The sequence below is a fragment of the Rheinheimera sp. genome, assembly GCF_036782235.1.
GTDB lineage: Bacteria > Pseudomonadota > Gammaproteobacteria > Enterobacterales > Alteromonadaceae > Pararheinheimera.
Map to the genome: position 1 here is coordinate 1 of NZ_DAIPZL010000012.1, position 57,671 is coordinate 57,671.

Sequence of the window (57,671 nt, forward strand, 5' to 3'; positions counted from 1 at the left end):
TAACAAACGCCAGCACACCGCGCCTGCGGCGCTGGACTCGCAACAAGTTGCTCGCCCGTGTTGGCGGCGTTAGGCAACACGTAAGACATGAAACCGCCATAAACTCAAGGAATTATCGAATGGGCAAAATACTAACAATCGCCACTCTGATAATTGCGTGTGGAATTCTTACTTCATGTAACGAGGAAAAACCGGTGAAACCCGATTTTGACGCTGCAATACAAGCGCATTTTGATGCCATCAATAACCGGGATTTAGAAGCATTTAAGGCTCATCTCACTAACAAAAAAACGCTCTACACCATTGTTCAAAACGGGCATGCATTTACAACCCCTGAGGAAACAATTGCCATACATAAACAATGGTTCCAAGATCAAAATTGGATATGGGAAGGTTCTGTTGTCCATAAGGTCGTTGGAGAAGACGTAGCAATGGCTTTAGTGAAATATCAATATCGCACTAAGCCAGAAGACAAGCCTGTTGAAACATGGCTTACCTATGTTTTTGAGTTACAAGATGGTCAATGGCGCATAGTTCACGATCACAACACCAGCTTAGATTTTCCTGCTTTCGCCCGCATGGCTGGCATCGAGATCAAGTAGTGTTGCCTAACAAATTGTTGCACAGGACGTTTGACCCGATGACGCCTGTGAACTCAGGCGTTAAGCATCAAAATGAACTACGGATTCACAAAATGGGCAAGCAACTGGAATGAAAAGCGCTGAATAGTATTGGTGTTCGTTTAATCAACGCCATTTTGTGTTTTATTCCTCGGGCTAATACTGATGAGGAAAAGCTATATCAAAATGCTTATGACGTTGTTGCTGGCAAGGTTGTAAGCCCTGAGAGACTTTTGCAACTTTCGATAAACTAAAATTTTAAAAGGATTTATGTGTATGAATAGAATTTTGTTGGCCATTTTTGCTGTTGTCGTCTTGAGCTTCAATGCGCCATGCCGGGCTGATCTGTTATCACCGTTAAATCAAGTGGAGATGGCAACAGCGGATGCTATGTACCAAAGATATTGTTCTTTATGTCATGGCGCGCAGCGGGAGGGTTACAAGGCAGACCATGCGCCATCTTTACGTTCAAAGTCGATGCTGAGCACCGCATTCCCTCAGCTGATGTTTGACTCCATTGCTTTCGGGCGAGTGAATTCTGCCATGGATGGGTATATCAAAGACGCAGGCGGCCCTCTGACAGAGTCAGACATTATTTTATTGATCAGATGGCTGGCACAGAAAGAGCAGATTTCTCCGTTAGATTTAGATCAGGCGCCAATCGCCGGACAGGCTGAGAAGGGCAAAGCGCTGTATGCTAAAAACTGTGCAACTTGCCATGGAGACAAAGGCCAAGGTATTACCGGCACTGCGTTAGCAGACCAATTATTCTTATCGAGCGCAACAGACAGCTATTTAAAACACGCTATCGTCAATGGCAGAGACGGCACTCCGATGAAAAGTTTTGCCGGAATTCTCAAGGATGAAGAAATCAATGATGTTGTTGCTTATCTGAGAAGTCAGGCGTCGGGCTGGAGCCCACAACCGCCAGAACTCGCACCCTGGCCGAGCCCCGCTGAGTATGTGCTGAACCCCAACAGTGAAGCGCCACAATTTAGTTTAAGAGAAGGCCGGTATGTGCCAGCTCACGAAGTTGAACAAGCATTAAAAGAACACAAAAAAATGATTATTCTGGATACCCGGCCGGGCTCTGCCTGGCAACGTATTCATATTCCCGGTGCGGTTCCTATGCCGTATTACAGAGACAAATCCAAAATTGCCGAAAACTTACCCAATGATGGCACCTGGATTATTGCCTATTGCGCCTGTCCTCACGCCGCTTCAGATTCAGTGATCAATCATCTCCGAAGTTTAGGGTACAAAAATACCGGCGTGATTGATGAAGGTATTATCAAATGGATTGAGATGGGATTACCTGTTGTTGCAGGTAAGGCAAAGGTTAGTCAGGCCATTCACTAAAAGTACCTTGTCATCATTGTGTAGCGGGAGCATTAGAATCAAATTTTATCGCCAGCAAAAGGTGCTTACTGCAACTTCAACCCGCTGCGCGACTTTCCGCGCTAAATTTGGGCGTTATATGCAAAGGAAGATTTTGTGACTCTGGAAGCCACATGCTGTTGTAAGCAAGTATCGATAACTGTTTCAGAAACCCCTGTAATGAACTCAGTTTGTAATTGTACAAACTGCAAGCTTCGAACCGGCAGTGCATTTGGTATTTCGATGTATTTCAAAACTGAGTCCGTCGTAAAAATAACAGGCGAAACAAAAGTTTATAATCTCTGGCATAAAGAGCTAAGCCACGAACAGAATCGTCATTTTTGTGCTCAGTGTGGGACTACGCTGTTTTGGTATATATCCACAATGACTCATTTAATCGGTGTTGCTGGTGGCTGTTTTGTGGCATCGGACGTTCTTCAACCAACACATTCGTTAAATAATTCACAAAAATGCCAGTGGGTGAATTTTCCATCAAACTGGCAAATAAGTGGGTAGTTTATTGGTGGCGATTCAGTTGTTGGTAAAGGTTCAAATCCGGCCTGTGGTTCCGCGCTGAATAAAGGTGTTGATTCGCCGGTGCCGCATCAGGGCGGCAATAGCCTGCTTTTCACATAAAATCGGAGAAACAATGAATCCTCTGCAAAAATCCGGCGGGCTATCATCGCTTTGCCAATCAGTGATTTATCTGCTGATGTTTGTGTTTTATGCCGTTGTTTATGATTTACCCGCCAACGCCGGCATGGCGCAAAAACTGGCATTTTTAGCTGAGCATCAGCTGATGTTGTCTGTGGCGAATCTGCTGGGTTATGTGGTGTTTGGCTTGTTGCTGGCGGTGCTGGTGTTGGCTTTGTATCAGCGGTTAAAAGACAACGCGCCCGCACTGATGCAATTGGCCACTTTATTTGGTGTGCTTTGGGTTGGGCTGGTGATTGCAAGCGGCATGATCGCCAATATCGGCTTAAATCAGGTGGTTGGGCTGGCCAGCACAGAACCAGAGCAGGCGAAGGCGGTGTGGCTGGCTGTGAACACTGTGGTGGAGGGCCTGGGCGGTGGCAATGAAATTGTCGGTGGCCTTTGGGTGTTGTTCTTAAGCATAGCGGCGCTTCAGAGCAATAAGCTGCCGAAAGCTTTGAATTATCTGGGTTTTGTAGTGGGGTGTGCTGGAATTTTAACACTTTATCCGGCTGATATTTTCACCGAACTATTTGGTCTGAGCCAGATTTTGTGGTTTTTCTGGTTAGGTTTAGTGCTGCTGCGTAAAAGCTGACCCCCAGACAAACAAGCGGCTATCAGGCCAGGGATTGGGTATGCAAAGTACATTGTCACAGTATGTAAAAAAGAGAAATGGTGTGCCGTTGGGTGCTAAAGGCTCGATGCGCAATATGTTGTTACGCTCTTTTGGCGCGCCATCTTTTCCGGTGTTTTGGCATTACTGGAACCCGATCTGGGGTTATTATTTGTCGCGCAATATTATGCGACCGCTCAGTGCCTTGGTGCCGATGCGGCTGGCGGTATTCACTACCTTTTTAGTCAGTGGTGCGCTGCATGATCTGGCCGTTGCACTGGTGCACTGGAAACCTGTACTGTTTTTTACGCCCTGGTTTGGTTGCATGGGCGCGCTGGTGATTGTTTCCAATAAATATGCGCTGAGTTACGGTTTTTTGGCCTGGCCGGTACGGGCTTTGCTGAATATATTGTTTATTTTGTTATCCCTGGCGCTGACTTATCTGGCGATGCAGCTTGTGCTTTAAAGCTGTTAAAGCCGGGTATTCCAGCTTTGACCAGAGATGAACCAGTGCCTGCATAACCCCAACAAAGCGGTAGCTTGTGATGCGGATAAAACAGCGGCTGCAACAGGCAGCTCACAATATAAAACGTGATGTGCTGACGGTTTATTTTGCGGCGCGGGATAACAGAACGCCGCTCTTGGTGCGGCTTTTGGCGCTTGCGGTGGCGGCTTATGCGCTGAGTCCTATTGACCTTATTCCGGATTTTATTCCGGTATTGGGTTATCTCGACGACCTGGTTTTGCTGCCTTTGGGCATTTTTCTGGTGATTAAATTGACCCCAGCCGAGGTGATTGAAAGCAGCAGAGCCAAAGCGCAGCAGCTGGTGCAGCGGCCCAGCAGCCCTGTGGCGGCAGCGGTTATTGTGCTGCTTTGGCTATTGTGTGCCCTTGGCCTGCTGTATTGGTTTGTGGCGGCTGTTGGTGATTAACTTTGTTGCTCAGCCTGGTCTGAGCCCTCACAGGAGGCTGGGATGGCGTTACATTTAACCGCAGTTGACGGTGTGCCTATCCAGCTGCGGCACAAGGCGTCCTGTCATTGTGGTGCAGTACAGTTTGAACTTTATTTGCCGGATGCTTTGCAGGATGTTCGCCGTTGTGACTGTTCACTCTGCAGAAGGCGGGGGGCTATCGTTGCTTCGGTGCCGCTCTCTGGCATCAAAATTTTAACAGGCGAAAATGTGCTGCGGTTGTATCAATTTAATACCAACACAGCCAGGCATTATTTTTGTAGCCTTTGTGGTATTTACACTCACCATCAGCGCAGGTCAAACCCAACAGAGTATGGCTTTAATGTGGCCTGCCTTGAGGGTATTAACCCGCTAAAAATACCGGATATACCAACCTATGATGGGGTGAATCATCCGGCAGACAGGCACCACGACGCAGGAAGGCAGCCATGACAAAGTTAGCGACTATTGGCCAGATAGCTATTACCGTCAGTGATATTGACTTGGCGCTGGCTTTTTATCGTGATTTACTGGGGCTGGATTTTTTGTTCCGGGCAGGTCCACATCTGGCTTTTCTCAATGCAGATGGGGTAAGGCTGATGTTAAGCACACCGCAGGGCGCCGGCGCTGTTGGTGCCAACTCTGTGCTGTATTTTAAAGTTGCTGCCATTGAAGCGACCCATGCCGCTTTGGTAGCAAAGGGCGCACAGAATGAGCGAGCGCCGCAGTTGGCGGCTCAAATGCCGGATCATCAACTCTGGCTAGGTTTTTTGCGCGACCCCGACGGTAATCTGCTGGGGCTGATGGAAGAAAAACGTGATTAGTTGGGCTTCAGCCCAGACTGCTGCTCACAAGATGCGGCAGCCTGCACTGCGGTCTGTTTAGGAATAAAACTATTGCCGGTTTTTTTACCGGATGTTGTAAGGAAACACTGACGCGGCAATTGCTGTTTTTTACATTCTTTGTGTGGTCGTTCAGCACCAGCGCTATTGTGATCCGGGATGACACTGATGATGCAAAGTATCGGCTGCAGCCTGCTGAATTTCCCGCTCTGGCCGATATGCCGGGCGAAGGACATGGTTCCCCATCCATCAGATACACAAAAAAATCAGGTACTAATTTGCTACATATTGTCAATTATTGTTACATTATGGTGTTGGCAATACGCTAATGGAACTAAAAAAACACTAAGGAGAATATCTGTGAATTTACTTCGTTATATGGCATCCGCCTTTACCCTGTTGGTATTGACTGGCTGTGCTGCAGTTCAACAAGATGTAAAATTTCAAAGCGCGGGTTTAGAAAACAAATCCATTGTTATTGTGAAAAGCGAATTAAAACCTGCTGAAACGCAATACACTGGCAGCGTTGGGCTTTTGGATTACGGTATCATTTCAGCTGCAAACTCTGGCCTGGACAGGCATTTAAAAGCGCTAACATTCAGTGAATTTGACCGTGTGTACAGCACTATTGAATCCAATCTGAAAAAACATAATATAAGTATTAGTTACGCTCCTAATATCTTGGATCGGAAAACGGTAGACAAAATAAAAGCACCTAAAAATGGCAAAAATGTAAATGACTTGGCGGCGCTCACCGGCAACTCTTCTGCAAATTATGTTTTGTTGATCTTGCCTGGTCATTTTGGTACAACCCGCTCCTATTACGGGCCTGTTCCAACCTCGGAACCTACAGCTGTTTCGGGTGTTCAAATTCAGCTGATTGATGCAAAAACCAATGAGCTGAAATGGTACAGATATATTTCTTCTTCGAAAACAATTCCGGCACCTTGGGACGAAGCTAACTATCCTAACCTGACGTCCAGTCTGTACAACAGTGTTAATGAATTAAGTAAATTAATCGAAGCCGAATTGTCCCATACTGCAGCTACCAATAATAAGGTCGCAGCCAATCCGAATTAATCGCTGATCGAGTCGGAGGCGGGGGTTCACTCCCGCCGTTTTGTTTGATGGACGACTATTGGCACTTTCTGAAAACTCTGCCGCGTGAGAAGCTCTAACGAATCTTGCTGTGCTATTCATCTATTTGAATGTTACGGTGGTTGATTGTGCTATGACACCGACTGTCTTATGTTGGACGTTGCAAAACAACAAAACCCCGATTCGGGGGCTTTGTCTGACAACTGAATGAAAAGCTAGTTTCTCCGCGATTTCATAACAACCGTTCGTAAGGCAAATGTTTGACTTCACCACGCAATGTTTTAAATGTCAGATGCGTCGGGTGTTTTTGTAACAGGGCACCATGCTCGTAGTATTGTCCCATCTGATTTTCAAATCGAATAGCTGTGTTTGCTGTTGCGTCACGACCTTTTGCAATATCGAGTTCAATCAGCTGTGGCAGCACTTGCATTGTTTTTTGTAAAACACCAGCTATCCACTCTGAGTTTTTTTGCTCTAAAGATGGCAAACCTTGTTTTAAGTCGATGATTTGACTGGATTGCAGATAAAAATAGTTGCGATATTTAGATTTATCTCCTTCCCGTATATCGACCTCGACAGTGATCAAAAACGATTGATAATCTGCAGTTAATGATACTTTAGGGCTGAGCATCATTTTTAAACCGCTTACGTTGCTGCCTTTGGCGTCCTTTTGGATAGCAAACTGTGAGCTCTGCCACAACTTTTGATAATCCAGCGCACGCATTTTTGCCAGTAGCTGCGGTACCCGCTCGTTCTTTTCTTTCACTGCAGCAGAAACTGCAGCGTTTTGCACTATGGCACCACCAATAAGGGCTCCTACAAAACCTGCGCCAGCGCCAGCTGCTCCTGCACTTTGCGCTGCGTTTACTTGGGCTTGTTGCATTGAAAACGCAATGCTGTCGCCGTTATAACCCAAACTCTCCAAATCAACATTAATATCTTTGAGTTTGCTGTAGTCGATTTCGACAATGTTGATAGCTGCGCTTTGAATTGACACTGAGTTTAATAGTTTTTTATTACCACTACTTGAGCATGCCACCAAAAAGGCAGCAAAAATGAAAGTAAGGTGTGATTTTTTCACTTGAGTTGTATTCGCATTTGTGAATTTACGGTTGCAAATCTCTCCTATATTTCGTCTAAAGTCAAATGGTACTGTGTACGGTGTAAAGACTGTGGCAACCAAAACCAATAATCTGCCTGATTCAGTCTATGTAATTTTAAACTTTATTAAATACCAGTGTTGCCCGATCAAGGGCAGGCATCTGACGAATATGTAAGTTTGAAAACACAACAATGAGAAACTGCATTTTTGATGTTTAATTTCAGCATCATGAAGACATTCTCTGTGGAAGTTGCTGTCGGCATTAGTCCAATAATTAAGAAGCAGTACTGTTGTGGCAAACGAGATCTGTGCTGATTTTGTCCAATAAAGTGCCGGGCTTCATCACGCGATAGAAAGGGCAATTCGTTTAGACTCAAAGTCTGAGGCTAGGGCAACCTTTATCGTTTGGGTACAGAGCGAGCCTGCCATGCAAAGCCTGCACATTTTCGTTCTACAATAAGCTAAAGCCACCATCAGAGAGAAGGCCACTGCAGATGATGTCCTGTGAACAGCACGATTACATTGAAATTGCCTGTATGTACCGTTATCCGCTGAAGTTAACATTAAAATCCGGCGATATAGTGCAGGGCAGAGCGCTGGATACCAGGCGAAACGCAGCGCAGCAGGAATCTATGCTGCTGGCAGAACCAGACCAGCTGATCCCGCTGGATAACATTGCCAGTATCGAAGTGCTGGTGCAGAACCCGCATTTTCAAAAACTTACTTTTTAATATCTGACCTATCACCGGCAGCACAGCCCCTTGTATCTGGCAGCAATAGGCTGTCGTCATTGTTGTGGTCTGATGTTGTTCAGATGGTTTTCAATAAAAACCTGACTGTTGTCTTCATAGTGAGCAGCAAGCGGATGACTCAGGGATGCGGCTGCTGGCACAGCGCTACTACAACACTTTGCTGTTTTTGTTTAAGACAACAAACGGAAAGCACTGGGAATAGCACCTGTCCAGCGTTTAAAAGCACGACGGAAATTATGTTCGTCGGAATATCCCAACCGCAGCGCCAGTTGCCGGTTCGACAAATCCTGTTGGTTTAACAAGCTCAGTGCCAGCTGATTACGAACTTCATCCAGTAACTGGCTATAGCTGCTTTGATGTTGTTGTAATAACCTCTTAAGCGCACTAACACTGATGCCAAACTCTTGGGCCAGCTGCTCTTGTTTTAACAAAACCGGCAAACTTTTGCTGAGTTTGCGCCAGGCAAATTCCAGTACACCGGGCTGTTTTGCCAATAATAAATTTTGCTGGCGGCAGTTTTGTAAGGCACGGTTAAATTGAACGGGTTCAGCGTTTTTAAACCTTTGTAACCAGCAGCCTTTATCAATCTGAATTGCAGTGCAGTCTTGTTGATAAAACACTTCAGCAGGCCACAAAGCCTGATAAGCAGTGGCGGTTTTGGGGGCAGGCCAGCGCAGATAAACCTTACAGCCTGCTGTGCTGCCAAGTTGTTGTTTTATCAGCTGCAATATCAACGACAGCCAGATTTCACAAACAAACTGTTGCTGTGCACCCAATCCAATGGCTGGCCGCAACTCAATACTGAGGTGGCCAGGGTGTTGTTGCAGCCGGACAAATAAATAAGGCGCCAGCTGGTGGCGAAAATACAGCAGGTATTTCAGGGCTTGTTGTAAGTTGCCGGCGTGTTGTAGCAGGCTGCAAAGTGGAATCTCGGTATTTTGCAATAAAGCGCTGGCAGTTAAAAAGGGCAGTTCCGGGCTTGGCAGTTGCTGGCACTGCTGAATAAATTTCAGCCAGGCGCTGCTGTGGATGCGGTGTTGTGGTTTGTGTAAGTCACTCTGAAAAATTGCGGTACCCGACAATAACTTGTCTGGCGCCACACCACGGCGGGCCGCCAGGTGCAGCAAGTCCGTCACCTGCACCCGGGTTAATAAAATTTTGTCCTGATAGCCAAAAGGCGTGTTGCTCATCTGTGGAACAAAACTTGATCTGTGTTGTGGTTCTGGTTTTTTGCTGCCAGTAGCATGTGATTGGCACTGCGTAGCAGCGTGTCAGCGTCTGGCCACTGCTGAGCCTGCTCACTGCGTTCACCAAGTTCGCCAAGCGTCACGGTGATAGCGGTGAGCTGAATTTGTGCTTCTGGCAGCCATTGTTGCAGTTGCTGCGCTATATGTTGCTGCAGTACTGTGGCTGTAGCTGTGGTGCTTTGTGGTAAAACCGCGACAAAACAATCGCCGGCAAAACGGCAAATTAAATCTTGTTGCCTGAGTTGGTGGGTCAACAATTCACTGAATTGCATTAAAAAGGTGTCGCCGGCTGCAATGCCGTGCCCTTTGTTGTACTGGGAAAAACCGGCCAAATCCAGCATCAATAACGACAGCGGCTGCGCTGTTTGTTGATGAACATTCAGTTCGCGTTTTAATACCGCCAACAAATAAGCCGGGCCGTACAGCTGAGTCAGCGGGTCAATCAGCTGATGGTCGCGCAAAAACAGCTCACGGCTTTGCAATTGGCGGTTAATAGCCAGTTGTTCGCGGTGCCAGCCAATCAGGCCAAAAGTTAATAACAACATGCCAACAGGCGCCGGAAAAGACTCCAGCCAGCTCATCAGCCGGATGTTGTCAGGGTAACTGATGATTTCATCCAATAGATCCAGGCTATAAGAAAACACCAGCAAAAAGCTGCCGCTAAACAACCAGTTGGTGACAGGGCCCCGCGGCCTGCTGCTGACAATCAGACACAACCAGCCGGTCGCAACAATCAGCGTAGTGATTTCACCCAGACAATCCCACCAATCTATACGCACACCGGTTTTAATGTCACCCAGCTGCCATGCCAATAACATGGCCGTTATTAACAGCAGCGCAGCGCCCGCCAGTTTATCCAGATGTTGCCGCCACATCATTTATCCCGTTATTTCGTAGTGCATTTTTTGTTTATCTTCGGCTGCTTGTATGACTGATTGATGACCGATTCATGACCGGGCTGGCATCAACCTGAGCTAAACAGACCCGGGTCAGCAAGGCTCAGACAAACCGCTTTTTGGTTGATTTTTTGTCATACAGTTTTTTGACAATAGCGCCGGTCAATTTTTAATTCCGGCAGGATGTTATGAACAATTTCAGATTTAAACAGGCCCGTTTGGCCTTGAGTTGTGCAGTGGCGCTTGGTTTGGCAGCGCCGGCATTGGCAGACGCTCAGGTCAGTGGCCGTATTGTCGACAGCCGTCAGCAGTTGCTGGCCGGCGCCGAGGTCAGTATTCCACAGTTGCAACTGAAACGTGCCACTACAGCGGATGGCCGTTTTGTGTTTCCGAAATTAGCCGCAGGTCAATATAACTTAGTAGTGAAATATTTAGGTGCAGCACCAACCACAGTGCCTTTTACTGTGACAGATCAACCGCTGCAGTTAGCCGACATTAAGTTAACGGCCATTAGCAATCAGCTGGAGCATATTGAAGTAACAGGCCAGTCGGGCGCAGTCAGTAAAGCGTTAAACCGGCAACGTAATGCCGGTGGCATTGTAACAGTGGCCAGCACAGATGAGCTTGGCCAGTTCCCGGACAGCAATGTCAGTGAAGCTTTGCAGCGCCTGGCCGGTTTGTCGGTGGAGCGCGACCAGGGCGAAGGCCGTTTTGTGCGGGTGCGGGGTTTAGCACCGGATTATAATGCCGTCACTTACAACGGCACTCAGCTGGCGGCACCTGAAGCCGGGCGCAGGGCAGTTGCGCTGGATGTGATCCCATCTGATTTACTTGAATCGGTGGAAGTAAACAAAACCCTGAGCCCGGATATGCCAGCCGGTTCTTTAGGCGGCACAGTAGAAATTAAAAGTTTGTCGGCTTTTGATCGCAGCAGTGACTTTTATTCCTTCACCGGCGAAAACGGCTACAACCAGCTGGTAAGCGCTCATAGCCCAAAAGTTTCAGGGGTTTACAGCACAATTCTGGACGCGGCCGGTGAAACTGATGTGTTGGGTATTGCGCTGGCTGGTAGTTACGCCAAACGCAAATTTGGCTCTGACAACGTGGAAACCGGTGGTAACTGGGATTTTGATGAAGGTTTAGAAGAATTTGAACTGCGTGATTATCAAATCAGCCGTGAGCGTATTGGCGTGGCGCTGAACCTGGATTATCGCCCAGGCAACAATCACGAATACTACCTGCGTACTTTATACAGCAGTTTTACCGATGCCGAACAGCGACAGGGTTTGATTGTGGAGTTGGCAGACCCGCTGCAGGCTGGCAACAGCGGTGAAGCAACGCTGATCCGTTCGTTAAAACAACGGGATGAAGCCCAAACGATTAACGCGCTGGTGCTGGGTACCAAACAACTGGTGGGCAACTGGGAATGGTTGTTAGAAGCCGGCACCAGTAAAGCCGATGAAGATACCCCCTTTAATATTGCCGCCGCCGACTTTGCCCAGGATTTTGACGCTGGCATTGGTTTTAGCGGCGGGCAACAAATTAACTTAACAGCACCCAATGATGCTTATCTGGCAGAAGGTTACGAGCTGGATGAAGTGGAAATGGGCGACACTTTTACTAAAGAAACCGAGCAGAACGCCAGATTTGATTTAAGCCGTGAAATTATTCAGCCAAACGGCGTGTTGCAGTTAAAAACCGGTTTTAAAGTCAGCCAGCGTGAAAAAATGGCAGACGAGCAGGTCTGGGCTTTTAAAGATTTAGCGGACGAGGGCGTCAGCAAGCTGAGCCTTGCTGATTATGCCGCGGGTAACGTCGACTATGGTTTGGGCCAAATGGGTTTGGCCATTGATCCGGCAAAAATTTATGCGCTGGTGAATAGCCTGGATCGCAGTGATTTTGTTGATGACGTTGAATCGCAAATTAATAACTTTCAGGTGGATGAAGATTTATCGGCTGCCTATCTGATGGCGCAGTGGGAGCGCGAACAGTGGCAGCTGATTGGCGGTGTACGTTATGAACACGAGCAGCGGGATGCGCGTGGTGTGCGTTATGACGACACCACTGAGATCTTCAGCCAGAACCAGCTGAAAACCAGTGAAGGAGATTGGTTACCGGCGCTGATTGGCCGTTACAACCTGTCAGAGCAAAGCATTGTGCGGGCCGCTGTCAGCACTGGTTTGGTGCGGCCGAACTTTCAGCAACTGGCGCCAGCTTATTTGCTGGAAGAAGATGACGGCGATTTGGAAGCAAGTTTTGGTAACCCGGCGTTAAAAGCTTTGCGATCCACCAACTACGACCTGGGCTTTGAGCATTATGCCGACGAGCTGGGCGTGTTGTCCGGCATGGTGTTTTATAAACAAATCAGCAACTTTATTTATGAAGCCGATTTGGCCGGTCAACCGGGTTATGAAGCATTTGCCAAAGCAGAAACCTTTATCAATGGCGCTGACGCCAGCTTGTACGGCCTGGAGTTAAACGCTGTACATCAGGTGTCGGGTTTTGGGAACTGGCTGGATCAGTTATTAATTTCCGCCAACCTGACCATCACCGGTTCTGACGCTGAGCTGGATTGGCTGGATGATGAGCAATGGCAACAACGCCGCACGCCGTTGCCGAGCCAGTCAGACCGTACCGCCAACCTGGCTTTGGGTTATGAAAGTGATTTATTAAGTGTGCGCCTGGCGGCTAACTATAAGTCGAAGTATCTGGCCGAAGTGGGTGATATTAGCGACAGCGCTTATGACGTTTACGCCGACGACCATCTGCAACTCGATTTCAGCAGCAAATACAAAATTAACAGCGGTGTGCAGCTGTATTTTAATGTGGTGAATCTGAACGACGAGCCTTATTACGCTTATACCGGCCGTAAAAACGCCAACTTCCAGTATGAAACTTACGGCCGCACCTTTGTGCTGGGCGTGCAGATCACCAACTGGTAAGGGGCTTCGATGCGCATATTCAACCTAAGGCACAGCATGGCGTTGTTGGTGCTGAGCCTGGCTGGCGGCGTGTTGGCCGCCAGCACCAACCCGGCCAACGACACTGCTCAGGCACAAGGCAATACGCTGGTGCCTGCCGGAGTGAGCCGGTATCAAAGCACCGTATTTCCCGACCGGGTTATTTTGCTGCCCACAGCAACGCCGGCGCTGTCGCAGCGGGTGAACTGGCGCACCACAACGCTGGTTCACCAGGCTGCGGCTGGTGACAAAAGCCCGCCGCTGCTGGCAGAAATAACCCCTGCCGGTGATGGCCCTGGTTTACATCTGCAGGCCAGGCGTTTTAACGCCACCAGCCGCCAGGTGCAGACCGATAATGGGGTAAGCGTGCATCATCAGTTGACCTTCACCGATCTGCAGCCCGACACGCTATATGCCTATCGAGTGCAGGGGCTTGGCACCTGGAGTGAATGGCTGCAATTTCGCACCGCCAAAACCAGCTTTGCACCTTTTCGCGCCCTTTATTTTGGTGATGCGCAAAATTCGCTGAAGTCACATTTTTCCAGAGTGGCGCGTGCTGCTTTGCTCAAAGCGCCGGATGCAGCTTTGATGATCCATGCCGGAGATTTGGTGAACTCGCGTTATGGCGTGCTGGATAACGAATGGGGTGAGTGGTTTGACGCCGCCGGCTGGCAAGCCGGCATGGTCAATCAGTTGATAGCAGCAGGTAATCATGAATATCTGAAGCTGAACGAAGACACACCACAGGAAAAACGGGTGTTGGCGCCGCAGTTTAATCTGCAATTTGGTGCCCAGTTTGGTGCTGCTTCCAATGGGCCAGAACCGCTGCGCGACACTGTGTATTTTACCGACTACCAGGGCGTGCGTTTTATTGTGCTCAATTCTACCGAAGCTTTGGAAAACGAAGCCATGGCGAAGTTGCAGGCCCAGTGGCTGGAGCAGGTGCTGTCACAAAACCCACAACGCTGGACTGTGGTCAGTTATCACCATCCAATGTTTTCGGTATCCCAGGGCCGCGATAACCCAAGGCTTAGGCAATACTGGCAGCCGTTATTCGAAAAATATGGTGTCGATTTAGCACTGCAAGGCCATGACCATGTGTATGGCCGTCAGCTGGCACCAGGCCTGAACAAAGCCGGAACAGGCAGCGAACAGGCCGGCACTGTGTACCTCGTGTCTGTGGCCGGGCCAAAAATGTATCTGGTGGCAGATGGAGCACGCCGGACTATGCAAAAAGTGGCCGAAGACACCCAGTTATTCCAGCTGCTGGATTTTCAGGAAAATGAACTGACTTATCAGTCATTTACCGTGAGTGGCCAGTTGTATGACAGTTTTGCATTACAACGTCAGCCGGATGGCAGCAAACAGCTGCTGGAAACCGACACCAGCAAACTATTACCAGCACGGCGTTGTGGCAATCCGGACATGGCCCGCAAAGCTGAGAAAAAATGCTGGCAAGGTGATGATTTTGGTTTGGCAGCAAAGGCCAACCGCTGAGTTGGCTAACGGCTGAAGCTCAGCCTGGCTATTAAGAATTTGGAATAAAACATGAAAAAAATGATGTTAACCGCCGCCATCTCCAGCCTGTTAGTGGCTTGTGGTGCGCCGCAATCTCCGGTCAATAGCAGCCCAAAGTTTAAATCCGAAGCTGCTAAAAATGCAGCTGCGACTGTAGCAGCACCTTTAGCTTCAGCAAGCAAGTTAAGCATTGCAGCGCATCATCTGGTGCAGGCTGAAGTAGCAGGGCAACAACTGCAATTTGTATTGGATAAACAAGGTTTAACAGTGCTGGCTGCAGGTCTTGCCAATACTCAGCCTCTGGCAACTGCAAGCGGCAATTTTGTACGCCTCACCAGCCAGGCGTTGGCCGATGGCAGTTTGCTGCTGGCGGCTATGGAGGCGGATACACAAAGCCTGCATTTATGGCGCTGGCAAAACGGCCAGTTGCAACCGCAATTGCAGCAAGTGATCAACAGCAGGGTGGTCGAGGATTTATGTTTTTACCAAAGCAGCTCCAACCAGCAACTCTCGATATTTTTACTGGGAGGCCGGGGTGGGGCTGATCAGCTGTTATTACAACAAGGCGGCAACTGGCTACAACAACCTGTGGTGATCCGCGAGCTGGCGGTGCCTTATGACAGCAAAGCCTGCGCCGTGGATGCCAACAAGGGCAATTTGTATGTCAGTGAACCTAATGCCATCTGGCGTTATCAGGCTGAACCTGAAGCCGATGAAGGCCGCGAATTAGTGCAGGTAACACAGCCATTTGGCGCTATTCATGCTGAAATAGTGGCGCTGTCGGTATTGCCAGACAGCACATTGCTGGCGCTGGAAGAGCAACCGGCGCGGTTGCTGCGGATTGCCGTGAGCTCCAGCGCAGATGACAACGCGGACAAAAATACAGCGGTACAAAGCTGGCAGCTGGGCGCAGAGGCGGTGGCAGCAATGTCGCTGCTGCATGCTGCTGATACCACACAAGTTTTTGTCACCAGCGAAGATGTGGCGCCAGTACAGCAATGGATATTGCCTGCGGCCGGTGTGGCCACAACAATGCAGCAGGCGGCTAAGCCAATATTGCAAGTGCAGCCTATAGCCCAAAGTCAGGCCGCTTTGCCGCGGGGTGATGTGATTGACGATCCGGCAATTTGGCACCATGCCAGTAAACCAGAGCTCAGCCGTATTCTTGCCACAGATAAAAGAAATGGCCTGGATGTGTATGACCTCACAGGCAAACGATTGCAGCAGTTGGCAGTCGGGCGGTTAAACAATGTGGACCTGCGTTATGGTCTGCGCTGGCAGGGCAAACCGCATGACGTTGCTGTGGCCAGCCTGCGCAATAACAACAGTTTGCAGCTGTTTGCCATTGCAGCTGACGGCACCGTCAAAACCGCCGGGCAAATTCCAACGGCAATGCAGCAGATTTATGGCCTTTGTATGTTTCAGCCAACTGCAGCGCAAATTTATGTGTTTGTGAATGATAAATCCGGTTTGGTGGAGCAATATCAGTTGCACAGTGACGGCCAAAACTGGAGCGGGCAAAAAGTACGGAGTTTGCAGGTCAAAGGTCAGCCAGAAGGTTGTGTTGCCGATGACAAAGGCCAGCAGCTGTTTGTCGGTGAAGAAGACAGCGGCATCTGGCGTTTTGACGCTGCCGCCGATGCGCCTGTGACTGGTGAGCAAATTCTGCTGGTGGATGGCAAAGAATTGGTAGCGGATGTGGAAGGTTTAGCCTTTGCGCCTGGTGATACCCCGTATTTATTGGCATCCAGCCAGGGCGATGACAGTTATGTGCTGTATCAGGGGGTTGCACCATACCGCCAACTCTTGAAGTTTCGCGTCACCACCAATCCAGAGCTTGGCATCGATGGCAGCTCGGAAACCGATGGTCTGGATTTAACAGTACGCAGTTTAGGCCCGGGTTTTGAACAAGGCGCGTTAATAGTGCAGGACGGTCGTAACCGGATGCCGGAGCAAGGCCAGAATCTGAAGTATGTGCCCTGGCACGCCGTGTTGGATTTATTGCCAAAAACAAGCGCCGGGCAATAAGCTTTAGAGCTAACCTGCAGTTGAAAGCTTCAGTTGAAACCTTCAGTTGAAACCTGAACTCCTCCGTTTTGTGTTGCTGCCGCTTAATACGGGCCGCAACACAGAACAGGGCTGTGGGGTTACACCAATAAACCCCAATCCTTGTAAGCATCTCTGGCCAATTGTTCCCGGAACTGTGGGGCAGCGATGTTGATCAGCGCTTTAGCACGTTCGGTCAAACTTCTGGCGCGCAGGTTAGCCACGCCATATTCGGTGACCACATAATGCACATGAGCACGGGTGGTGACGACTCCGGCGCCTGGTGCTAATAATGAGCTGATACGGGACACTGTGCCGCCTGCTGCTGTGGCGGGCAGGGCGATGACGGCACGGCCGCCTTCAGATAAAGCGGCACCACGGACAAAATCCATCTGGCCGCCAACACCTGAGTAAATTTTGGTGCCTAAGGAGTCCGCACAGACCTGACCGGATAAATCCACCTGCAAAGCGCTGTTAATGGCCATCACCTGCGGGTTTTGCCGAATCACACTGGTGTCGTTGGTGTAAGCCACATCTAAAAACACTACTTCCGGGTTGTCGTCGACAAAGTCGTACAAAGCCTGACTGCCCATGGCAAAAGTCGTGACTATTTTGCCCGGGTGTTTGCGTTTATTGCGGTTGCTAAACACCCCTTTGGCCAGCAGCGGCAACACACCGTCAGAAAACATTTCGGTGTGAATACCGAGGTTCTGCCGGTCGCCAAGGCAAGCTAAAGTTGCATCCGGAATAGCGCCTATGCCCATTTGCAAGCAGTCGCCATCTCGCACTAAGCTCGCCACATTACGGCCAATCTGCGCTGTGATTGGGTCTTGCTCTGCCGGTAAATGCAGCGGAATCTCGCTTTCCAGCTCAACATAAGCGTCAAAATCCGCCAGATGCACAAAAGAGTCACCATGGGTACGCGGCATTTTGGGGTTAATTTGTGCGATGATTTTTTTCGCAGCCTGCATAGCGGCTCGGGTCGCTTCTACCGAAATACCTAAACTGCATAACCCATGTTTGTCCGGTGGTGATACCTGAACAATAGCGGTGTCGACTGGCTGCTCGCCACTTCGGAACATTTTCGGAATTTCTGATAAAAAAGCCGGCACATAATCGGCCAAACCACATTGCACCGCAGGGCGGGTGGGGCTACCGACAAAAAACACCCGCTGGCGTAAGTGGCCCTGTAATTCAGCGGCGCACAAAGCCTGGCTATGTTCAGTGTGCAGGCTGAGTAAGGTTAAATCGCGTTTTTCCATTGCTACCCTGGCCAGCGCGTTCAGCATGGCATAAGGGGTAGCGGCCATGGAATGGCACCATAAAGTTTCACCATCCTGAATCAGGGCAAGGGCTTGTTCCGGGCTTTGATATTTCATAAGAATTCTCGATAAAGGATGCAGTTCATCACAGCAAATAGCATCAGCCAATAACGTCAACCAATCACATCAGAAGCTTCAGCCTAACTGTTTTGTGATGGTGTTACCCTGACGGGGATCAATAAAACCAAGGGCTGCCAACGTGGCAGCCCTTGTGCTGTTAATGCTGTTGCTGATTCAGTTTGCCTAAAGTATCAGCCAGGCTGCGCAACAGCGTTTGATTCTGGCTGACGACGGAATTAATTTCGCCGGCGGAAGCACCGGCTTTGGACGCCAAATGCCGTACTTCATCGGCCACCACCGAAAAACCGCGGCCGGCGTCACCGGCGCGCGCAGCTTCTATCGCAGCATTTAGTGCCAGTAAATTGGTTTGGTCGGCAATGGCGTTAATGCTCGACACCATATTGTTAATACTCTGGCCCGAGTTCATCAGTGCCGACATCATACTTTCGCTGTGCTGCACCACTTGCTGGCGGCGGGTGATATCGGCGCCGTATAAAAATACTTTCTGAATTTTGCCATAAGGGTCTTTGATGGCGCTAAAGGTTGCGGCAACCACCACAGTCTGGTTGCCCGGGGTCAGCACCAGCTCTTTGCTGACACTCCGGCCTTGTTGCAGCTGTTGTTGCTGCTCAGGCGTCAGATAAAACTGCCAGGGCTGCAGCTGGCTGCGAAACAGTTCGTTGGAAATTTTCAGCACGTTTTCAGGAAAGTTATTAAGCTCACAAAGTTCACCACTGATGTGCCATTCCAGCAGCAGGTTGGTCTGGCTGATGGTGTCAAAGCGGGTTTTAAATTCCAGCGCTGCGGTTTTGACTTTGGTGATGTCGGCCAGAATCGCAATATAACTCTGATGTTTGCCTTGTTCGTCCAGCACCGGGTTGCTGGTGACAGAAATCCACAAGGCGCTGCCGTCTCGGCGGTGAATTTCAATTTCATCATAAAAAGGGTTGGGAGCAGCAAGCTCAGCTTCAATGCGGTTTTTGGTGTCGGGGTCTGTGTTGGGACCCACCAGCACGTCGCAGGCGCTATGGCCTAACATCTCTGCAAGCTGATAACCGGTCATCCGGCTAAAACCTTTATTTACATACTGAATCTTGCGTTCTGCACTTGAGATGATCACCGCGTTGTCGGTTTCGTTTGCTACCATCGACAGCAGCTTAAATTCTTGTTTTTGCAGCACATCTTTGGTGATGTCGTTGGCAAACTTCACTATTTTCAACACTGTGCCATCCGGTGCCTGAATGGGGTTGTAGGTGGCGTGGATCCACACCGGCTGACCTTGTTTGGTGAGCCTTTTATACTCGGCGGTCTGGTATTGGCCCTGGCGCAACTGCGCCCAGAATTGCTGATAAGCCTGGCTTTGTGCTTCCTGATTTTCCACAAAAATACGGTGGTGTTGACCGACAATTTCTGGCAGCTGATAACCCATCAGCCGCAAAAAATTTTCATTGGCAGTCAGAATATGGCCCTTTACATCAAACTCAATCACGGCCTGGGCACGGTGAATAGCGGCGAGCTGTGATTCTAGATTGGCGCGGCTTAGTACCTGGGCTGTGATATCACTGGCAAATTTGATAATACGTACCACTTTGCCTTTATGCAGAATGGGTGTGTAAGAGGCCTGGATCCACACCGACTGGCCGCTTTTGGTGATCCTTTTAAATTCAGCGGTTTGAGGTTTGCCACGGCGTAATTCGTCCCAGAAATTCTGATAAGCCGCCGAGCGGGCTTCTTTTTCTTCAACAAAAATGCGGTGATGTTTACCCAGCACTTCCGCCAGTTGATAACCCATTAACTGCAAAAAATTGGTGTTGGCCTGTTCTATGCTGCCGTCGAGCGCAAACTGGATCACGGCCTGGGTTTGATCAATGGCGCTGATAATATCGTCGGCTTTGGATTTGGCCTGAAAACTGAACATCAACTGCTCCTTTGTCTCTTAAATAGGTCTGGAGCAAAGCGTAGTCAGGCCTTTGTGCTTTTTCCATCGGCAATGACGAAAAAACCAAGGAATAATAAGAGTTTAACTGCAGTGATTTGCTGCCGGCTTTTGCTATGTGCGGTGAAGCCGGTAACGGCAACTCAGACTTTTTGCAGCAGCAAATACAAAAACGCCTGACTGGTGCCAAAAGGGGTGGCATGCAGCTCGTTATGCTGTTGTTTCAGCACAAAAGCCTCGCCAAATTCTGCCGCCAGACTTTGTGCGTTATAACGCACCACCGGCAAACCACTGCATTTTTCCGGCCCTTGTTCACTAAAACAGGAGATCAGCAGATAACCCCCGGTTTTCAGGCTGTGTTTCAGGTTTTTGACATAAGCTTCGCGGTCCGGTTTTTCAGTCAGGAAATGAAACACAGCCCTGTCATGCCACAGATCATAAGCCTGGGCCGGTAGCTGTGCTTGGATGATATCGGCCACCAGCCAATGCACCAATGAAGCTTGGTTGCCAAGACGCTGTTGATTCACTTTGAGTGCTGCGGCTGAGATATCCAGCACTGTTAGCTGGTGATAACCAAGGGCCAGTAAATCGCCAATCAGGCCGGTCGCACCACTGCCGACATCTATCAGGCTGGCGTCGGGGCTGGCATGTTGTTTAATCAGCTGCAAAGACCAACCAGGCTGGCTTTGATACCAGCTGACCTGCTCCGGCTGTTTTTGCTGATACACCTGTTCCCAGTGCTGTTGTTTATTGCTGGTATCGCTGCTCATCCTTGCTGTTCCTTTACTGAATGCTGGTTTTTAGCTGCAGCTGGTTGCAGCGGCAGATAAATATCATTTTCTGCCAGATGGGCTGCCACTTCCGGGAAAAATGTTTTTCGCTGAACAAAAATCGGAAAATCAGCCAGTTGTTCACCCGACTGCGGCAGCCAATCCCGATACAAATAACTGACCAAAGCCTCCAGCTGATGATCATCACCGACAAAGCTGAGTCTGGCGCAGCGCAGTGTCGGGATTTGCCCAAGGTGAAAACCGTCCGGCAGACTCAGGCTGGCGGCGACGGCTGCAGGCACAGCCAGGGCCAGACCAAAACAAAAATCTTCGTCGGCGCTGTTGGCCGGGTCTGTGTATAAAAAATTAAAGGTGGCAAAGCGGCTGGGCGGCAGCTGATTGTTTTTACGAAACTCAATAAAACGGCGGATACTCTGCCCCAGCAGTGCCGGGCTGCCCAGGTGCTTTAATTCAATGACAGGGGTAGATAAAAACTCAACAATGTCGGGTTTGGCTGGCATTGTGATGCTCCTGCTGATGTGGTGGGGGGCACTCAGTTTTTGTTGCTGCGCCTGCCATTGTTGCCAGTCGGGGTTTTGCCGGAATTCAGTGGGGCTTTGTGCCATCAGTGCGGCAAAAGCGCGGCTGAATGACTCGCTGTTCTGATAACCGCTTATGGCACTGATATCACTCAGAGTGTTGTCGCGAAACGCCAGCTGGCTGGAGGCGCGCAGCAATCGGCGTAACCTGATGTAACTTTGTACTGTTAAACCACAATGTTGCTGAAACTGGCGCTGAAAATGAAATTTTGACCAGCAGGCCACTGCACTTAACCTATCGACCGACAGCGCGTCCACCGACAACACATCAAAGGACTGAGCTCCCTGGTTTTGTGCGGATGACGGGGCTGGATTGGCCGTATCAAGCGCCAGCTGTGTGTCGATATAGTGCAATACTTTACCAAGCTGAAGAAAGTGCCGCATCTGTACTGCTTGCTCTGGTGTGGAAGTTGTATCGATGCAGCCTAACGCAACTATACCGGCCTTGTCCTGACCAAAAATGCTGTTTTTAATCGGATTTAAGCTTCATGCTGCCATCTTTGGGTAATAAAAATTGTCGGCGCAATAACAGATCCAACAGGGGAACCGGCAAAAATTTGGCCAGAAACGGCAGCGCCCAACTGCCGTAACCGGCGCGGATAAGCCGTGGTGGCCGGCTTTGCAGCAGTTTGGCCACCACTTTTTTAGCAAAAAGGGCGGCCGGTGTTGGTTTTTGTTGGGATGCTGCCGCTCTTTTGGCAATGCCGGCACGCAGTGGCCACCAGGGCGACTGTGCTGACAGCAGCTTACCGGCATGCTTGCTGGCGGTGTCGCCAAAAGCAGAGGCGATAGCGCCCGGCTGCACCAGCACAGTGTGAATACCAAAAGGCGCCAGTTCGAGCCGAAGCGCGGTATTCACCGCATGCAAAGCGGCTTTGGATGCACAATAAATACCGGCAAAAGGGGTAACAAAATCAGCCGACACACTGCCGATATTCACCACAGTGCCGCCGGTTTTGGCCAATAACGGCAAAGAGCGGCGGGTGAGCTCGATCACACTAAACACATTGGTCTGAAATTGTTGGCAAAGCTCAGCGTTGCTAAAATCCAGCACCGGCCCCATAGCGCCATAACCAGCGTTATTAATTAATACATCCAGCCTTTTTGTGTGTTGTTCCAGCTGTTGTATGGCAAGGTCCAGCGCCTGTGGATCATTCACATCCAACAACAGCGGTTTTAAGCCAAGGGCTGCAAGCTCAAAAAGCTGACTGTCGCGTCTGACAGTGACATACACCAGAAAGTTGTGTGTTTGCAGTTCAAGCGCCAAAGCCCGGCCTATGCCGGAGCCAGCGCCTGTGATCAGTGCGACTTTTTGTGGGGGATGCATGCGGTGTCCTGTGATGTGGCCCTTTGGCATAAAACCAAATCATGGCCTGCAGCATTTTGTTTGGCCAGTAATTTTTAGCCGCAGACCTACCTGAGCTTGTGTACTGCACTACACTTTTTTCACCTTGTGCCCCGGAGTCTGCCATGGAACTTTTGTTGCAAAAACTGATAGAAGGGGTGTCCAACACCAGAGGCCATGATTTTTTCCAGCGGATAGTGCAGCTGTTAAATATGGTGATTTGCGCCGATTACACCTTTATTGCCAGGCTGGATGCAAGCAGTCATAGCGCCAATACCATAGCGCTGGTGGCCAAAGGCAAGTTAGTTGACAACATCAGTTATTCACTGGAACACACCCCTTGTGCCAATGTCAGCGACGACAGTTTTTGTTGTTATCCAAAAGATGTCTGTGCTGCTTATCCCAAAGACGAATTGCTGGTGCAAATGGGGGTGGAAGGTTATCTCGGCACTCCGCTACACGATTTAACCGGCCGGGTCATTGGCATTATTGTGGCTTTATATCAGCAGCCGATCAGCGATCCGCTGCTGGTGAAAAATTTGTTTGAGCTGTTTTCCGGCCGGATAGAAGCTGAGCTGGAGCGGGTGGAATACGAAGACAGATTGCAGGCGCTCAACACCCAACTGGAGCAAAAAGTGGCTGCCCGCACTGCGCAGTTACAACAAACGCTGGCCGATTTACAGCTGATGCAACGTCAGTTGGTGGAGTCGGAAAAAATGGCGGCTTTGGGTCATCTGGTGGCCGGTATTGCTCATGAAGTCAATACGCCGCTGGGCGTAGCTATTACCACTCATAGTGTGATGGCTGACGAGTTTAGCCATTTTGCCGCTTTAGTCAGCGCAGATCGGCTGACCAAAACCGAACTGCGTAATTTTTGTCAGGTGCTGGCGCAGGCGTTGCCGTTATTGCAGGCCAATCTGAACCGGGCCGATGAACTGATCCAGAACTTTAAGCGCACCGCAGCCGACCAACACAGTGCTGAGCTGGGGCAAATAAACCTGGCGCATTATTATCAGCAGATCATTTCAACTTTATCCCCTGTGCTGAAAAAAGCCGGGGTACAGCTGCAGATGGAGATCCCGCCGGATTGGCAAATTCAGACTTACCCTGGCAGTCATGTGCATATACTGACCAATCTGGTGGTAAACAGTGTGCAGCATGGTTTTGGTGCTGGTGAAGGTCATCAGATTTGGCTCAGTGCAGAACAGCTGGCGGATGATCTGTATTGTATTCACTACCGCGACAATGGCTGTGGTTTAACCCAAATTGCCAAACAGCATATTTTTGAGCCCTTTTTTACCACAGCACGCAATCATGGTGGGGTTGGCCTTGGCATGTCGATTTTATATAACCTGGTTACCCAGCAATTGGGCGGGCAAGTGCAGTTACCGGACGGGCAGGGTTTTTGTTTAAGTTATAGTTTCCGTCATATCGAACAGCCCCAATAAAAAGGGCGCAGTGTTGTAGCAGCTGCGCCCCTGGATTAAATCCCTTCGCCTAAAAATACCCTGCTATATCTTGGGGTTAAATAAGCCTGCTGCCCTACGGCCAGGCCAAGTTTTTTAAACTGTTCTTTATTGAGCTCCACATGCACCACTCGATCCGACTGCGCGGTTTGCAGCTCCAGCCGCACCGTAGGACCAACCACTGTGACCAGCTCCAGTTTTGCGGCAATGCTGTCATTTGCGGCCTGATGGGACACGTCAATTTCATGGGGGCGCACATAAGCAAAACCAGGCAAAGTCACATCATCAGCACTGGCCGGGCTGTCGGCAGCAGCAGGGTTGATCAGGGTGTCACCCTGACGCACTCTGGCGTGAAACAAATTTACTGTGCCTAAAAATTCGTAGACAAAAGGGTTGGCCGGGTTGTCGTACACTTCTTCCGGCGTGCCTTGTTGTTCAATCCGGCCTTTGTTCATCACCACAATACGGTCGGCCACTTCCAGCGCTTCTTCCTGATCGTGGGTGACAAAAACACTGGTGACATGAATTTCGTCATGTAAACGGCGTAACCAGCGGCGCAGTTCGGCCCGCACTTTAGCGTCCAGTGCACCAAAAGGTTCATCCAGCAGCAAGACTTTTGGCTCCACCGCCAAAGCCCGAGCCAGTGCAATACGCTGACGCTGACCACCGGAAAGTTGTGATGGATAACGGTCGGCTGTCCAGTCGAGCTGCACCAGTTCTAATAAACGATGCACCCGTTTTTTAATTTCAGCCGGGTTTGGTCTTTGTTTACGGGGTTTGACGGTCAGGCCAAAAGCGACGTTTTCAAACACCGTCATATTTTTAAATAAAGCGTAATGCTGAAACACAAAACCCACACCACGTTCGCTGACGTGCTGATGGCTGATGTCTTCACCATGAAACAAAATACGGCCGGCGTCGGCTTGCTCCAGACCTGCGATCAGGCGCAATAAGGTGGTTTTGCCAGAGCCTGAAGGGCCAAGCAGGGCGGTGAGTTCGCCACTTTTGATGGATAAGTTCACCTTGTCGACGGCAACAAAATCAGCAAAATTTTTCTGAACCTGTTCTATCTGAATACTCATTATGACCTCGTGCCGGCGCTTGTTGCGCCGTCATGCTGTAATTGCTGTGTTGCCTGAGCGCCTGAGACTTTATTCGCCTGGGTGATTGGCTGTGGGCAAATCGCTGCTGGCTTTGCCAAATTCGGCCTGCATCATGCGCTGCTCAAATTGGTCCAATAAAAAGCCTAACCAGGCTGGCGTGAAAGTTGTCATGGTTATCTCCGTTTAGACATCTATATGCCTGAGCGCATTAAAGCAGAGGCTGTTAATAACTTAAAATATTTTTTAGGAGCAAGGTTATAACCAAAAGTATATATGGCGGCGCTGAGGACTTGTGCCGGGGATTGACTCTGTAGGCTGGCGCTGAACCGCCACGGCGCTTTGGGAGTTCTGGCTGATGTGATAAAGCTGATCAACACAGATAAAGCGCTAAAGGTAATGCACTAAAAAGCAGGCAATGGTCTGGCTGGCCCTGCAGGTACAAGGTGAAAATGGTGGCTTAGTCGAATTTGTTTTTTTGCTGGCGCAGCGACTTGGTCACACTGCGCTGTTTTTTGCCTTCCAGCCGGCGCTGCTGACTGCCATAAGTAGGTTTGGTGGCGTGGCGTTTTTTTGGTTTAAAGCCAGCCGATTTAATCAGTTCTATCAGTTGGCTCAGTGCCGCTTCGCGGTTCATCTCCTGGCTGCGGCTTTGCTGGCTTTTAATCACAATTTTGCCGGAGGCAGTAATACGGTGATCGGCTTTTTGCAGCAGTGCGGATTTATATGCTTCCGGCAAAGACGACTGGCGGATATCAAAGATTAACTGAATGGCAGTTGAGGTTTTATTGACATGCTGACCACCGGGCCCGCTGGCGCGGATGGCCTGCCAGTCCAGTTCAGCTTCATCAATACTTATGCCTGCCGTTATGTTGATCATCAGCTGTCCTCTGCCTGAAAGCGGGTCAGTGTAACAAAGCCTGTGCAGAAACCGCGGGTAAATTTGCCAAAAAACTGTATAATGCCGCACTTTTTCTAAGGGTATCACCCACAGGAGTTCGCATGAGCCAGTTGCCACCATGTCCACAATGTAATTCTGTTTATGCTTATGAAGACGGCAACCAGCTGGTATGTCCTGAATGTGGCCACGAATGGCAGCCTGGTGCAGCCACTGACGTTGCCGACAGTGCCAAAGTGGTGCGTGATGCGGCCGGCAATGTATTGCAGGACGGTGATACTGTAACTGTGATCAAAGACTTAAAAGTAAAAGGTTCGTCTTTGGTGGTCAAAATTGGCACTAAAGTCAAAGCCATCCGCCTGGTTGAAGGTGACCATGATATTGACTGTAAAATTGATGGTTTTGGTGCGATGAAACTCAAATCTGAGTTTGTAAAAAAGGTTTAAGCCGGGTTTGCCCAGCTTTGGCTAAGTAAACAAAAGGCGCTTTATCAGCGCCTTTGTTATTTTTACTAAAGCCAAGCTGTGCAACGCTGTACTGAGACCTTTCTGTTAAAACCGGCGTCTGGTGGTAAAAGTGGCGGCGTCAATAATGGCCCACAGATGCACCAGCAGCGCAATAATGCCCGGCACTATTAAAACCCATAAAAAATAACCCACACCACAAACCACAAAAAATAAAATGGCGGCGAATAAACGGCCTTGCACCAGCTGGCCTAAGCCCGGAATAAAAAAGCTGCATAAAGCGGCTATTACATTACCGCCTGAACCTTGTTCTGCCATGCCTGTTCTCCTCAAATGCATCAGCACAAAAATTGAGATTATCGCAATTTATTGATCCATACAGCATAAATCTGTAACAGCCTGTGTAGCTGCATCAGGCGTAGCACAGGCAGCTGGAGCAGCAAAAGGGGTCAGGCGGAGGGCTCTGTGACAAACCCCAGCTTTAATAAACCAGCGTTTTGTACTGCCGCCATGGTTTTGACTACATGTTCATAAGCCACTGTTTTGTCGCCGCGCAGCTGAATATCGGGCTGGGGTTTGGCTGATGCTGCCGCGGTCAGTTTGGCCTCAAGTTCAGTGGCGGTCACCTGCTGATCGTTCCAGAATACTTCCCCTTTGGCATTCACCGACAACATGATGGTGCTGGGTTTGTTGTCGGCCGGGCTGTTGCTGGCGCGCGGCAGCTCCACCTGCACTGAATGGGTCAGTACCGGCACTGTGATGATAAAAATAATCAGCAGCACCAACATCACATCCACCAGCGGTGTCATGTTAATTTCGCTGATCACCTCGTCTTGTTGTTCAAAATCGCTACCAAATGCCATATTAAGCGCCTTGTTTAAAAGCACGCACCTGGCCACTTTGGCCGCTGTGCTGCTGGGACGATTTGGGCGCTGCGCCTGTTAAAAAATACGCATGCAGCTGAAAGGCAAAACGGTTGAGCTTGCTGATCATACCTTTATTACCGCGGCTCAGTGCGTTGTAAGCCAGCACGGCCGGAATAGCCACCGCCAGACCAAAAGCTGTCATGATCAAAGCTTCACCCACTGGGCCTGCCACTTTGTCGATACTGGCCTGGCCGCTGGCGCCAATTCCCACCAGCGCATGATAAATACCCCAGACAGTGCCAAATAAACCAATAAAAGGCGCGGTCGAACCCACAGACGCCAGAATAGCCAGGCCTTTTTGCATTTGTTCGGCACTTTCATCAATGGCGCCTTTTAAGCTGGACGTGAGCCAGTCGGATAACGGCAGTTTGCCGTGTAAATCGTCCTGATGACTGCTGTGATGATCAAAAGCCGCTTGACCTTCATCAGCCAGATAACGAAACGGATTGGCACTGCAGCCGCTGCGGCTGTTGGCCGAAGCCAGAATATGTTGTCCCTGGGCAAAACTTTGCGCATGCCAGAAATCGCGGCTGGCCTGCGCCACTTTTTGCAGCTGCCACAAATGCCAGGCGCGGATTAAAATGACACACCAGGATGCGATGGACATCAGCAGTAACATCAGTGCTACTGCTTTGATCACAGCGTCACCCTGTGCCCAGATACTGGCGATACCATAAGGATTTGGTGCCATAACTTGTCTCCTTGTTAAAGCAGGGGCTTGCCTGCTGAAATTGTAAAAATTGTTTTTAAATCAGTTATTCAGTGCAAAATTCATCGGCATTTCATACCAATAATCGATGTTTTTGCCCTGCTGGGTTGCCGGGGTAAAACGCCAGTTTTTGACGGCCTGCAGAGCCGCCTGATCCAATCTTTGATAACCACTGCTTTTCAGCACACTGATGCTGCCGACAGTGCCGTCAGCTTTAACCAATAGTTTCAGCAGCACTGTGCCTTGTTCTTTTTTCTTACGGGATAAAGTTGGGTAGGCCGGCGCGCGGTTTTGCGCCGCTTTGGCATCGGCACTTGGCGGCGCTATCGCTTCGCTTGCAGGCTTTTTGGCTGTGTTTGTGGCCGCAGTTTGATGCAGTGCAGTGGTGATGGCGCGCTCAGAAGGCGCTGCTGTTTTCAGTGGTTTTGCTGATAACGTGGCTGGAGTTTTGACTGCGGTTTTCGTCACAGCTTTTGCTGGTTTTTTAGCGGGTATCTTTTTTGGCGCAGGCGCCGGTGCAGCCTTGGGCACAGCTTTGGGCTCTGGAGTGATCTGAGCCGACGGCCTGGGTTGACTGGCCGGCGGTAACAAGGCAGCCACCATCACAGCTGCAGCTTTGGCTGTAGGCGGGTTGGTCTCTGCCTGACTGAACATCACCCCCAGGCCAAGCAGATGACCGGCCAATACCAGTGTTATGATCAGTAGCTGAGATAAAGATTTTCTGAACATCTGAGTTCCGGCAGCAGGTTAGTCTACAAATGCAAAGCTATATGAGAATTATTCGCATTATTTCATCTTTGCCTGACTCTGACCAGTAGGGTAAGGAAAAAAACCGGGAGTGAACTGCTGATGGTTGTGGCAATAACACCAATTGGCTGGCAAAAAGCGGGCTGGCGGCAGGCAAATATAAGTTGCCATTGTGGTGATGTGCTTGGTTGTCTTGTGTTGATTTTAAAAAGTGTCAGCCTGGCTCACTGTCTTAGGGCTGAGGCACCAGGTTGTTGCTTGGGCTGACCAGGGCAAAATTGGTGAGGTGGCGGCTAGGCCACCTGTTTTTCCGCTAAGTGCAGTTCCATGGTGGCTTTTAATAAGCGGAATAAGCGGATAGAAGCGTCAATTTCCTCTTTGCGGTTGGTCAGGCTTTCCACATTTAACCCCAGTGGAATATCCAGTGCGGCACAATGCAATAAAATTTGTTGCAGGTTGTCGCGGCAAATTTTAATGGATTCATTTAATGGGTTGGCCGCGTCCAGAATGCGGTATTTGCTGGCCTGTGGTACAGAGATACCCAGCCACTGCATAAATTCCAAAGTTTGTTCACCACCACAGGGTGTGAAAGTCAGAATAATACGTTGAGGAGTCAGTTGTTGCTGGCGGCAGCTGCGGGCATAACTGGTGATCAGGTCAATAGTGGCCTGGGCGTTGTACACCGCCTGGGAGATAAAAAACTGGCAGCCCATGGCGCTTTTTTCGATCAGCCTTTCATGTTCATTGCCTTTTTGGGCATGGCGCTCGGCAATGGCCACACCGCCGAGGAAAAAGTCGGCCTGATGCTCGGCCAGCTGCTGGTAAGCATCAACCAGGCTCAGTTTAATAGTGCCGTTCGAAGAAGGGCTACCCACCAACACCAGATTATCCAGTTGATACTGCTGTTTGCTGTCGCTCAGCCACTGATTAAATTCGGCGGCGTCCCGCTGTGCCACACTTTTATAGGTGATCACATCCCGTCTGGCCTGCTCACGCAAAATGCAGCTGTACTCACGTGGGTCCAGCGTGCTGTGAAACGCAAAAGGCCGCTCCGTGGCCACTCTGCTGCTTTCATCCTGAATGTCGTACACCACCAGACCGTCGTATTCCACTTCGTTCAGCCGGGCTAACAGCTTTTTAGCGATACGGCGGGTTTTGTCATCAGCAGTACCGGCCTTAGGCGGCGTGGTGCCAATCAGATAAACACCCTGATTCGGATCGGAAATTTTCTGTTGCAGCGTTAACGGCATAATAGGGACCTCTAAAGTGAATACGGCTAAGTATACAGATGTTTGGATGGCTGGCCATCTATGTTTAAATGAATTTTTTCGATGACGCAGATGAAAAAGATTCAAGTTGGCGGGATTTTGTGTCGCTACTGCAGGCAGAGCTGCAATAACAAATGCAGGGAAAGCTGAGTTGTTTCGGCGCTCAAGCGCTGTGAACAATAGGAAAATGCACCACAAGGTGGGTGTTTGGGCACAATAAAGATCTGTAAAGTGGGCTGACATTGCAGTTGTATTGACATAAATTTGTCATCTAACTGGCATACCTTGTCGGTTCCCGGATCCCAGGTGGTTGGTTATGTCAGGGCGTATTTATTCAGTGCCTTTGCTGTTGTTACTGCTGTTAAGTGCTTTTAGTGTGGCACTTGCTTCTTATACCCGGTTGATTGAACAACGCGCCAATCATGGCAAAGTAACCGTCATTGCATCACAAATCAGCAATAACCTTGAAGTGTTTTCCGCCGACCGGCTCAGGGCTGTGGACGACTTATTGCAAAACTGGCCTGTGCATCATGCCAATCCGGTGGACTGGTTTAACGTGCGCGCCACCACCTTAAGTAAAATGTTGCCTGGTTTACACGATATGTTGTTGCTCGATGCCGCTCAGCAGATCCGCTGGAGTATTGTGGCCAGCGAAAGGGGGAAATTAACGGGCGCGGCCTTATCCAGTCTGGGTTTTTACCAAACAGAGCCTGCTGCCGGTGGTTTTTATACCGCCTTTTATCAGCAGCAGGGCCAGCCTTTTACGCTGGTAGTCAAAGCCATAGATCCGAAGCAACCCGCCAAAGGTTTTGTTGCCGCCAGTTTTGATATTGAGCAAATTCTGACGGTGCTGGTGGGCGCGCTGGCCAGTGACGACTTAAGTTTTTATCTGCAGGATGGCAGCCATGCGCTGTTCCGGCACGGTGAGATTGACCCCAATGCCCCTGCGGTGAGTCAGCATCTGAGTTTTGCCGGACGCGATTGGCGTTTTGTGATTCAGGCACAGCAGCATGGCCTGAATAGCGCGTTGCTGGTGCTGCTGGCCGGTTTGTTGTCGGCGCTGTTGGTCAGTGCCATGTTGTTTCGCAAGTTATACCGTGAGCAGCAATTGCAGTTGCAACAACAAATGTTTCTGGCCGCGGCCGACGCATCCCCTGATGCCATTGCGCTTTATGTGCCGCACCCCAGAAGGTCAGGCGACTTTGAACTGCAACACGCCAACTTACAGGTGGCGGCTTTGTTTAAACCCGGTTATCAGCAGTTGCAGCAGCTGAGTTTGCAGCAACTTTGTCATGCGCTCTGTGCCGCATCATTCTGGCCTTTATGTCTGAGGGTTTATCAGCAACATAAATCTTTTGACGGCATAGTGGCGGTGGATTCTGCCGCATTAACACCAGCCTGGCTGCAGGTGCAAATTGTGAAAGCCGGGGCTGGTCTGGTGATTTCGCTGCGTGATGTGTCTGACAGCAAAATGTATGAGCAGCAGCTCAAAGCCAACGAAGAAAAATACCGCCGGTTGGTGGAAGGTATTGATGGTCATTTTATTTACCGGCTGAATCAGACTGGTGCTGTGGATTTTATCAGCCACAGTGTGCAGCAAATTCTCGGTTACAGCCCGGCTGAATTTGCCGCCAACCACTTAACTTATGTGTTGCGTGAGCCGGCACAGATGGCGCAAATCCGCACCCAGTACCAGCAAGGTATTGCACCTCAGCCTTATCAGATTGAATACAAAGCCAAAGATGGCAGCAAACGTCAGATTGAATTTCGCGAAAGGCCTGTGCTGGATGAGCAAGGCAAGGTACTGGCGATTGAAGGGATAGGCCGGGATGTCACCAGCGAGTTGTTGTTACAGCAGAAAATCCGCTACCAGGCCGACCACGACCAGTTGACCGGGCTTTTAAACCGCTATGCCTTTGACCAGCAGCTGCAGCAACTGCTGGCATCGGGGCAGCAGGCCATTTTATGTTATATCGATATGGACCAGTTTAAGCTGGTCAACGACTCCTGCGGTCATCTGGCCGGTGATGAATTATTACGTCATGTCGCCAGTATTCTGGCCACAGATCTCAGCAACAAAGATGTGCTGGCACGTATTGGCGGCGACGAATTTTGTCTGATTTACCCTGCAACCACGCTGGCGCAGGCGACGGTCAAGTTGCAGCAGTTGTTTGGCCGCATCAGCGCTTTTCGTTTTCGCTGGGAGCAGAAAATTTTTACCGTGGCGGCCAGTATTGGGGTGCTGGAATTGTGTGGCCAGCAGCTGAACACAGTGGAAGTGTTGAAGGCCGCCGACAGCGCCTGTTATTTTGCTAAATCGGCCGGGCGCAATAGATACCATATCGTCAACGCCGGCGCGGCAGAGCTGAACCATCGGCAGAATGAGCTGGATTTAGTCAGCCTTATTCAGCAAGCCATTGATCAGCATCAGTTTGAACTCTATTACCAGCGTATTGTGCCTTTGCAGGCGCAGGGTGGTGGTGAACATTATGAAATGTTATTAAGGCTCAAAGATCCACAAGGCAAGGCGGTGAGCCCTGCGGTGTTTATTCCGCTGGCCGAAAGGTTTGGCCTGATGCAACATATTGATCGCTGGGTGTTTAACCAGGTGCTGGATTGCCTGGAAGCCCATCCTGCTTATTTAATGCAGCTAGACAAAGTGGCGATTAATTTATCCGGTTTGTCTTTAGGTGATGAGCAGTTCCTCAGCCATATATTGCAGCGTTTTGCCAGCAGTCGCGTGGCTCCGGCCAAAATTTGTTTTGAAATTACCGAAACCGCAGCTGTCACCAATATGGCCAGTGCCAGCCGTTTTATTCAGGCACTGAAACAGATTGGCTGTCGTTTTGCACTGGATGATTTTGGCGCTGGTATGTCATCTTTTAGTTATCTGAAAAATATGGCGGTGGATTTTGTCAAAATTGACGGCTCTTTTGTCCGTAATATGGCGCAGGATGCCACCGACTATGCCATGGTGAAAGCCATAGCGGAAATTGCCATGAGCCTTGGGAAAACCACCATAGCGGAATTTGTCGCAGACGCTGAGGTCAGTGCGCTGTTAACAGGCCTTGGTGTGGCTTATGGCCAGGGTTATGCGCTGCATCAGCCAGAGCCCTGGCTGCCGTTGTTACAAGCGGCCAGTGCAGCAACTGCCAGAGTGCCGGCTTCGGCCTGAATCACAGTTGCTGTTGGCTGAAACACTGGTACAGAAAGCTTTGGATCATTTATGCTGCGGCAAAGGCAGTATGGGTTGTAACCTCAGCTGCCGGGTTTCTGAGCAAAGGAGTCCAGTATGGAACTAAAAAAGTTTGGCTGGTATAGCGCGGCGATAAGCCTGACTGTGCTGACACTGCTGCTGTTGGTGTGGTTAAGCCTGGGTGTTGGCATTATTGGTGCTGATGGTGATATTGCCAATCTGCTTTATGCCGCAGTGCTGGTCGTGACCGTTGTGGTGGCGGTGCGCGGACGTTTTCAGTCAAAGGCCATGATGTGGGCCTTAATCAGCGCAGCCCTGGTGCAGGCGCTGATTGCACTGCTGGCAGTCTATACCGGTTTGGGTTTACCTTATAGCGGCCCGGCCGAGCTGATTCTGCTTAATGGTTTTTTTGTGTTGTTGTATCTGGGCGCAGCGATGATGTTTCGCCAGGCCTTCAAACAGTCGGCATAATTCTTTTCTCCAGCTGCTGGCTGTCAGGCCAGCAACAACCCTGCACAGCCAGTTCCCGTGCTTTGAGCTGCGGTGTTTTTAGATAAAAAATTTTCTGATCCAACTTTTTCAGCCCCAACCACAACCAATAGAACCTTTGTCTGCCGCCCTTTTTTCATCGGGCCGGCGGATCAGGGCGGCAGGCCTGTTGTAGGCGTTCAGGCTACAACGGTTTCAAAGTGGCAAACAGGAGTTCAGCATGGATATCAGAAAAACAATAATGTGGATGCTGTTGGTGTTTTGGACAGGCGCCGCAATGGCGGCCGGAGCCAGCGACAAATCGGCTGCAACTGTGGCCGCAAGCCATCAGGATACAGCGATTAAAAGGTATTGGTTTAGTGTGGACGCTGCATCAGAGCTGAAATCCGCTTTTGCCAAGCGTCAGGTACAGTTGACTGGCGCACTGACACTGCCGGCTGAGGGAAAAACACTGCAGATTGATGGTGTTGGTTCCAGCGGAATCGGCAGTCATTTTGTGATTGAGCAAAAAGCCGGGCAATTTCACGTTTATGCCGAGCGGCGCCGGCCGCAGCACCCCAAAGCGCCTTTGCCTTACATCACACAGGAAGTGGTGTTTGATACGGCCAGCCCTGAAGTGTCGCCAGTGGGTACTTTCAGTTACCCGGCACAAGGCGGGCCATTTCCGGCTGTGGTGCTGGTGGCTGGTACAGGCGCCCATAACAGGGACGGCAATGTGTCCTTGCATAAAACCCTGTTGGTGCTGGCTGATCACCTGACCCGCCAGGGTTTTGCGGTATTACGTTATGACAAAAGGGGCGTAGGGCTGACCGGAGGTGCTGCCCATCCGGCATCCACCACCGAAGATTACGCGGCAGATGCACTGGCTGCAGTACGTTTTTTAAAAATGCAGCCACAAGTTAACAGTCAACAAGTTGGGGTGCTGGGGCACAGCGAAGGTGGGTTGATTGCCGCTATGCTTGCGGCACAGGCCCCGACAGAAGTCAGTTTTATTGTGATGCTGGCCGCGCCTGGCCTGAAGGGAGTGGAATTAAAAAGTGCGCAGGATGCAGCTGCCAGACGGGCCGATGCGATGCCGGAACATCTGGTGTTGGCCAATCAACAACAAGAACGGCAACTCTATGATATTGCTGCGTCTTCGCTCAGCGAGCATCAGGCTCTGGCGGCAATGCAGGCAGCAACGGCAGCTTTGCCACAAACAACCAAAACTTTATTGGATATTCCGCCACAAGGGATCCCGGACTGGGCTTATCAAACATTATTAACGCCCTGGTTCCGGCGTTTTTTGCAGCTGGATCCGGCTGAATATTTAACCCGGGTGCAGTGCCCTGTGTTGGTACTGCAAGGGGGCAAAGATGTCCAGGTTCCTGCAACCGCCAATCTGCAGCGGATCAGCGAAGCGCTGGGGAATGTCGCTGTGCAGAACGGTATTTCAGTGCAGGACGGCAGCCATAAAGTGAAAGTGCTGTTGTTGCCAGAACTGAATCATCTGTTACAACAGGCCAAAACAGGGGGTGTTCACGAGTATTTATTGCTTGAACAAACCATAGCGCCGCTGGCGCTGGACCATATCTCAAGCTGGTTGCAGCAGCTGACAAAAACCAGCCCAACAACAAACTGACCTCACAGCACTGCAAAAAACAAAGCGGCCCTGAACACATAAAACAATATTCAGGGCCGCTGCAGTGGAGTTTTAGCGCTTATCTGAGCGTTACAAACTCTTCCGCCGACGTTGGGTGGATCGCCACACAGTTATCAAAATCGGCTTTGGTGGCTCCCATTTTAATGGCCACGGCAAAACCCTGCAGCATTTCGTCGGCGCCAAAACCTATCACATGTAAACCCACTATTTTTTCATTGGCGCCCTGACAAATCAGTTTCATCCGGGTCGGCTGGCGGTGTGAGGTGAGGGCGCTGTACATCGCCGTAAATTCACTTTGATACACTTTAATGTTGTCGCCAAATTGTGCTCTGGCTTCGTTTTCAGTCAGACCAATGGTGCCAATAGCCGGATGTGAAAACACCACAGTCGGCACCAGGTTGTAGTCCAGATGCAAATCGGTTTTGCCATTAAACAGCCGCTCTGCTAAACGTCTGCCCGCCGCTACAGCAACTGGTGTTAATGCCAGCCGGCCTGTGTTGTCGCCTATGGCATAAATGCCGGGCACATTGGTGTTCTGGTATTTGTCGGTTTGAATAAAACCCTGAGCATCCAGAGCCACACCGGCAGCGGCTAAATTTAAATTTTCTGTGGCCGGGCTTCGGCCTATCGCCCAAATCAAAGTGTCCACTTCAAGCGTACCGCCATGATTCAGGCTGAGCCTTAAACTGCCCTCCGGATTTTTAACCACAGCCTGCACCTGGGTGTGCGGATGTAAAGTGACACCATCGCGCGCCATTTGCTCGCTCAGGGTGGTCGACAACATCTCGTCAAAATGCCGCAGTGCTTTGTCGTGGCGCACCAATAAATGGGTCTGGCTGCCAAGGGCGTTTAATACACCGGCAATTTCTACTGCGATATAACCGGCGCCCACCACGGCCACTCTTTTGGGTTGTCGTTGCAAGGCAAAAAAACCATCACTGTCGATACCTAATTCAGCGCCCGGAATATCGGGCCAGCTCGGTTTACCGCCTGTGGCAATACTGATGTGATCTGCACTGTACAGTTTGCCGTTTACTTCTATGGTATTGGCGCTGACAAAACGGCCAAATCCCTGGATCACAGTGACATTATTTTTGGCAAGCACTCTGTCGTATGAGGCATGAATACGGCTGATATAAGCTTCGCGGCTTTGAATTAATCTGGACCAGTCCAAAGGTGGAGTGTCGGTGGCAAAACCATAGTCGGGCGCCAGTTTAAAAGCTTCGGCCACCTGGCCTGCAAACCACATGGCTTTTTTCGGCACACAACCGACATTCACGCAGGTGCCGCCAAGGGCTTTGGCTTCAATAATGGCGCATTTTTTACCATGGCTGGCCGCTCTGTTGGCACTGGCAATACCGCCACTGCCACCACCAATGGCGATGTAGTCAAAGTGTTCAGTCATTTTATGATCCCGGATAAGACGCCGCGCTGGGCGCTGCTTGATAATCTGACCTTGTTATATGGGGTCAGCCAGACAATTGCAAGGCCGGGTTTTGGGTAGTGGATTTAGTAAAAGCGCTGTATAGTAATACAGTTATCTGCCGCTGAAACTATTCTAAAAAACGTGACAACTCAGGAGCTTAGCATGGATTTGTTTTTTGCCGCCGACAAAGTGTGGCCGCTGCTGACGCTGGGTCTGCTGCTGTTATGGGCTTTCACCGGCTGGTATTGGCTACAGCAACGTCAGCAGCAGGCACTGGAGTTGATGCGGTTGCACACTGAGCTGACAGCCAGTCAGAGTCAACTGCTACAGCAGCAACAACAACAGCGCGAGCTGCAACAACAACAGGCGCAACAACAACAACATTACCTGCAGCTCAAAGAAAAATACGACCGGCTGACGGTTACCTTGCAGGAACGTCAGCAACATTTTCACAGCCAGCTGGCGTTATTGCAGGAAAATAAAGCACAGTTAAAACAAGAGTTTGAACTTCTGGCCAACGAAATTCTGCAGCGTAAGGGTGAAGACTTTAAACAACAAAGCAGCCAGAGCCTGCTGCAGTTATTACAGCCGCTGCAGGCTGATATGAAAGGGTTTCGCGACAAGGTAGAGTCCATTCACACTGAAGAGCTGAAACAACGGGCTGAACTGAAAACTGAGCTGATTAACCTGCAAAAACTGAATTTTGCCATTACCGATCAGGCCGCCCGCTTAACCAATGCCTTGCAGGGGCAAAAAAAGACCCAGGGTAACTGGGGTGAGCTGATGCTGGAAAATGTGCTGGAAAACTCAGGTTTAAGGGCCGGGGTGGATTACCAGCGTGAAGTGAGTTTTCACACTGAAGAAGGCCGGCGCCGGCCCGATGTGATTGTATATCTGCCACAACAAAAACATCTGGTGATAGATGCCAAAACCTCGTTGGCGGCTTATACCCGTTATGTCAATGCGGAGCAGGACGACGAGCGGCAGCTGGCGCTGCGCCAGCATTGCCAGGCGGTGCAGGACCGGATTCTGGAGCTGGCCGATTGCAATTATTATCAGCTCAGTGGCCTGAATTCACCTGAGGTGGTGTTTATGTTTATTCCAATCGAGTCGGCTTACGTCGAAGCGCTGAAACAGCAGCCGCTGTTGTATCAGCAAGCGCTGGAGCGCAATGTGCTGGTGGCAACTCCCACCACCTTGCTGACCAGTCTGAATATAGTGCGCCAGCTGTGGCGTTTTGAAGATCAGAACAAACACAGTGCTGAACTGGCGAGCCGCGCCGAAAAGTTTTACGCCAAACTGACCGGTTTTCTGGAAAGTATGCAAGGGGTGGGCAAACAGCTGGACCGCGCCCGCGAAAGTTACGACAAAGCCTTTAGTCAGCTGTACAGTGGTAAAGGCAATTTAATTAAACAAGCCGCTGAATTTAAAGATTTAGGGGTGGCGGTGAAAACGGAAATGGCGGCGGACTTGCTGGAAAAAGCCCATCTGGAATTACCTTTGGCCTCTGACGAATGAAAAAAGACTCGTTGCGCTGTCGCGCTTTTGGTGTGCTCAAGCTGATGCTGCTGGCGCTTGTCAGCCCGCAGCTACAGGCTTTGCCGCAGCAAAGTGCAGGTACAGCCGGACAGGTGCAGCAAACCCAGCACACAGCACAACGGCAAAGCAGTCCACCGGCTGAAGTTTCGCCGCCGGTGCAGAATTTGCCTGCTGTTACCTCATCCGGGGCGCCCTGTACTTTGGTGGCACACCTGAATGAATCCAGAGCAGATACTGAGGCCGAAGGTTTGCAGCTGCCGCGCTGGTACGACTTACACGCCAGATTATTGCATTTATTAACCGACAAAGCGGGTTGTCAGCTGACCGTTGTTGGCAGCCCCTGGCCACGCTCTTTAACCTTGTTGCAGCAAGGCAAAATTGATCTGATGCTGACCATGTCGTACACCAAAGAAAGAGCAGCCTATGCCGATTTTATCGGTGTGCACTATATGGAAGAGTCGGTGCTGGTGCTGCATAAAAACTACCTGCATCTGGTGCATCAGCTCAGTGATATCAATCTGTTACCCGGCAGTATCGGCGTGCTGCGCGACGCTTATTATGGCGAGGCTTTTGAGCAGCTGCGCCATGAAAAAAGTTATCAGCCTTATTTGCTGTATGCCAACAGCCTGACGCAAAAACTGAATATGCTGAAAAAAGGCCGGGTGCTTGGCATGATTGAAGATAAAACCCAGTATCTGGAATGGAGTCAGCTGTATCCGGAGTTGCGGGCGCAATATCGCCTGAGCCTGACTCTGCATAAAGCGCCTGTTTATATTGTGGCCAGCAAGGCCGGTGTGCCGGCAGATTTGCGTCTGAGGTTACATCAGGCCTGGCAGCAGGTGTATGGCAATGCGGAGCACAGGGCTATTCTGGCTGAATTTGGCTGGGTCTTAGAATAAAGCGGCGGGTGACACGTCATGACAAGCAACAACAGCGTCAATCACAGCACTCAGCCTCAGCTACAAGTGGTTTGGGTGGGTGGGGCGCTGGATAAATACACCCAGTTATTACGACAATTTGTTGGGCCAAATCAGCATTATTTTCAATGGTTTGAATACGCAGCCCTGGCACGCTGGCTCAGACAGCATCAGCATCAGCAGGAGCCGGTGTTGCTGATTGGCCACAGTTATGGTGCCAGCACAGCGGCTGCAGTGGTGGCTGCCGGTCATCCGGTACAGCAACTTATCACTATAGATCCGGTCAGCTGGCGCAAACCCGACGGCTGGGCAGTGCGCCAGTATGCCGGCTTGTGGCAGAATTATCTGGCGGCCGATGCCAGGCTGAATTTTGCCAATCTGGTGGCCAGATGTGGGGGGCAGTGGCAACAATGGCCGGCTTCTTTTGCCCATCAGCATAAACTGTTGCAGGCCGACCATGCCACAGTGGTGGCCAGAGCTTTGCTGGACTGGCGGGCTGAACAACAAACTCAAGCAGCGTCAGCGCCTAAACCTTCGCTGTTACAAGGCTAAACCCAAAACACTTTGCGCCCTGCAATAGCGCAAGGTGCTTTTACAACGGAACCCGATATGACAACAGCAACAACAAACCAGGAATGGCCAGGCCTGTGGCGTATGCTGGTGGCCATGTTATTGTCCGGCACCATCGGCTGGTTTGTGGTGGAAAGTGGCCAGAATACAGCCACAGTCGTGTTTTACCGCTGCCTGATTGGTGGTGCCGCTTTGCTGTTGTATCTGAGCTGGCAGCGCGGTTGGCAACAGTTAAACCGTGCACAGCTGGGATATCTATTGTTGGGTGGTCTGGCTTTGGTGGCCAACTGGTTTTGTTTATTTGGTGCTTATCATTTAAGTTCAATTTCAATTGCCACTCTGGTGTACCACACCCAACCCTTTTTTCTGTTGTTAATCACGGCTTTATTGCAACGGCAACCGCCTTCGGCGTCACGTTGGGCCTGGCTGGCGCTGGCGTTTTGTGGTGTGGCACTGACCACTGGACTGCAATTTGGCGGTGATCATCAGCAGTTGTGGTTGGGGGTCGGGCTGGCAGCTCTGGCGGCCTGTTTATATGCGGTGGCCACTTTAACGACACGCAAACTCAGTGGCATAGCGCCAGCACAAATTGCCGGTTTGCAGATGATGCTGGGGGTGCTGTTGATGTTGCCGTTGGAAAAAGCCAGTCTGAGTGAGCTGGTATTGCCTTCAGCTGCGGCTTTGCTCACGCTGGGGCTGGTGCATACCGGTCTGATGTATAACCTGATGTATAGCGCCTTTCAGCGTTTGCCGGTCAGCAGTATTGCGTTTTTATCTTTTGTGTACCCGCTGGTGGCAGTGCTGATTGATTTATGGTTTTACCAGGTGGCGTTGTCGTTGCTGCAAGTCAGCGGTATGGTATTGATTATACTGGCGATAATTGCAAATCAGCGGCAATGGGCATTCTGGCCTTTTGCCGCAACAGCAAAACAAGGTTGATTCAACCGCTTTTATTGAACCTCATGGTGCAGCACAGCACTTTGCTGCTGCAGTTGTTTGCATAGCTGCAGCACCTGAGCGCTGCCAGATGGCTGTTTCAGTTGTTGTTCCAGCTCTGCCGCCAGCAGGCTTAGTTCAGTAAAGCCAAACAAAGCGGCTGTGCCTTTGATGGCGTGGGCCTGATAACGGGCCGCCGGCCAGTCAGCTTGCTGGCAGTATTGACTGAGCTCAGCCATCTGTGCTGGCAGCGCCTGCACAAAACGGTCTGTCATGGCGCGCAGTTCGGCTTCGGGCAGTTGTAATTGTTGCTGATGATGGCGTCCGGCTAAAAAGTGATTCAGCACAGCGGCAAATTTGTATCTGTCGACCGGTTTGGCCAGATGGCTGACAAAACCTGCCGCCAGATAACTTTGGACCTCATGCGTCATGGTATTGGCGGTCAGTGCCACACAGGGCGTGTCGATACCGGCAGCACGCAATAGTTTAATAGCTGCCACACCGTCCATTTTTGGCATCTGAATGTCGGACAAGACTAAATCAAAATCGTCCATCAGTGCCGCTTCCACCAGCTGTTCACCGTTTTCCACCGCCAGAACTTCAATGCCAGCATGTTGCAACATCCGTTGTAATAACTGCCGGGTGTCAGCCTGATCTTCGGCCAGCAGTACCCGACCTTTGATCTGTTGCCTTGGCAAAGCTGCCGGCGCCTGGCGTTGTTGCTGCAGTGCAATTTCAGCTTCGTTTTGCAGCAACACACTGTTTGGCCCCGGCTCCAGCTGAATGCTGGCGACAAAACAACAACCTTCACCTTCGGTGGCACTTTGCAGATACAAAGAACCGCCCATTTTTTCGCACAGCTGCCTTGCTATTACCAGGCCAAGACCGGTACCGCCAAACTGACGTTGCACTGACACATCGGCCTGACTAAAGGCCTGAAACAAATGCTGTTGTTGTGCTTCGCTGATGCCAATACCACTGTCTTGTACCGCAAACTGCAGCTGGTTGTGCTGCTGGCTGATCTCAATCCGGACAAAACCCTGTGCGGTAAACTTAATGGCGTTATTGCATAAATTCAGCAAAATTTGTTTCAGGCGGGTTGGGTCTGTTTGCAACTGTGATGGCAATGGCAGTTGATAATGCAGGGAAAATTCCAGCCCTTTTTGCTGCGCCCGTTCTTTCACCAGTAACTCCAGATCTAACAGCAGCTGGCACAGATTGACCGGCAGCACTTCCAAATCCAGCTTATTGGCGGAAATTTTTGATAAATCGAGTAAATCGTTTAATAACGCCTGCAGATGTTTGCCATTACGGCAAATGGTCTGAATGGCTTGTTGTTGATCGGATTCATCAAACTCACCAGCCAGAATAGCTTCGGCATAACCTATGACCGAGGCCAGTGGCGTGCGGATTTCATGGCTGATGGTGGCCAAAAAACGGCTTTTGGCTTCATTGGCCTGCAGCAATTGAGCAGTCAGCTGCTGCAGTTCATGGCGCTGACGCACCAGTCTGAGTTGGGTGGAAACCCGGGCTTTGACCACTTCGGCATGAAAAGGTTTGTGGATATAATCCTGTGCGCCGAGCTGCAACCCCAGTTGTTCATGGTCGGCGGATTGTAGGCCTGTAATAAAAATCACCGGAATTTGACTGGTCAGGGTGTTGGCACGCAGCGCTTTTAAGGTATCAAAACCATCCAGCCCCGGCATCAGCACATCCATCAGTATCAGATCTGGTGCCTGCTCCAGACATTTGTCCAGCGCCTGTTGGCCACTTTGCGCCAGTCTGATGCTGTAGTCTGGCCGCAATAAATCGGCCAGCACCTTCAGATTGGTTTTTTCATCATCCACCAGCAACAGGCTGGCCCGTTCCGACCTCACTGTCTTTAGTCCTCCAACGTCGGGTCTTGACTCCACAACACCCGGTTTTTTCCTTGCCTTTTGGCTTCATACAGCATGTCGTCTGCCTGTTTCAGGGCTTGCTCGGCAGAATCGGCTGCAGCGGCCCGCACAGTACAACCGCCGGCACTGATGGTGAGCACACCCTGAGTGGGCTGATGCGGAATTTGCAGGTTAAAAATGGCCTGACGGCAGTTTTCAATCATTTGCCAGCTGGCTTGTGGCGGGGTTTCTGGCAAGATAATGACAAATTCTTCACCACCATAACGGGCAATAAAATCAAAAGGACGTTTTAATTCAGCCGACAGGGTTTTGGCCACGGTCTGCAGTACGCGGTCACCGGCGGCATGGCCATAAAAGTCGTTATAGAGTTTAAAGTTATCCACATCCAGCATCACCAGCGACACCAGACTTTGTTTACGGCTGGCAGCACGCCATTCCTGTGACAGAATTTCTTCGTATTTACGCCTGTTGGCGACAGTGGTCAAAGGGTCAATATTGGCCAGTTGCTCCAGCAGCAGTCTTTGTCTGGCCAGCTGCAGATGCAGTTTAATGCGAGCCAGCACAATAGCGGCGTGAAAGGGTTTATTAATGTAGTCACAGGCGCCCAGCAACAGCCCCTGTTCTTCATGGCTGACATCGTTCAGTGACGTAATAAAAATGACCGGAATAGCGCAGGTATTGGCGTCGTGTTTCAGCCGGCTGATCACTTCAAAACCGTCTATACCCGGCATCACCACATCCAGCAATATTAAGTCAGGCTGGTATTCAGCGGCCTTGCGGATCCCCTGTTCACCATCCTGAGCCAGAATGACATCAACTTCATCCCGCAGAATATCGCTAAGGATTTTGAGATTGGATTTTTTGTCATCCACTATCAAAACCCGTTGTTTTTGCGGCTTAGTGCGCATAATACTCCGGCATTTTCAAATCGTTACGCCAACAGTTGCGGCAAGGTGTTGGCGATTGAACAAAGTTCAGTTTTTGCAATAAAGCCAGGCTTGTCAAATCAGCTCCCTGGCTTTTTGCCGTTGTTGCAACAATTGCTGACAGTGTACTGCAGCTCTTTCATATTCGACATCACTGATTTCATCGGCAATCTGACAAAGTTGTGGCCAGCATGGCTCAGGCCTGCCCAATTCCAGCAGTGCCGGCACTAGCTCTTCAGCGGCAAAATCAGACTCACGCAGCAGCGGCAATAAGGCCTGCAACACTGCATCCAGGTCGTTGAACACGGCTTTTTCTGTTTGCGACGGCATCAGTTGGCTCAGCTGATGCTGCAGTTGTGCCAGTTGTTGCAGCATTTGCCCAAAGGCATGTTCATCAACAGTGCCGGTAACCAGCATAGTCTCTACCTGCTGACAGCTTTGTGACAGCGCAAAAGCCCCAATATAAGCGCTGGTTGATTTCAGTGAATGAACATCCAGATGCAGTTGTTGCCACTGTTGCTGCTGATACTGCTGTTGCAGTCGCTGAACCTGATCCCTGTGCTCCAGTTCAAAATCCCGCAGCAGGTTCAGATACAACTGGGTTTTGCCACCCAGATTTTTCTGCGCCTGCGTTGTGTTGAGCTCAGCCACGCCGCTCAGGGCATACAATAATTGTTGATCTTCAGCACTGAGCGCCAGGTCATTATCCTGTTGTGTTGTGTTGCTGACCGGTGTCAGATAACAAAGCAGGGTGCGGTACAGCTGCTCGGGGTCAATAGGTTTGGTTAAATGTTCATTCATGCCCGCCACTTTGCTCTGGGCTATGTCACTTTGCATGGCATGGGCTGTCATCGCAATAATAGGGAGGTCGGTCAGTAACAGTTGCTGACGGATTTGCCGGGTGGCGGTCAGACCATCCATTTCTGGCATCTGAATATCCATCAGCACCAGATCGTATTTTTGCTGTTGTAAACGGCGCAGCGCCAACACGCCATTTTCGGCAATATCCACCTGCACCTTGCTGTCTTTGAGTAAACCCAAAGCCACCTGACGGTTGATTGGATGATCTTCCACCAACAAAATACGGTAAGGCGATAAATTCGGGATCTGGCTGTCCTGCACCACAGGGCGGCGCATCACAGGTTGTTGCTGTTGCTGCATATTGTAAATGGCATCAAGCAAAATCGAATGATTTACCGGCTTTTCAATAAACTGATGAATTTTCACGCCCTGCAAATTGGCTTTGGCCTGCTCTTTATCATAAGCCGACACCATCAGAATATGCGGTGCGTTGTCCAGCTGCTGAATACGACGTGAGGTTTCAATGCCATCCAGTCCCGGCATCCGCCAGTCCATCAGTACAAAATCATAAGGCCGGTTTTGCTTACGTGCCTGTTGCACCAGCTCAATGGCCTGATAGCCATTGTCGGTTTCATCTGCTTTAATGCCCAGCTCAGACAATAAACTCAGCAGCACAGTGCGCGCCAGGCTGATGTCGTCTACCACCAGTGCTCTGAGTTTGCCAAAATCCAGCGGCAGGTTGTGCTGGTTGCTGGCAGGCAACGCCGGTGCTTTGCCAAGCACCATATTAAAATAAAAAGTACTGCCAACATCAGCTTCACTTTCCAGCCAGATATCCCCCTGCATCAGTTCACAGAGCTGTTTACAGATAGCCAGCCCCAGGCCAGAGCCTCCATATTTTCGGGTAATGGAACCGTCGGCCTGACTAAAAGACTGGAACAGACTCTGTTGTTGTTCCGGCGAAATACCAATGCCGTTGTCACTGACAGAGCCCTGAATTTTTAGCTGATCGCCTTCTGCTGACAGTAGCTGTAGCTGAATGCCAATAGCGCCTTTGTCGCTGAATTTCACCGCGTTACTGATTAAGTTCACCAGTACCTGTTGAATACGGAGTGGGTCGCCCAATAAAGCCGGTGGAATTTGTGGATCTATGTTGCACACCAGCTCCAGCCCTTTGGCGTGGGCTTTGAGTGCATTTAAATTCACGGCACGACGTACCACTTTTTCCAGTGCAAAGCGGGTTTGTTCCAGCTCCAGTTTACCTGCTTCAATTTTGGAGAAATCAAGAATGTCATTCACCAGGCTCAGCAGCACCTCACCGGATTCCTGTATTTTGCCTATATAGTCCTGCTGCTCGGCATCTAAGTCGGTTTTGCTGGCCAGCCGGCTTAAGCCGATCACGGCATTTATCGGGGTGCGGATTTCATGGCTCATTCTGGCCAGGAACGAAGATTTGGCTGCAGTGGCGTCTTCAGCGCGGATCTTAGCCGATGCCAGCTCCTGGGTGCGCTCCCAGACTTTTTGTTCCAGATTTTTATTGGCTGCCACCACCTGATGGTACAGTCTGGTGTTTTCAAACAGAATGGCGGTCTGGTTGGCCAGCAACTGCAATAAATTAATACGTTGTTCGGTGAAAGCACCGGTTAATTCAAAATGCTCCAGATACAACAAACCATATAACTGGCCACCGACAATCACCGGAATACATAAGATGGCGGCCGGCAGGGCTTGTTGGGCTGAACTGCTGACTAAATCCTGCAATAAATGGCTGGCGCTGCTGGTGTCGTTAATCAACCTGGGCTGCAAACTGCGGCAAACCAGTGCCTGCAACTGACCGGACAACACACGGCCAGCGGCACTCTGGGGTGAGCAGGCTTTGAGACGCAGCTGCTGATCATCATCCAGCAATAACAGATGACCAGCTTGAGCCCCGGCATTTTCAACAATTAAATCAATCATTTGCTGTAAGAATGCTGCAAGGTCAATCTGGCCGCTCAGGGTTTCGGCCGCTTTGAGCACCGAGGCCATGTCCAGCAGCTGGCTTTGTGGTTTTTGTTGCTGCAACTGCGGTTGTTGTTGCTGTATCAGCATCACTTTATTGTGCGCCTGCCACTGCTGATAACTTTGTTGCGCTTTTTGCTGATAAAGCACGGCAAAATCAGCTTTATCCTGCGACTGCCAGTAATTGGCCGTCAGCTCCAGACTGATCGCCAGATGCTGGTTAAAACCACTTTGCTGGGCCAGTTCTACTGCTCTGTCATAAGCTTGCCAGGCATTGGCTTCTTTGTTGATGGCACTCAGTTCAGCCATCACTAACGCTACTTTATGCCGGTGATTGGCGCCGGCGCGTACCGACCATTTTTGTAGTAAGGCCAGATATTGTTCGGCCAGTGGTCGCCACTCTGTGGCAAGTTCATTGTGCTGTTTGCAAAGCCGGGTGGCGAGCAGCGCAGCAAAAAAATAAAACTCGGTCTGGTGGTACAACGACATGGCAACACCCACCAGCGGCAAAGCCGCCTGATAATGGCGGATGGCGTTTTGATCATCGCCGGCCAGATAAGCCAGCATCAGCTTGATGCTGTGATAACAAAATAAAATGGTGACGTTCTGGCTTTGCTCTAGCAGCGGAACTTCCAAATCCTCATCAAAAGCCTCACCGGAAAGTTGCAACAAATTACCATTATTTTGCTGCAATATTTGCACATATTGCTGCCATAAACGGATAAATTGCAGGTTGTAGGCAAAACGTTTATCTGCAATGAAGTAACGGTATTTATCCAGATTGGCCGCGACCTCTGATAAAGGTGCACCGCTTAATACCTGGTAAAAACTGAAGAACAGCGCCGAATGCACAGCGTATTCCACGTTGCTGTGTTGCAGGGCAACAAAAATATTCTGCTCGAGCGAGGTTAAACTGTCGGCCAGTGGCGCGTTCCAGGGTAATACAGTGGCGGCACGCTGGAAGTTCAGCTCAGGGGCAAATTTGCCCTGATATTGCTGATTAATGGCAAGGGCCAGATCGGCAAAATCCAGGGCTTCTTTGTATTGGTCAAAAGCACCGCTCAGGTTCTGTGCATAAGTGGAATAGGCTTTACTGGCGGTGGCACAGTGCCCCTTGGAAATTGCCAGACTGACCATGGCATAACTGACAGCCAGATAGTGCAAGGGGCTGACAATATAAGCCACGCTTAATAACGAATTGAGAATTTCCAGCGCCAGCAATTGCTCTGGCGCCGTCAGGGCGGGGCGCTGGTACAAATCGGCAATGTGGTTTTTGTCGTACAGTTGTTCCAGCTGCAGATAACGGCCGGCAATATCGTCGCGCTGGCTTAAGTCAATCCCAAGCGGCAGCAACACAGATTCGGCCAGACTAAAAGCGGCGACAAAGTCATTGCGGGCAAACAACAATAAAATCTGTAATTTTGCCACCTGCATCCGGCTTAAGGTGTTGTTGGCCTGTTCAGCCAGCAGCTGGCAGCGCAGCCCGGCCTCTTCATAATGTTGGGTCAGGTACTGGCAGCTGGCAAGACCGAGTTCAGCTTCAAATTTTAAGCTGTCCAGTGCTGGCGGGCACACATCCGCAGCACGCTGATAATAACCGCTGGCGTCATGCCAGGCGTTGCTGGCCTGTGCCTGCTGGCCGGCCTGTAAATTCAGTCTGGCCACCTGTTCGGTACCAAAATGTGTCACCGCTTTATCTTTGGCTGCGTTCAAATGGTCAATAAATGCAAAAAGCTGCCGGTTGGGTTCGTTTTGCGCCAGATAATAAGTGGCGATGGCAAAGTGCAATGCGGCAGCATTGGCATCTGCCGTGGCAAAAGCGGCTTGTTGCAGCCGGTCATGGACAAAACGCAACATGCCGATGCGGCCGTCGTTATTGCGATAGGCTGTCATAATGCCGCTTTCAACTACTTCGGCAATTAAGGGCTCCAGCTGGTCATCATTGTGTTTCAGCACAGCGGCCAATAAAGCGGTATCTGCTTTTTCACCCAACAAGGCGGCCACTTTCAGCAGCTGCCGCGCCTGGGGTGATAATTGTGCAAAACGTTGGGCTGTCAGTTCGACCAGATTGTCGGTGATATTTTGCTGGGCAATTTGCGTCAGATCCCAGTGCCAGTTGCCGTTGACATCACAACTGAGTAACTGTTGCTGTTGCAGCGTTAATAAAAACTGCCGGACAAAAAACGGGTTACCGCTGGTTTTACTGATCAATAAGGTGGCAAAGTCGCTGACCTGTGCTGCCGGCTGCTGCAGGGTGTCGGCCAATAAAGCCGTCACTGCGGCTAAATCTAGCGAATCCAGCTGCAGTTGCTGTGGCTGCACGCCGGCTTGTTGCAGCTGATTTAATAAATGCCGTACCGGATGTACTGCATCCATTTCATTGTCGCGATACGACAAAATCAGCATCACTCCTTTGATCTGATCGTCGGTCATCAGGCTCTGTAACAAGCGTAAACTGGATACATCGGCCCACTGCAAATCATCCAGCAATAGCACCAGTGGCCTTTGTTCCTGGGCACTGGTGCTTGCAACCACGCGGAAAAACCGCAGCAACAACTGGTCAAAGTTGTGGTCGTTGCCGGTTTTAGCTGCCAGCAAAGGCGGAGTACTTTCAGGCAATAAAGGTTGCAGCGCCGGCACCAGGCTTAATAACAGCGGGGCGTCGTTGCCAACTGCTTGTTGTAATTCTTGTTGCCAGTGGCGCAGTTGTTGTTCGGGCTCCTGCAGCAGTTGTTCGGCAAGTTCAGTCAGAATTTGTTGTAAGGCGCTGTACAACTGGTTGCGCTGGTACTGGTCAAACTTACCACGGCAAAAATGCGGCCGCTCGGCCAGCGTCTGCCGGTACAGTTGCTCTATCAGTGTGCTTTTGCCAACACCGGATGAACCTTCAATCAGCACCAGCTGGTTTTGTCCTTGCTGTCTGACCATTTTGTACCAGTCGGCCAATTGGGCCTGCTGTTGTTCACGGCCATACAACTGGCCGGAAAACTGCAGTTGCTGATGGCCCAGCCGCAGTGAAAGTGCTGGCAATTCAATTTGATGCAGCTGTTGCCACTGTTGCTGCATCAAAGCCAGATCATGTAATACACCGTTGATATGGCTGTAACGCTGATTTGGATTTTTTTGTAATAAGGTCAGCACCAGTGCAGCCAGACTGGCCGGTACCATGGTTAAAGGTGCTGGAGGCAGAGCGATATGGGCGTACACCAGCTCCAGCGGCTGTTGCTGGGCAAAAGGATAAACACCGGCGACGATACGGTAAAACAACACCCCCAGGCTGTATAAATCGGTGCGCTGATCCAAAGCAGCGTTGACCCGGCCTGTAGCTTCAGGCGCCAGAGTGCGCAGCATATTGAGATCACTCTGGTTATGCAGGCGCAGGCTTTGCACTGATTTAATAGCTGCCACCTGACTGGTATCGAGCAGCACCAGCTCTTTGTTGTCGGCTTTTTGATAAATGGCATTGGGTCTTAAGGCCCCTATCACCAGTTGGTGTTGGTGGAATCTGGCCAGTAGCCGCGCCAGTTGTAACATCAGTTGCAGCTGCGCCGCTACATCGCCCTGCGGCAGCTGCTGGCAAAGTTGTTCAAAATGAAAGGGTAAATCCGCTTTGGCATAACAGAAATAATCGGTCTGATTATCTGAGCTTTGTTGTAATGGCGCAGGCAAAGCTGACGGAAATTGTTGCAGCTGCAGCGACAAAGGCGGCCTGTTTTTATCCAGTTGTTTGATCAGCACCTCTTGTTGATTTAATCTGGCGCTGTATAGTCTGGCATAAGCTGATAAAGGCGCTAATTCGGCAACTTGTTGCAGCTGTTTCGATGACAACATAAATAAAATTCCGTTTTTAAGCGGGAAATGGCGGATATTAGTTCCAGCTTATGCATTTAATTGGAAAGAATAAAGGGAAAGTCTGCAGCATTTTCATCTTGTTAGGGGTAGTTCTATGCTATTTTTGCGCTAAGCGGTAGCGGCAACTACAATGTCAGCTGATTTCACCATCATTCCCGTGCACAGCAGGATGTGTTCAGTGGCAAGTGATCGCCAATTTGTTTGATAAATTTGGACTTGCAATGACCAATCCGAGCCTGTTCACCATGGCGCCTGCCATGTTCTTTTTATTTTCGGCCACTGCAGCTGAAACCACAGTGGCGCCTCCAGATGCCACCACCACAGCGGATGAGCTGGAAGTGATTACTGTCTATGCCCAGCGCCGTGCTCAGGACAAAACTGAAGTGAGTGTGGCCGTCACCAGTCTGGATGGTGAGGCCCTGGCGCAGCGCCGTATCCAGAGCAGTACAGCCTTATCTGGCCTGGCACCCAATTTAATGGCGTCTAATGTGGCTGGTGAGGGCACCACTCCTTCTTTTAATATCCGTGGTGTGGGCATGTTTGACTACAACACTTCCACTGTGTCGCCTATTTCAATCTATAGCGATGATGTGGTCAGTGGTGGTGCCAACTTTTTAAGCAGCAGCCTGTTTGATTTGCAGCAGGTTGACGTGCTCCGTGGGCCGCAAGGTACTTTATTTGGCCGCAACACCACAGGTGGTGCCATTTTGTTGATGTCGCGCCAACCGGAAGCTGAGTTTGGCGGTTATGTCAGTGTGGATGTCGCCGAACATCATAGCCGCCAGCTGACGGCCGCGGTCAATGCACCTTTGGGTGAACAAACTTCGGCACGTTTGGCCGTCAATCATCAGGATTACCAATACAGTATGCAGAACCTGTTCCCGCTGGGGCAGGACGGAGGCATGCGCCATAACAATGCCCGGCTGATTATCCACAGTGATTTTGAGCACTTTAGCCTGAATCTGAAGCTGCACAGTGAAAATATTCAAGGGGCCCCTAAGCCTATTTACAGTGCCGGTATTTTAAAAAATGACGGCAGTGGCAGCCTTTGTGCTTTGGCCGATGTTGGCAGCAGACGTTGTGTTGACGCTTTTGGTTATGCTGTACCCAGTGATGATTATTGGCAGACTGTGGCCGACACCTTTGATAAAAAACACGACACCGAAAGTTATGGTGCCAGTCTGAAGTTAACCGCCGAACTTGCGCCAGGTTATCAGCTGAAATCTGTGACTGCGCATAAAAGTCTGGACCGTTTCCATTCTTTTGATTCAGACGGCCCGGGCAATTTTATCGAAGGCAGTTTTGACTCCGACAATGAGTTTTTCTCGCAGGAGCTGAGTCTGGCGGTCGAAGGGGACGGCAGTTTCTGGACTTCAGGGCTGTTTTATCTGGATGAAGCCTTAACACAGCACAACGACTTGGATTTGTTCCGCGATTTCCGTGCCATTGAGGCGCTGGCCGGGATACCGGCGCAGTTTTTTTACCACAACAAACTCGAGAACAGTTCCTGGTCGGCGTACAGCCAGTGGGAACAAAGCCTGAATAACAGCTTCAGTGTGCTGCTGGGCGGGCGTTATACCCGCGAAAAAAACCAGTACCAGGCAAAAGCTGATTTAGCTTTGGTGCCGGTATTTATTCCGGCCTTGTGGGATTTGACGGGTGAAGTCAAAGACAACGAATGGTCGGGTAAGGTGGCGCTGCTGCAAAAACTCAGTGACAGCCACAGCCTGTATTACAGCCTGTCACGCGGCTTTAAAGCCGGTGGTTATAACGCCGGTTATGCCACCAGTCCGGCACAGGCGGCAGATTCTGCTTATGCGCCGGAAAGGCTCAATGCCTGGGAAATTGGCGGTCACTGGCAGTCTGAAAAAACAACTGTGCGTTTTGACTGGGCAGCCTTTTATTACGACTATCAGGACCAGCAGGTTTTTGTCAATCAAACCTCAGGGCCAGCACCTTATCATGTGCTGAAAAATGCCGGTGATTCGCAGATTTACGGCCTCGAAGCTGAGCTGAACTGGCGTATTGACCCGGCGATGCAGCTGGAGCTGACTTTAGGCCATTTGCCTAAAGCTAAACTGGGGAAATATCAGACCGAAGCTGTGCTGGTGCCGGAAAACCGTTTGCCTTTTACCTCTGAATGGATGGCCAGTGGACAATTCAGTTATGACTTCTCCGGTGTGCTGCACGATCTGCAGTTCCAGCTTGGATTTGTTTATTTATCGGATTTTTATTTTGATCAGTACGAAAATCCTTATACCCAACAACAGGGTTATACGCTGTGGCACAGCAGATTGTCTTATCAGCCGATGCCAGCGCTTGAAGTGTCCGTCTTTGGCAAAAATCTGTTGAACAAAGAGTATACCGAGCTTAGATTTGATTCTATTGCTGCTTTGGCAGCAGTCACTGAATTGCGTGGTGAAGCCCGGCAACTGGGACTGGGGGTTACTTATCAGTTTTAACTGAAGCGCAGTTCACGGAAGGTCTGATGATAACAACAAGGAACTATTTATGCGCTTTCAACTGCTTTGGCCGGTGCTGGCAACCTTAGTGTTGCCACTGCTGGTGTCCTGGTTTGTGTATCCCACCCATTTACCGCCTGGTTTTGGCGAGTTTCCGCCGCAGTTTGTGGCAGAGGCGCCGGGCTTTAACCTTTGGTATTTTATCGCTGTGGCTGTGGGTGCTGTCTGGATCAGCTGCATGATGTTTTTGCCAAAGCTGATGGGATTTAAAGGCGCCGCCCCCAAACCTGCTGCGGCAAAAAAACCTTTGCCCTGGTGGTTTTATCTGGGCACTGTGGTCACGCTGTTTTTCTGGGCGTTGATGTGGAGTCATTCCACCGCCTTTGGCGATCTGGTGTTTTGGGCTTTTACTCCGCTGTGGTGGGGTTTTATTCTGCTGCTCGATGGTCTGGTTTATCATCGCAATAACGGTGCCTCCATGTGTTCACGTCAGCCCGGCTTGGTGTTGCTGGCGGCACTCGTGTCCATCGTCGGCTGGGCCTATTTTGAATATTACGATTATTTTGTGCTGGCCAACTGGTATTACCCGGATTCCAACGCCGCGCCCTGGTCTCATACCGTGCTGGTGCTGGAGTTTTTGCTGACGTACAGCACTGTAACCCCGGTGATCCTTGAGTGGTATTGCCTGTTAAATACTTTCCCTAAACTGGTGGCGCGTTATAAAAATGGCCCGGCGCTTAATTTAAACGGCAACTGGCTGATTGCTATTGGTGCTTTACTGATTGGCCTGATGGTACTGTTGCCTTACCCGCTGTTTTGGGTGGTGTGGATTGGGCCTTTTGCCGTGATGACAGGCATCTTGCTAAAACTGGGGATCTGGAATCCTTTTACCGACATCAAACAGGGCGACTGGAGTGCGGGTTTATTAATTGGCATGGCGTCGTTAATCAATGGCCTGTTCTGGGAATTCTGGAACCACGGTAGCAATTATTTTGTCAAGGAGCCGGTGACCAATCCGAATTTCTGGGTCTACAACATCCCTTATGTGGATGTGATCCACTTGTTTTCTGAAATGCCGCTGCTGGGTTATTTTGGTTATATCCCTTTTGGGGTGCTGGTATGGCAGGTGTTTATCTGGTCCGGCAAATTATTTGGTTTTAATACCGACTTAAAAATATTCCCATCCTAAACAAACCTCAGTTGCGGTTGGCATTAAACCTGATTTTTGTGGTGCCAATCGCAATGTTTGGTCTGTGGTTGCAATTTTGTTATGCTCCGGTTCCTACTCGAACAAAAACCGGAGAACCTGATGAAGTATTTTGCCGTAAGTGCGCTGTCACTGGCGTTATTAACTGCCTGTGGCCCAAAACCTGAAACTGCTCAAACCAGCCCGGCTACCGCCGTTGAAACCCCGGCAAAAGCCCCTGCTGCCAAACCGCAGTATGCACCGACCAAACAAGGTGATGTGGTTGACAGTTATTTTGAAACTCAGGTGGCCGATCCTTACCGCTGGCTGGAAGATGATCGCAGCGCCGAAACCGGCGAATGGGTGAAAGCACAAAACAAAGTCACTTTTGATTACCTGGCGCAAATCAGCTACCGCGAACAAATTAAACAACGTCTGACTGAGCTTTGGAACTACGAAAAAATCGGCACACCAAGTAAAGAAGGTGCCTATAACTATTTTTCCAAAAATGACGGCCTGCAAAATCAGTCGGTAATTTACCGTCAGAAAGAAGGCGCTGAGCCTGAAGTGTTCCTCGACCCTAATACTTTTTCCGCAGATGGCACCACTTCATTGGCTGACTTACAGTTTACCGAAGACGGCAGCCTGGCGGCGTATGCGATTTCTGAAGGCGGCAGCGACTGGCGCAAAATCCGTATTATCAATGCCGAAAGCAAAGAGCAGCTGGAAGCAGAGCTGGTGGATGTCAAATTCTCCGGTATTGCCTGGAAAGGCAACGAAGGTTTCTTCTATTCCAGTTATGACAAACCAGAAGGTAGCGAACTGTCGGCCAAAACCGATCAGCACAAGCTGTATTACCACAAGTTAGGTACAGCGCAAAAAGATGATCAGGTGCTGTTTGGTGCCACCGAAGCGGAAAAACACCGTTATGTGGGTGCTCAGGTGACCGATGACGGTAAATATCTGGTGGTCACTGCAGCCAATGCAACTTCAGGTAACAAACTGTTTATTAAAGACTTAACCAAAGCAGACAGCGCTTTTATTACCTTAGATGCTGAAGGCAGTTCAGACTATCAGCTGGTGACCAGTGTCGGTGACAAGCTGTATTTTGAGACCAACTTTAAAGCACCAAACAATCGCCTTATTATGATTGATGCCACTAAACCTTCGCAGGATCAGTGGGTTGATATTATTCCTGAAAGCAAAAATGTGCTGGGTGTCAGCAAAGGTGCCGGTGCACTTTTTGCCAACTATATGGTGGATGCTGTTTCTAAAGTGCAGCAATACAACTTAGACGGCAAACTGGTGCGGGATATTCAGCTGCCGGGCGTGGGCTCAGTCGCTGGTTTTAACGGCAAAACCAAAGATGAAGTGTTGTATTACAGCTTCACCAACTACAGCACACCGGGCACCAGCTACAGCTATAACCCAAAAACCGGCGAATCTGCGGTGTATTTTAAACCTGCAGTGAAGTTTAACAGTGACGATTATGAGTCCAGGCAGGTGTTTTACACCAGCAAAGACGGTACTAAGGTGCCGATGATTATCACCCATAAAAAAGGTTTACAACTGGACGGTACCAACCCAACCATGTTGTATGGTTACGGCGGTTTTAACGTTAGCCTGACGCCAAGATTCAGCGTGTCGAATCTGGTGTGGATGGAAATGGGCGGTATTTATGCCGTGCCTAACCTGCGTGGTGGTGGTGAATACGGCAAAGAATGGCACAACGCCGGTATTCAGCTGAAAAAACAAAATGTGTTTGATGATTTTATTGCGGCCGGTGAATACCTGATTGCTAATAAATACACGTCAAACAATAAGTTAGCCATTAGTGGTGGTTCAAACGGTGGTTTGTTAGTGGGTGCAGTCATGACACAACGTCCTGACTTAATGCAAGTGGCATTACCGGCAGTCGGTGTACTGGATATGCTGCGTTACCACACTTTCACGGCGGGCGCCGGCTGGGCTTATGACTATGGTACCGCTGAGCAATCCAAAGAGATGTTTGAATATCTGAAAGGTTATTCACCTGTGCATAACGTCAAAGCAGGTGTGGCTTATCCGGCCACTATGGTCACCACAGGCGACCATGATGACCGTGTAGTACCGGCGCACAGCTTTAAGTTTGCGGCTGAGCTGCAGGCCAAAGCCGGGGGCAACAACCCACAGCTGATCCGTATTGAAACCAATGCAGGCCATGGTGCCGGCACACCAGTGTCAAAAACCATTGAACAGGCCGCTGATGCTTTTGGTTTTACCCTGTTTAATATGGGTGTCACTGCTTTACCAGCCGCAAAATAATTCTGTGGCAGTTATCAGGGGCACTGCGATGACCGCAGTGCCCTAAGTTTCAGAAATAAAGGTGGTTTTTCCACCTTTTTCTTTTTGGGCCGGCGGCATGTAAAGCCTGCTTTGCAACAGCAGGGCACTTTACTGATCTAAATCAAGCCCGGCGCTTTATCCTTGACTATAGTTAAAACCCAATTCCGACGGAGGTGATGCTATGGCTACGGTTTCTGAAAACGCACTTCGGCTTATTCGTTCACATGCAATTGACCCGCAACAAGCGGAGCAGTTTTACCAACAAGGACTGGCATATTTTGGATCGGATCAGCTGTTTGCCCAGTGGCTGACCAGTACCAATGCCTATACCATGGGGCAAACACCACTGTCGGCACTTTCTGCAGAAAATGGCGTGCAGTATCTGACCGATTTAATGTACCGGATGCAGGATGATTATGGCGGTTAATGGCTGGATCAAAGCCGGCGAACAGGCTGAAAAAGGCAGAATGAGAAAAGCAGGCTGCTAAAAACAGTCTGATACAGCAGAGGGGCAGAATCTCCCGGGCATGAATTCATAGCTTTGGGTGAATAAAAAAACCGGCAATAGCCGGTTTTTTTATGCGGGTGGTCAATGTGGTATCAGGCGCTGGCCAGTTCCAGTACATTGAGCAAAGTCGGTGTTTTTTCAATTTGCACTGGGGCTATATGCAACCTGGCCGTGATATCGCGGGCGGAAATAATACCGCGGATTTGATGTTGTTCATGGTCAACAACCACGGCATAAGGTTCACCGGCTTTTTGCAAGGTGTTCAGCACGTCACCGACAGTGCAGTGTTGCAGCTGCTGATAAGACAAACCCATCACTTCGGCTCTTGGGTGCATCACGTCTTTCACTTTTAAGTCTTTGGCTTTCACGTCTTTATTCACCAACCGCATCAGATGCTGGCTGCTGAATCTGTCGTTACTTAACACCCCAACCATTTCGCGGCTGGCATCCACCACCAGTTTCAGCTGGCTGTGTTCGTTCCGCATCATTTCTTCAGCTTCAAGAGCCGGTGTACTTTCATCCAGCAGCATAGGGTTATTGGTTCTGAAGTCGGTAAAGACACTCAGAGCCGGAGATTTTAAGGTGGCATCCTGAAATTCAGCAGGTTGTACTAAGTGATCGATCTGGTCCAGCGTATAAGCAGTTAATGTTCTCATGGTATACCTCACAGACA

General features: G+C 50.1%; 46 protein-coding genes and 2 pseudogenes. 26 read left to right on the forward strand and 22 right to left on the reverse strand.

The features are described 5' to 3' along the window. The 9 genes from V7P87_RS12840 to V7P87_RS12875 form a co-directional block, all read left to right on the forward strand. Positions 1-602 (forward strand): YybH family protein (locus tag V7P87_RS12840; RefSeq protein WP_333797782.1); only part of this gene is annotated, 602 nt, incomplete at its 5' end. 294 nt (positions 603-896) lie between these two features. After that, positions 897-1,979 (forward strand): c-type cytochrome, encoded by a 1,083-nt coding sequence (locus tag V7P87_RS12845; protein WP_333797783.1) that lies wholly within the window; start codon positions 897-899, stop codon positions 1,977-1,979. Positions 1,980-2,114: 135 nt separating this feature from the next. Further along, the gene (locus tag V7P87_RS16735) at positions 2,115-2,513 is read left to right on the forward strand and encodes a GFA family protein (protein ID WP_442967973.1); all 399 of its coding nucleotides are present in this window, start codon (positions 2,115-2,117) and stop codon (positions 2,511-2,513) included. A 133-nt stretch (positions 2,514-2,646) separates the two neighbouring features. Further along, positions 2,647-3,285, forward strand: a complete 639-nt coding sequence (locus tag V7P87_RS12850) for a DUF4386 family protein (RefSeq protein WP_333797784.1) — start codon at positions 2,647-2,649, stop codon at positions 3,283-3,285. Positions 3,286-3,325: 40 nt separating this feature from the next. Further along, positions 3,326-3,769 (forward strand): hypothetical protein, encoded by a 444-nt coding sequence (locus tag V7P87_RS12855; RefSeq protein ID WP_333797785.1) that lies wholly within the window; start codon positions 3,326-3,328, stop codon positions 3,767-3,769. A gap of 79 nt (positions 3,770-3,848) precedes the next feature. Next, the gene (locus V7P87_RS12860; protein WP_333797786.1) at positions 3,849-4,235 is read left to right on the forward strand and encodes a YkvA family protein; all 387 of its coding nucleotides are present in this window, start codon (positions 3,849-3,851) and stop codon (positions 4,233-4,235) included. Positions 4,236-4,277: 42 nt separating this feature from the next. Next, complete coding sequence (locus V7P87_RS12865) at positions 4,278-4,706, forward strand: GFA family protein (RefSeq protein WP_333797787.1); 429 nt, start codon at positions 4,278-4,280, stop codon at positions 4,704-4,706. Next, complete coding sequence (locus tag V7P87_RS12870) at positions 4,703-5,077, forward strand: VOC family protein (protein ID WP_333797788.1); 375 nt, start codon at positions 4,703-4,705, stop codon at positions 5,075-5,077. Before V7P87_RS12865 ends, V7P87_RS12870 begins: the two co-directional genes overlap by 4 nt. Before the next feature lie 378 nt (positions 5,078-5,455). Then, positions 5,456-6,175: a hypothetical protein gene (locus tag V7P87_RS12875; RefSeq protein ID WP_333797789.1), complete on the forward strand. Its 720-nt coding sequence runs from the start codon at positions 5,456-5,458 to the stop codon at positions 6,173-6,175. Positions 6,176-6,425: 250 nt separating this feature from the next. Here V7P87_RS12875 and V7P87_RS12880 read toward each other — a convergent pair whose 3' ends face one another. Beyond that, positions 6,426-7,382, reverse strand: coding sequence for a hypothetical protein (locus tag V7P87_RS12880; protein WP_333797790.1), 957 nt, complete (start codon positions 7,380-7,382; stop codon positions 6,426-6,428). A 407-nt stretch (positions 7,383-7,789) separates the two neighbouring features. Here V7P87_RS12880 and V7P87_RS12885 point away from each other — a divergent pair, with 407 nt between their 5' ends. Further along, on the forward strand, positions 7,790-8,026 hold the full coding sequence (locus tag V7P87_RS12885; RefSeq protein ID WP_333797791.1) for a Rho-binding antiterminator: 237 nt from the start codon (positions 7,790-7,792) through the stop codon (positions 8,024-8,026). Between the two features lie 191 nt (positions 8,027-8,217). Here V7P87_RS12885 and V7P87_RS12890 read toward each other — a convergent pair whose 3' ends face one another. Both V7P87_RS12890 and V7P87_RS12895 read right to left on the reverse strand, forming a co-directional pair. Beyond that, positions 8,218-9,237, reverse strand: coding sequence for a helix-turn-helix domain-containing protein (locus V7P87_RS12890; RefSeq protein WP_333797792.1), 1,020 nt, complete (start codon positions 9,235-9,237; stop codon positions 8,218-8,220). Beyond that, the gene (locus tag V7P87_RS12895; protein ID WP_333797793.1) at positions 9,234-10,169 is read right to left on the reverse strand and encodes a GGDEF domain-containing protein; all 936 of its coding nucleotides are present in this window, start codon (positions 10,167-10,169) and stop codon (positions 9,234-9,236) included. Before V7P87_RS12895 ends, V7P87_RS12890 begins: the two co-directional genes overlap by 4 nt. A 209-nt stretch (positions 10,170-10,378) precedes the next feature. Between V7P87_RS12895 and V7P87_RS12900 the strand changes: the two genes are divergently transcribed. The 3 genes from V7P87_RS12900 to V7P87_RS12910 are packed head-to-tail and all read left to right on the forward strand — an operon-like array spanning position 10,379 to position 16,696. Next, entirely contained in the window at positions 10,379-13,132 is a 2,754-nt protein-coding gene (locus V7P87_RS12900; protein ID WP_333797794.1) for a TonB-dependent receptor, read from the forward strand. 9 nt (positions 13,133-13,141) lie between these two features. Then, positions 13,142-14,647, forward strand: coding sequence for a metallophosphoesterase family protein (locus tag V7P87_RS12905; RefSeq protein ID WP_333797795.1), 1,506 nt, complete (start codon positions 13,142-13,144; stop codon positions 14,645-14,647). Between the two features lie 51 nt (positions 14,648-14,698). Next, positions 14,699-16,696, forward strand: a complete 1,998-nt coding sequence (locus V7P87_RS12910; RefSeq protein ID WP_333797796.1) for a phytase — start codon at positions 14,699-14,701, stop codon at positions 16,694-16,696. A 119-nt stretch (positions 16,697-16,815) separates the two neighbouring features. Here V7P87_RS12910 and V7P87_RS12915 read toward each other — a convergent pair whose 3' ends face one another. The 6 genes and pseudogenes from V7P87_RS12915 to V7P87_RS12935 form a co-directional block, all read right to left on the reverse strand. Further along, positions 16,816-18,093 (reverse strand): acetyl-CoA hydrolase/transferase family protein, encoded by a 1,278-nt coding sequence (locus tag V7P87_RS12915; protein WP_333797797.1) that lies wholly within the window; start codon positions 18,091-18,093, stop codon positions 16,816-16,818. A 220-nt stretch (positions 18,094-18,313) separates the two neighbouring features. Further along, positions 18,314-18,565: pseudogene (locus tag V7P87_RS16740) on the reverse strand (methyl-accepting chemotaxis protein); the annotation flags it as partial. 342 nt (positions 18,566-18,907) lie between these two features. Continuing rightward, positions 18,908-20,014, reverse strand: a pseudogene (locus tag V7P87_RS16745) (PAS domain-containing protein); the annotation flags it as partial. Between the two features lie 161 nt (positions 20,015-20,175). Beyond that, positions 20,176-20,802 carry a class I SAM-dependent methyltransferase gene (locus V7P87_RS12925; RefSeq protein ID WP_333797799.1) on the reverse strand — a complete coding sequence of 209 codons (627 nt, stop codon included), beginning with the start codon at positions 20,800-20,802 and terminating at the stop codon, positions 20,176-20,178. Beyond that, positions 20,799-21,785: an AraC family transcriptional regulator gene (locus tag V7P87_RS12930; RefSeq protein WP_333797800.1), complete on the reverse strand. Its 987-nt coding sequence runs from the start codon at positions 21,783-21,785 to the stop codon at positions 20,799-20,801. The genes V7P87_RS12925 and V7P87_RS12930 overlap by 4 nt, the downstream gene beginning before the upstream one ends. 85 nt (positions 21,786-21,870) lie before the next feature. After that, positions 21,871-22,728 (reverse strand): SDR family oxidoreductase, encoded by an 858-nt coding sequence (locus tag V7P87_RS12935; RefSeq protein ID WP_333797801.1) that lies wholly within the window; start codon positions 22,726-22,728, stop codon positions 21,871-21,873. Between the two features lie 143 nt (positions 22,729-22,871). On the opposite strand from V7P87_RS12935, the gene V7P87_RS12940 reads away from it, so the two are divergent. Next, positions 22,872-24,194, forward strand: a complete 1,323-nt coding sequence (locus V7P87_RS12940) for a sensor histidine kinase (RefSeq protein ID WP_333797802.1) — start codon at positions 22,872-22,874, stop codon at positions 24,192-24,194. A 35-nt stretch (positions 24,195-24,229) separates the two neighbouring features. Here the strand turns inward: V7P87_RS12940 and V7P87_RS12945 are convergent, their stop codons facing one another. From V7P87_RS12945 to arfB, 3 genes are all read right to left on the reverse strand, one after another. After that, the gene (locus V7P87_RS12945; RefSeq protein WP_296295094.1) at positions 24,230-25,294 is read right to left on the reverse strand and encodes a sulfate/molybdate ABC transporter ATP-binding protein; all 1,065 of its coding nucleotides are present in this window, start codon (positions 25,292-25,294) and stop codon (positions 24,230-24,232) included. Between the two features lie 69 nt (positions 25,295-25,363). Further along, entirely contained in the window at positions 25,364-25,486 is a 123-nt protein-coding gene (locus tag V7P87_RS12950) for a hypothetical protein (protein WP_333797803.1), read from the reverse strand. A gap of 286 nt (positions 25,487-25,772) precedes the next feature. Beyond that, positions 25,773-26,192 carry an alternative ribosome rescue aminoacyl-tRNA hydrolase ArfB gene (gene arfB / locus V7P87_RS12955; protein ID WP_333797804.1) on the reverse strand — a complete coding sequence of 140 codons (420 nt, stop codon included), beginning with the start codon at positions 26,190-26,192 and terminating at the stop codon, positions 25,773-25,775. 122 nt (positions 26,193-26,314) lie between these two features. On the opposite strand from arfB, the gene V7P87_RS12960 reads away from it, so the two are divergent. Further along, positions 26,315-26,656: a zinc ribbon domain-containing protein YjdM gene (locus V7P87_RS12960; protein WP_333797805.1), complete on the forward strand. Its 342-nt coding sequence runs from the start codon at positions 26,315-26,317 to the stop codon at positions 26,654-26,656. Positions 26,657-26,761: 105 nt separating this feature from the next. On the opposite strand, the gene V7P87_RS12965 is transcribed toward V7P87_RS12960, so the two are convergent. From V7P87_RS12965 to V7P87_RS12985, 5 genes are all read right to left on the reverse strand, one after another. Then, the gene (locus V7P87_RS12965) at positions 26,762-26,992 is read right to left on the reverse strand and encodes a hypothetical protein (RefSeq protein ID WP_333797806.1); all 231 of its coding nucleotides are present in this window, start codon (positions 26,990-26,992) and stop codon (positions 26,762-26,764) included. Between the two features lie 131 nt (positions 26,993-27,123). Then, positions 27,124-27,537, reverse strand: coding sequence for an ExbD/TolR family protein (locus V7P87_RS12970; RefSeq protein WP_333797807.1), 414 nt, complete (start codon positions 27,535-27,537; stop codon positions 27,124-27,126). Position 27,538: 1 nt separating this feature from the next. Continuing rightward, positions 27,539-28,291 carry a MotA/TolQ/ExbB proton channel family protein gene (locus V7P87_RS12975; protein ID WP_333797808.1) on the reverse strand — a complete coding sequence of 251 codons (753 nt, stop codon included), beginning with the start codon at positions 28,289-28,291 and terminating at the stop codon, positions 27,539-27,541. A gap of 60 nt (positions 28,292-28,351) precedes the next feature. After that, positions 28,352-29,038, reverse strand: a complete 687-nt coding sequence (locus V7P87_RS12980) for an energy transducer TonB (RefSeq protein ID WP_333797809.1) — start codon at positions 29,036-29,038, stop codon at positions 28,352-28,354. Between the two features lie 311 nt (positions 29,039-29,349). After that, entirely contained in the window at positions 29,350-30,306 is a 957-nt protein-coding gene (locus V7P87_RS12985) for a methylenetetrahydrofolate reductase (RefSeq protein WP_333797810.1), read from the reverse strand. Between the two features lie 334 nt (positions 30,307-30,640). On the opposite strand from V7P87_RS12985, the gene V7P87_RS12990 reads away from it, so the two are divergent. The 3 genes from V7P87_RS12990 (at position 30,641) to V7P87_RS13000 (ending at position 35,630) form a co-directional block, all read left to right on the forward strand. Beyond that, complete coding sequence (locus tag V7P87_RS12990) at positions 30,641-33,499, forward strand: putative bifunctional diguanylate cyclase/phosphodiesterase (RefSeq protein ID WP_333797811.1); 2,859 nt, start codon at positions 30,641-30,643, stop codon at positions 33,497-33,499. 117 nt (positions 33,500-33,616) lie between these two features. Further along, entirely contained in the window at positions 33,617-33,991 is a 375-nt protein-coding gene (locus tag V7P87_RS12995; protein ID WP_333797812.1) for a hypothetical protein, read from the forward strand. 238 nt (positions 33,992-34,229) lie between these two features. Then, a complete protein-coding gene (locus V7P87_RS13000; RefSeq protein WP_333797813.1) occupies positions 34,230-35,630 on the forward strand; it encodes an alpha/beta hydrolase in 1,401 nt (466 codons plus the stop codon). A 79-nt stretch (positions 35,631-35,709) separates the two neighbouring features. On the opposite strand, the gene gorA is transcribed toward V7P87_RS13000, so the two are convergent. Further along, complete coding sequence (gorA, locus tag V7P87_RS13005) at positions 35,710-37,056, reverse strand: glutathione-disulfide reductase (RefSeq protein WP_333797814.1); 1,347 nt, start codon at positions 37,054-37,056, stop codon at positions 35,710-35,712. A gap of 183 nt (positions 37,057-37,239) precedes the next feature. Between gorA and V7P87_RS13010 the strand changes: the two genes are divergently transcribed. Genes V7P87_RS13010 through V7P87_RS13025 form a run of 4 tightly spaced genes read left to right on the forward strand, consistent with a single transcriptional unit; the run spans position 37,240 to position 41,042 of the window. Continuing rightward, entirely contained in the window at positions 37,240-38,595 is a 1,356-nt protein-coding gene (locus V7P87_RS13010) for a DNA recombination protein RmuC (protein ID WP_333797815.1), read from the forward strand. Further along, positions 38,592-39,515, forward strand: coding sequence for a substrate-binding periplasmic protein (locus V7P87_RS13015; RefSeq protein ID WP_333797816.1), 924 nt, complete (start codon positions 38,592-38,594; stop codon positions 39,513-39,515). Before V7P87_RS13010 ends, V7P87_RS13015 begins: the two co-directional genes overlap by 4 nt. An 18-nt stretch (positions 39,516-39,533) precedes the next feature. Beyond that, positions 39,534-40,085, forward strand: a complete 552-nt coding sequence (locus tag V7P87_RS13020) for an alpha/beta fold hydrolase (RefSeq protein ID WP_333797817.1) — start codon at positions 39,534-39,536, stop codon at positions 40,083-40,085. Positions 40,086-40,142: 57 nt separating this feature from the next. Beyond that, positions 40,143-41,042, forward strand: a complete 900-nt coding sequence (locus tag V7P87_RS13025; protein ID WP_333797818.1) for a DMT family transporter — start codon at positions 40,143-40,145, stop codon at positions 41,040-41,042. Between the two features lie 11 nt (positions 41,043-41,053). Here the strand turns inward: V7P87_RS13025 and V7P87_RS13030 are convergent, their stop codons facing one another. The 3 genes from V7P87_RS13030 to V7P87_RS13040 all read right to left on the reverse strand — a co-directional run bounded on the left by V7P87_RS13030 (position 41,054) and on the right by V7P87_RS13040 (position 50,496). After that, on the reverse strand, positions 41,054-42,916 hold the full coding sequence (locus V7P87_RS13030) for a response regulator (RefSeq protein ID WP_333797819.1): 1,863 nt from the start codon (positions 42,914-42,916) through the stop codon (positions 41,054-41,056). Between the two features lie 5 nt (positions 42,917-42,921). Then, a complete protein-coding gene (locus V7P87_RS13035; RefSeq protein ID WP_333797820.1) occupies positions 42,922-43,845 on the reverse strand; it encodes a diguanylate cyclase in 924 nt (307 codons plus the stop codon). Between the two features lie 93 nt (positions 43,846-43,938). Beyond that, entirely contained in the window at positions 43,939-50,496 is a 6,558-nt protein-coding gene (locus tag V7P87_RS13040) for a response regulator (protein ID WP_333797821.1), read from the reverse strand. A 242-nt stretch (positions 50,497-50,738) separates the two neighbouring features. Between V7P87_RS13040 and V7P87_RS13045 the strand changes: the two genes are divergently transcribed. The 4 genes from V7P87_RS13045 (at position 50,739) to V7P87_RS13060 (ending at position 56,917) form a co-directional block, all read left to right on the forward strand. Beyond that, complete coding sequence (locus V7P87_RS13045) at positions 50,739-52,979, forward strand: TonB-dependent receptor (protein ID WP_333797822.1); 2,241 nt, start codon at positions 50,739-50,741, stop codon at positions 52,977-52,979. 49 nt (positions 52,980-53,028) lie between these two features. Continuing rightward, entirely contained in the window at positions 53,029-54,168 is a 1,140-nt protein-coding gene (locus V7P87_RS13050; RefSeq protein WP_333797823.1) for a hypothetical protein, read from the forward strand. Between the two features lie 120 nt (positions 54,169-54,288). Next, entirely contained in the window at positions 54,289-56,469 is a 2,181-nt protein-coding gene (locus V7P87_RS13055) for a prolyl oligopeptidase family serine peptidase (RefSeq protein WP_333797824.1), read from the forward strand. A 202-nt stretch (positions 56,470-56,671) separates the two neighbouring features. Continuing rightward, a complete protein-coding gene (locus V7P87_RS13060; RefSeq protein WP_260656929.1) occupies positions 56,672-56,917 on the forward strand; it encodes an MbcA/ParS/Xre antitoxin family protein in 246 nt (81 codons plus the stop codon). Between the two features lie 173 nt (positions 56,918-57,090). Here V7P87_RS13060 and V7P87_RS13065 read toward each other — a convergent pair whose 3' ends face one another. Continuing rightward, positions 57,091-57,654: a CBS domain-containing protein gene (locus tag V7P87_RS13065; protein WP_333797825.1), complete on the reverse strand. Its 564-nt coding sequence runs from the start codon at positions 57,652-57,654 to the stop codon at positions 57,091-57,093. Positions 57,655-57,671: the final 17 nt, after the last annotated feature.

What these genes read in the sequence shown, in the direction of transcription:
- V7P87_RS12845 (WP_333797783.1), top strand. Translation starts at nt 897, where the DNA reads ATGAATAGAATTTTGTTGGCCATTTTTGCTGTTGTCGTCTTGAGCTTC.
- V7P87_RS12850 (WP_333797784.1), top strand. Translation starts at nt 2,647, where the DNA reads ATGAATCCTCTGCAAAAATCCGGCGGGCTATCATCGCTTTGCCAATCA.
- V7P87_RS12855 (WP_333797785.1), top strand. Translation starts at nt 3,326, where the DNA reads ATGCAAAGTACATTGTCACAGTATGTAAAAAAGAGAAATGGTGTGCCG.
- V7P87_RS12860 (WP_333797786.1), top strand. Translation starts at nt 3,849, where the DNA reads ATGCGGATAAAACAGCGGCTGCAACAGGCAGCTCACAATATAAAACGT.
- V7P87_RS12865 (WP_333797787.1), top strand. Translation starts at nt 4,278, where the DNA reads ATGGCGTTACATTTAACCGCAGTTGACGGTGTGCCTATCCAGCTGCGG.
- V7P87_RS12870 (WP_333797788.1), top strand. Translation starts at nt 4,703, where the DNA reads ATGACAAAGTTAGCGACTATTGGCCAGATAGCTATTACCGTCAGTGAT.
- V7P87_RS12885 (WP_333797791.1), top strand. Translation starts at nt 7,790, where the DNA reads ATGATGTCCTGTGAACAGCACGATTACATTGAAATTGCCTGTATGTAC.
- V7P87_RS12890 (WP_333797792.1), bottom strand. Translation starts at nt 9,237, where the DNA reads ATGAGCAACACGCCTTTTGGCTATCAGGACAAAATTTTATTAACCCGG.
- V7P87_RS12895 (WP_333797793.1), bottom strand. Translation starts at nt 10,169, where the DNA reads ATGTGGCGGCAACATCTGGATAAACTGGCGGGCGCTGCGCTGCTGTTA.
- V7P87_RS12900 (WP_333797794.1), top strand. Translation starts at nt 10,379, where the DNA reads ATGAACAATTTCAGATTTAAACAGGCCCGTTTGGCCTTGAGTTGTGCA.
- V7P87_RS12905 (WP_333797795.1), top strand. Translation starts at nt 13,142, where the DNA reads ATGCGCATATTCAACCTAAGGCACAGCATGGCGTTGTTGGTGCTGAGC.
- V7P87_RS12910 (WP_333797796.1), top strand. Translation starts at nt 14,699, where the DNA reads ATGAAAAAAATGATGTTAACCGCCGCCATCTCCAGCCTGTTAGTGGCT.
- V7P87_RS12915 (WP_333797797.1), bottom strand. Translation starts at nt 18,093, where the DNA reads ATGAAATATCAAAGCCCGGAACAAGCCCTTGCCCTGATTCAGGATGGT.
- V7P87_RS12925 (WP_333797799.1), bottom strand. Translation starts at nt 20,802, where the DNA reads ATGAGCAGCGATACCAGCAATAAACAACAGCACTGGGAACAGGTGTAT.
- V7P87_RS12930 (WP_333797800.1), bottom strand. Translation starts at nt 21,785, where the DNA reads ATGCGGCACTTTCTTCAGCTTGGTAAAGTATTGCACTATATCGACACA.
- V7P87_RS12935 (WP_333797801.1), bottom strand. Translation starts at nt 22,728, where the DNA reads ATGCATCCCCCACAAAAAGTCGCACTGATCACAGGCGCTGGCTCCGGC.
- V7P87_RS12940 (WP_333797802.1), top strand. Translation starts at nt 22,872, where the DNA reads ATGGAACTTTTGTTGCAAAAACTGATAGAAGGGGTGTCCAACACCAGA.
- V7P87_RS12945 (WP_296295094.1), bottom strand. Translation starts at nt 25,294, where the DNA reads ATGAGTATTCAGATAGAACAGGTTCAGAAAAATTTTGCTGATTTTGTT.
- V7P87_RS12950 (WP_333797803.1), bottom strand. Translation starts at nt 25,486, where the DNA reads ATGACAACTTTCACGCCAGCCTGGTTAGGCTTTTTATTGGACCAATTT.
- arfB (WP_333797804.1), bottom strand. Translation starts at nt 26,192, where the DNA reads ATGATCAACATAACGGCAGGCATAAGTATTGATGAAGCTGAACTGGAC.
- V7P87_RS12960 (WP_333797805.1), top strand. Translation starts at nt 26,315, where the DNA reads ATGAGCCAGTTGCCACCATGTCCACAATGTAATTCTGTTTATGCTTAT.
- V7P87_RS12965 (WP_333797806.1), bottom strand. Translation starts at nt 26,992, where the DNA reads ATGGCAGAACAAGGTTCAGGCGGTAATGTAATAGCCGCTTTATGCAGC.
- V7P87_RS12970 (WP_333797807.1), bottom strand. Translation starts at nt 27,537, where the DNA reads ATGGCATTTGGTAGCGATTTTGAACAACAAGACGAGGTGATCAGCGAA.
- V7P87_RS12975 (WP_333797808.1), bottom strand. Translation starts at nt 28,291, where the DNA reads ATGGCACCAAATCCTTATGGTATCGCCAGTATCTGGGCACAGGGTGAC.
- V7P87_RS12980 (WP_333797809.1), bottom strand. Translation starts at nt 29,038, where the DNA reads ATGTTCAGAAAATCTTTATCTCAGCTACTGATCATAACACTGGTATTG.
- V7P87_RS12985 (WP_333797810.1), bottom strand. Translation starts at nt 30,306, where the DNA reads ATGCCGTTAACGCTGCAACAGAAAATTTCCGATCCGAATCAGGGTGTT.
- V7P87_RS12990 (WP_333797811.1), top strand. Translation starts at nt 30,641, where the DNA reads ATGTCAGGGCGTATTTATTCAGTGCCTTTGCTGTTGTTACTGCTGTTA.
- V7P87_RS12995 (WP_333797812.1), top strand. Translation starts at nt 33,617, where the DNA reads ATGGAACTAAAAAAGTTTGGCTGGTATAGCGCGGCGATAAGCCTGACT.
- V7P87_RS13000 (WP_333797813.1), top strand. Translation starts at nt 34,230, where the DNA reads ATGGATATCAGAAAAACAATAATGTGGATGCTGTTGGTGTTTTGGACA.
- gorA (WP_333797814.1), bottom strand. Translation starts at nt 37,056, where the DNA reads ATGACTGAACACTTTGACTACATCGCCATTGGTGGTGGCAGTGGCGGT.
- V7P87_RS13010 (WP_333797815.1), top strand. Translation starts at nt 37,240, where the DNA reads ATGGATTTGTTTTTTGCCGCCGACAAAGTGTGGCCGCTGCTGACGCTG.
- V7P87_RS13015 (WP_333797816.1), top strand. Translation starts at nt 38,592, where the DNA reads ATGAAAAAAGACTCGTTGCGCTGTCGCGCTTTTGGTGTGCTCAAGCTG.
- V7P87_RS13020 (WP_333797817.1), top strand. Translation starts at nt 39,534, where the DNA reads ATGACAAGCAACAACAGCGTCAATCACAGCACTCAGCCTCAGCTACAA.
- V7P87_RS13025 (WP_333797818.1), top strand. Translation starts at nt 40,143, where the DNA reads ATGACAACAGCAACAACAAACCAGGAATGGCCAGGCCTGTGGCGTATG.
- V7P87_RS13035 (WP_333797820.1), bottom strand. Translation starts at nt 43,845, where the DNA reads ATGCGCACTAAGCCGCAAAAACAACGGGTTTTGATAGTGGATGACAAA.
- V7P87_RS13040 (WP_333797821.1), bottom strand. Translation starts at nt 50,496, where the DNA reads ATGTTGTCATCGAAACAGCTGCAACAAGTTGCCGAATTAGCGCCTTTA.
- V7P87_RS13045 (WP_333797822.1), top strand. Translation starts at nt 50,739, where the DNA reads ATGACCAATCCGAGCCTGTTCACCATGGCGCCTGCCATGTTCTTTTTA.
- V7P87_RS13050 (WP_333797823.1), top strand. Translation starts at nt 53,029, where the DNA reads ATGCGCTTTCAACTGCTTTGGCCGGTGCTGGCAACCTTAGTGTTGCCA.
- V7P87_RS13055 (WP_333797824.1), top strand. Translation starts at nt 54,289, where the DNA reads ATGAAGTATTTTGCCGTAAGTGCGCTGTCACTGGCGTTATTAACTGCC.
- V7P87_RS13060 (WP_260656929.1), top strand. Translation starts at nt 56,672, where the DNA reads ATGGCTACGGTTTCTGAAAACGCACTTCGGCTTATTCGTTCACATGCA.
- V7P87_RS13065 (WP_333797825.1), bottom strand. Translation starts at nt 57,654, where the DNA reads ATGAGAACATTAACTGCTTATACGCTGGACCAGATCGATCACTTAGTA.